We start from the raw sequence: 57,671 nt of genomic DNA on the forward strand, positions 1-57,671 counted from the left end.
GAAGAGTATGTCTGCTTGTTCTTCGGTGAGCGGTACTTCACGGTGTTTGCGCAACTGGTCAATGGCCTGATTGCGGGTGATGCTGATCATCCACGTCATCGGTGCCGACAGATTGCCGTCGTAACGCGAGGCGTTGTGCCAGATGCGCACAAAGCTTTCCTGCAACACTTCTTCGGCCAGATCACTACGGTTCATGCAACGCAGGGCGACAGCGAACAGGCGTTTTGAAACCCGTCGATAGAGATTTTCAAAAGCTTGCCGGTTACCGAGTGTGCATTCAGCCAGCAGTTGCCGGAGTTCATCGGCGTCGTCAGAGGAAATAGTGGTTCTCCAGACAAGGTGAAGAGGTGCGCTGTGCAGTTTGCCAAGTCCATGGCAGGGTAGTCCAGATTGAGCCGCTGTTCCATCCACCCAGGAGCTCTCTTTCTTGTCGATGGAGAAGCGGGGATGCCCAATCAGGCAGCCCGGCTCAAGGGTGTTTTAACCGGACGGCGCAAGGGAACAATCAGGCTTATGTTGTGGTCAAACTGTTCAGTTTTATGCCGGCAATTCGCCGGACTCCATGGCTGACGAGGTTGTTTGTATGAAGGTTTCACGCGGTTTTGCACTGGCTACGCTAATGACTTTGGCGGCGAACTCGGTCTTCGCTTTCAATCTGAGTGATGCGGCCAACGTGGTTTCAGGAGCTGCCGGGGGCAATCAGAACGTCGCGCCTACGCCTCAAACGACCGATTTGCTCAGTACCTTGGGAACGCTCAACGTGACCCCTGAACAAGCCGTCGGCGGTACCGGCGCGTTATTGGGCCTGGCCAAGAATAAATTGAGCGGCAACGACTATTCACAGCTGACCAAGTCTGTCCCGGGTCTGGATCAATTGTCCGGTGCTGGCGCGTTGGGCAGTTTGGGCAGTTTGGGCGGTCTGATGGGAAACTCGGGTGGTTCGGCGGTGACCGGCGCGCTGGGCAACGTCAAGAGCATGGCGGACGTCAACTCGGCGTTCGGTGCGCTGGGCATGGACAGCAGTATGGTGGGCCAGTTCGCCCCGTTGATCCTGCAATACCTGGGTCAGCAAGGCGCCAGCGGTTCAGCGCTGCAAAGCTTGGGTAGCCTGTGGAATGTCGGTAGCTGAGTCACCCGTTTGACGCATCGTCGTGCAAGGCGACGGTGCGTACGTTGTCTCTGTTTACGAATGTTTCACGTGCGGGTATCTATGCTGGCGGCACGTAATTACTGCGAACAGGCTTCATCCATTTAGAGGAATCCCTACGTGAAATCAATCCTGGCCCTGTTGTCTCTGCTGGCCCTCCCTGTGATGGCCGCTGAGCCAACGTTGTACGGTCGCTACGAATACATCGGGGTACCGGAAATCGGTGAAACCCTCCAGGCGAAAATGGACACGGGCGCCCTGACTGCGTCGCTGTCGGCCAAGGACATCGAGATGTTCAAACGGGATGGCGCAGACTGGGTGCGCTTCCGCCTCGCGACCAAAGGTGCCAGCGACAAGGTCTACGAGCACAAGGTCGCGCGGATCAGCAAGATCAAGACCCGCTCCGAGGAAGATGACGAAGAAAGCGCCGATCCGAGCAAACGCCCGGTCGTCGATCTGGAACTGTGCCTGGGCAAGGTCAAGCGCACGGTCGAGGTCAACCTGACCGACCGCAGCAGCTTCAATTATCCGCTGCTGATCGGTGCCAAGGCCCTTCGTGAATTCGGTGCCGCAGTCAATCCGGCGCGTCGTTATACCGCAGACAAACCTGATTGCTGATCTGCGGCTGAGACCCTTTCGCGAAGACGGCGTGGCAGGCGTCGCCCGTCTCTGCACATAAAACCTTAAACCGGCGGCTGCGTGCTCTGCATTGATGGCCGCTGGCTGACGTCGGCAAACCAGTTGGCCAGCTGTGGGCAGCTGTTGCGCCAGTCCAGATCAGGTTGACGGAAATCCAGATAGCCCAGGGCGGCAGCGACGCTGATGGCGGCGATGTCGAAATGCGAACTGAGTTCGGCGATTGCGTTCTGTTCGAAATACGCCAGGGAGCGGCGGATTTTTTCGGCTTGGTTGTCCAGCCACAGGTCCCAGTGTTTCTCCGGCGGCCGCAGGGCGGTTTCATACCGAATCAGCAGCGCCGCATCGAGCAGCGCGTCGGCCAGAGATGCCAGGGTCAAACGTCTCCAGCGCGCCGAGCCTTCACGCGGAATCAGTGGATTGCCGACATGCTGGGTGTCGAGGTATTCGAGAATCACCCGGCTGTCATGAATCACATTGCCGTCAGCCAAACGCAGCGCCGGCAACTTGCCAGCCGGATTGTCCTGATTGAGCGCTGCGTCCGGACTGACAGGGCTGACCTGCGTCGGCAGCAACGCCACTCGATCAAGTTGCCCGGTCTCGTGCAGCAGGATCAGCACTTTGCGCGCAAAGGGCGATGCCAGGTTGTAGAACAAGGTCATGCTGGGAACGGACATGGGAATTCCTCGGATGAGACAGGAGCCTAGACTAATCAGCGTGTGGATTGTCCGCAATGACGATCCGTCAACGCGCCAACAATCCCCCGCGCACTAACACTAAGGCGTATCGGCACTCCATCCCGACCCAAGACAACATGTTCCACCCACTGTCGCGCAGATCGGCGTCACCACGCCAATCAGCTCACTTTGGGGGCTTTGGACTGAATACCAACGGCACTTAAAACGAATGAGTTTCCTGGCGTTTGCGCCAGTGGCTCAATTGTTGGTCGAGGCTTGCCGGGCTGTCGATTTGTTGGCGGCGGGCGTAGCTGAACAGAATCAGCGCCAACTCGGCGGTGACCAATGCGTCGGCGCTGGCGTGATGACGTTCGCCGGCTTGCAGGCCGAAGAACGCGGTCCAGGCGTCCAGCCCACCCTTACGAATGTGCGCCTGAGGGCAAAGCATCGGCGCCATCTCGGCGACATCGAAAAAGCTGTGCTGCAAGCGATAACCGAGGCTGTCTTTCAAGGCGCGGCCGAGCATGTGCCGGTCAAACGCCGCATGAAACGCCATTATCGGGCTACTGCCGACGAACTCCATCAGGTCCAGAAGGGCATCAGCCGGGTCGCAGCCGGCGGCAATGGCGCTGGGGCCCAGACCGTGAATCAACACGCTGGGGCTGACCTTGTGATCCGAGCGCAGCAAGGTCCGCTCGAACTGTTGAGAAAGGTCGATGGCACCGTCCTCGATCACCACCGCGCCAATCGACAGCACTTGATCACGGTTCAGGTTCAATCCCGTGGTTTCCAGGTCCAGGACCACCCAGCGTTGTTGGCGCAGCGGACTCTTGTTGAGCGCGGCACAGGGCAGTAGCTGCTCCAGCCGTTGCTGTTGGTGTGCGTTCAAGTGAGGGGCGTGCGGGCGTAGCCAACCGAATAGATTCAGATTCATAGCTGATAACGCAGCGTCAGGCTGCTTTGCAGGCGTTGGGCCTGGCGCAGCGACTCACGCAGAATTCGTCGGTCCAGGTGGTTGAGAATGTCCGGGTCGACCCGGTTGGAGTACGGCTGATTTTGCCGGCTTTGCATTTGATGTTGCTGCATGCGGGTTTGCTGAATGAAGTGATAGGCCTCTTCATAGGCGGCACCGTCGAGCGGTTCGATCACACCTTTGGCGACCAATTGACGAAAGCGTTCCAAGGTGTTGCTGGCTTCGATGCCATTGGACAAGGCCAATAGGCGGGCGCCGTCGACAAAGGGGGTCAGACCCTGGACTTTAAGGTCAAGCGTGGCTTTTTCACCGCCTTTGCGCGCGAGCACGAAGTCACGGAAGCGCCCCACGGGCGGCTGATGACGAAGCGCATTTTCGGCCATCATGCGCTGGAACAGGCGGTTGTCGGCAATTTGATCAAGAATTTCCTGGCGCAGTTGATCGGCGCCTTGCTCATTGCCCCACACCACCCGCAAGTCGAAATAAATCGTCGAGGCCAGCAGGTTTTCAGGTGTAGCCTCGCGAATGAACGCGCTGAAGCGCCGTGACCATTCCGCGCGGGACAGGCACAGGTCCGGGTTGCCGGCCATGATGTTGCCCTTGCACAGGGTAAATCCGCACTGCGCCAGGCTTTGGTTGATCTGTTGCGCCAGAGGCAATAACTTCCCACGGATATCAGCCGCGTGTGCGGCGTCGCGGGCTTCGAACAGGATGCCGTTGTCCTGGTCGGTGAGCAGCGTCTGTTCGCGACGGCCTTCACTGCCGAAGCACAGCCAGGTGAACGCGATGCCGGGGTCGCCTTTTTCTGCCAGCGTCAGCTCGATGACCCTGGACACCGTGTGGTCGTTGAGCAGGGTGATAATCTGGGTAATCTGGGTCGACGAGGCTCCGTGGGCAAGCATGCGGTCGACCAATTGCACGATTTCCCCGCGCAGGTTGACCAGGCTTTCAATGCGTGGGGCGGTGCGGATGGTCCGTGCCAAATGCACCAGGTCCACGCGTTGCAAAGAGAACAAGTCGCGCTCGGACACCACGCCGCACAAGCGCTTGTCCTTGACCAGGCAAACGTGGGCGATATGCCGTTCGGTCATAGCGATGGCGGCATCGAAGGCGGTGGCATCGGGGCTGAGAAAAAATGGCGACTGAGTCATTCGCTGTTCGATGGGTAGGCCCAAGTCCTCAACGCCATCGGCCACCACTTGGCGCAAATCACGCAGGGTAAAGATGCCCAGCGGTGTCTTGCGCTCGTCGACAATCACGATGCTGCCCACTTGCTGATCGTGCATCAGCTTGACTGCCGCCCGCAAAGGCGTGTCATGGCTGCACGTTACGGGATGACGCATGGCCAATTCGCCGAGCCGCGTGTTCAACGAATACTGCATGCCGAGGGTCTCCACGGCGCGCTGTTGAACCTGTTGATTGACTTGGTCGAGCAGGCTGCTGACCCCGCGCAAGGCGAAATCACGGAAGGTGTTGGAGAGGGCAAACAGCTTGATGAAGGCGAGCTTGTTCAGTTGCAGGCAAAAGGTGTCTTCGGCCGCCAGATGCTCGGTGCGGGTAGCCCGCTCGCCCAGCAACGCCGCCAAGGGGAAGCATTCCCCGGTGGTGATCTCGAACGTAGTTTCGGTGCCACTCTTGACTGCATGAGGGCGTTCGCCGACCACGCGACCTTGCTTGACGATGTAAAAGTGCTCTACCGGTCCCTCACTGGGCTTGATGATGCTTTCGCCCGTCGCGTAAAAACGCAGTTGGCACTGTTCGACCAGATACGCGAGGTGAGCGTTTTCCATCTGATTGAACGGGGGGAATTTTTGCAAGAACTGAATCGTGCCCTGAATGTTCTGCAACACCGCCGTTTTGCCTGCCTGGGTGAAAGCATCCGCTTTGCTCATGACCACTACCGCACTTTTTTGTCGATTTTTATCGAATGGGTTTTAGAGGTTCATGGTCGGCCGCTTGCAGGGCAGTGCCCATTGGACGTAAGTCTAGGATCGCTGAAAAATGCTTAACTTAATCCAACGGGGTTCGCATAAATTGGCGCAGTGGTTATCGTGTGTTTCGCAGGTGAGCATGGACGTAAAAAGCCGACGAGACGTACCGCGAAATCAGGGCAATCCGCTGTCTGAGCAGGGCTTTGGATAGGAATGAGAGTGTATGCCTGACCTCGATATTTTGAGCGATGAAGAGCGCGAGGCCCTCAATCAGGTGATGCAAGCGCCTGATGAGCCTGCGCAACAGCGGGTGCTGATCGTCGATGATAATAAAGACGCGCGTGAGGTATTGGCCGAGATTTCCAGCCTCAATGGCATCAGGTGTCTCACAGCGGCCAGTGGCAATATGGCGTTGAACCTGCTGAACACCCGTGAATCCATCGGTTTGTTGATCACCGATCTGAAGATGGCGCCGTGCAGTGGGCTGGACTTGATTCGTCAGGTGCGTGAGTCCGAGCGTGCGGCGCTGCCGATCATCATTGTTTCCGGCGACGCCAACGTGAAAGACGCCATCGCGGCGATGCACTTGAGTGTGGTGGATTTTTTGCTCAAACCGATCAATACCAAGCAGTTGCTGGCGTTGGTCAAGCGTGAGTTGGGGATGGAGTGAGAGGGGTGTCAGGTAGAGCGAGTACAGCTATTCGCGAGTTAATTCGCTCCCACAGAAAATCGCGATTCCCTGTGGGAAGCGAATGCGGTGTATTAGACACACCGCATTTTGCAGCTTACAGCCCGTTTTTTGCCTTGAACTCACGACGACGGCGATGCAACACCGGCTCGGTGTAACCGTTGGGTTGTTTAGTCCCTTCGATCACCAGTTCTACTGCGGCCTGGAACGCGATATTGCTATCGAAATCCGGGGCCAGCGGGCGATACAGCGGGTCGTTGGCATTCTGCCGGTCGACCACGGGTGCCATACGCTTGAGGGTTTCCAGCACCTGCGCTTCGCTGACGACGCCATGGCGCAACCAGTTGGCGATGTGTTGGCTGGAGATACGCAGCGTGGCACGGTCTTCCATCAGGCCGATGTCGTTGATGTCCGGCACTTTCGAGCAACCGACGCCTTGATCGATCCAGCGCACGACATAACCAAGGATGCCTTGGGCGTTGTTGTCCAGTTCGTTCTGGATCTCATCGGCCGTCCAGTTGGTGTTTGGCGCCAACGGGATGGTCAGGATGTCATCTATCGAGGCGCGACCGCGTTTGGCCAGTTCGGCCTGGCGGGCAAACACGTCAACCTTGTGGTAATGCAGCGCATGCAGCGCAGCAGCGGTCGGCGAAGGTACCCAAGCGGTGTTGGCGCCGGCCAGAGGGTGAGCGATTTTCTGTTCGAGCATCGCCGCCATCAGGTCAGGCATGGCCCACATGCCTTTACCGATTTGCGCACGACCTTGCAGGCCGCAGCTCAAACCGATATCGACGTTCCAGTTTTCGTAGGCAGCAATCCATTTCTCGGCTTTCATCTGTGCTTTACGCACGACTGGGCCTGCTTCCATGGAGGTGTGGATTTCGTCGCCGGTGCGGTCGAGGAAGCCGGTGTTGATGAACACCACGCGCTCACTGGCAGCCTTGATACAGGCCTTGAGGTTGACCGTGGTCCGACGCTCTTCGTCCATGATCCCGACTTTGAGCGTGTTGCGTGGCAGGTTCAGGACGTCTTCGATGCGCCCGAACAGCTCGTTGGTGAACGCCGCTTCTTCGGGGCCGTGCATTTTCGGTTTGACGATATAGACCGAACCGGTGCGGCTGTTTTTCAGCGTGCTTTTGCCGTTGAGGCTGTGGATCGCAGCAAGGCTGGTCATCAGACCGTCAAGAATACCTTCCGGAACTTCGTTGCCGTCTTTATCAAGAATGGCGTCGATGGTCATCAGGTGACCCACGTTCCGCACGAACAACAGCGAACGACCGTGCAGGCTCACGTCGCCGCCATTCGGTGCAGTGTAGGTGCGGTCGGGGTTCATGGTACGGGTGAATGTCTCGCCGCCCTTGGACACCTGTTCGGCCAGATCACCTTTCATCAGGCCCAGCCAGTTGCGGTACACCACCACTTTGTCATCAGCGTCGACGGCGGCGATCGAGTCTTCGCAGTCCATGATGGTGGTCAGCGCGGCTTCCATCAGCACGTCTTTGACGCCGGCTGCGTCGGTTTGGCCGACAGGGCTGGTGGCGTCGATCTGAATTTCGAAATGCAGACCGTTGTGCTTGAGCAAGATGGCGGTCGGTGCCTCAGCCTGACCGCGATAGCCGATCAGTTGCGCGTCGTCTTTGAGGCCGCTGTTGCTGCCGCCCTTGAGAGCGATGACCAGTTTGCCGTCAACGATTTTATAGCCGGTTGAGTCGACGTGCGAGCCAGCAGCCAGGGGCGCGGCTTCGTCGAGGAAGGCACGAGCGAAGGCAATGACCTTGTCGCCACGGACCTTGTTGTAGCCTTTGCCTTTTTCCGCACCGTCCGCTTCGCTGATGGCATCGGTGCCGTACAAAGCGTCGTACAGCGAACCCCAACGCGCATTCGAGGCGTTGAGGGCAAAGCGTGCGTTCATTACCGGCACAACGAGTTGCGGGCCGGCCATGCGGGCAATTTCATCGTCGACGTTTTGCGTCGTCAACTGGAAGTCCGCCGCTTCTGGCAGCAGATAACCTATTTCTTGCAGGAAGGCTTTATAAGCCGCAGCGTCGTGCGCAACGCCCTTGCGGGACTGGTGCCAGGCATCGATCTGCGCCTGGAAGTCATCACGCTTGGCGAGTAGGGCTTTGTTCTTCGGCGCGAGTTCATTGATGATTTTCTCTGCACCGACCCAGAACTTCGCGGCGTCGAGGCCGGTTCCAGGGATGGCTTCGTTATTCACGAAGTCGAACAGGACTTGGGCGACCTGCAGGCCACCGACTTGAACGTGTTCAGTCATTGCTTGCCTCACTCTGCTCAGCTATTCAGCTTTCTAATAAAGTCCTTGGCGTGCTCATCAAACCCCGTGCGCCAGAACATGCCATCGCTGGCGGCTGGGCTCGACCCATGCTGCTCGCACAACCGTGTGCAGCAAGGAACTACGGGTTTGTAAACGCGCCTTGGCAGACATCAATCCAATGTTATGTAGTGCTCGCTGCGGCATACTACATGATGAGTTGCGGTTGTGAAAATCAGACTAAATACGTCATTGAACGACCCGTAGTCTTGTGCGGGTCACTCCGAGGGACAGAATATTCTAAAAAAGCCTCAGGATTGTTCCAGGTGATTCTAAAACCGGCACACGATCTGCCCTTTAAATAAACCGATGATCCCTTGATGACCAAAGCGCATCCGCAGGCGTTGCCTATACTTGTCCGACAGCTCTGAAAACCCTGATTTATCGGGGCCTGGGCCCATGCAGAATAAGAGGAACCGACCGTGGATCATCTCGTACTCACTGTTTTTGCGCCTGATCAGCCAGGCCAGGTTGAGCGGATCGCCCAATGTATCGCCGAGCATGGCGGCAACTGGCTGGAAAGCCGTATGTCTCGGATGGCCGGGCAATTTGCCGGAATATTAAGAGTGGCTGTGTCTGCAGAAGGCTACGATGAGCTGGTGGTTGCCTTACAGGGCCTGTCGGCGCACGGCATTCAGGTATTGATTGCACAAGGTGGAATAGAGCAGTCCTGCACCTGGAAGCCGATCGCGATGGAGTTGGTTGGCAATGATCGCCCCGGCATCGTGCGTGACATCACGCGCTTGCTCGCTGAACAGGGCGTTAACCTCGAACGATTGATAACCGATGTCAGGCCGGCACCGATGAGCAGCGAGCCGCTGTTTCACGCCGAGGCAATTCTGGCTGTGCCGCTGACCTTGTCCCTGGATGTGCTGCAGAAACGTCTGGAGAATCTGGCGGATGATTTGATGGTCGAGTTGGTGCTTCGAGCAGAGGTTTGACGCACAGAGGGCAAAAAAGGTTATCCAAGTTATACGTGCACCTGCCTGTGGATAACCTGGGGAGACAGCGCTGCGGCCCATAGCCATCAAGGCTTTGCTGGAACTGATCAAAAAACCAACAGTTTCAATGGCTTGTGCACAAATAAGTTGAATGAGGCTGTGGATAACCTCTGGAGAGATCGCTGCAAGCCACGGCTGTCGTGGCGTGCAGGGATTTGTACGTTTTTCGATCAGTTTCAGCGGCGTGAACGCAGCCATATATCAACGCTGTACACCGCCAGTCCAGCCCAGATAAACGCAAACGTCAGCAGCGTACTGGCCGCCAAGTGCTCGCCATACACCAGAACCGCCAGCGACAGGACCAGAGTGGGCGCGATGTATTGCAGGAAGCCCAGCGTGGTGTACGGCAAATGACGCGCCGCTGCGTTGAAGCAGATCAGCGGCATGACCGTGATCGGTCCTGCGGCCGCCAGCCACCAGGCCTGAGAGGTCGTCCAGAAACTGGCTTGAGCGCTGACCGCCATTGGATTGAGCAACAACCAGCCAATCGCCAGAGGGACCAGTAACCAGGTTTCCACCACCAGGCCCGGCAATGCCGCCACGGGCGCTTTTTTGCGGATCAGTCCGTAGAAACCGAAGGTCAGTGCCAGCACCAACGACACCCACGGCAGACTGCCGACCTGCCAGACCTGCTGCGCGACCCCGACGGCGGCCAAGCCGACGGCCAGCCATTGCAGGGGCCGCAGACGTTCGCCCAAGAGCAACATGCCGAGCAACACGTTCACCAGCGGATTGATGTAATAACCGAGGCTGGCTTCAACCATGCGTCCGTTATTCACCGCCCACACATACGTCAGCCAGTTGGCCGCGATCAGGGAGCCGCTGAGCGCCAGAATCGCCAGACGGCGAGGGTTGTCGCGCAACTCACGCCACCACCCAGGGTGCTTCCAGACCAGCAGCAACAGCGAGCCGCACAGCGCGGACCAGAGCACGCGGTGAACAATGATTTCAATGGAGGGGACGGCCGCGATGGCTTTGAAATAAAGCGGAAACAGTCCCCAGGTGATGTAGGCGATAAGGCCCAGAATATACCCGCGACGCGGGTTGGCGACTTGCATGCATGTTCCTTAGGCAGCTAATTATTAGGGTGTCTGCCGTCACCGGGCGCCACTTGGAGGGTGTGGTACCCGTTCTTCAGGTTAAAGGTCCGGCGAGTCAGAACAGCTTCAACGGCTCTTCATTGAGCGCCGACATTTGTTCGCGCAAAGCGAGGATCTGGTCACCCCAATAACGTTCGGTGCCAAACCAAGGGAAGCTGTGCGGGAAGGCCGGATCGTCCCAGCGCCGCGCCAGCCATGCGCTGTAGTGCATCAGACGCAGCGCACGCAACGGCTCGATCAACGCCAGTTCGCGGGGGTTGAAGTCATGGAATTCGCCGTAGCCGTCCATCAGTTCCGAGAGTTGGCTCAGGCGCTCCTGGCGATCCCCGGCCAGCATCATCCAGATGTCCTGTGCCGCTGGACCCATGCGGCAGTCATCGAGGTCGACGATGTGGAACATCTCGTCGCGGCACATCATGTTGCCAGGGTGGCAATCGCCGTGCATGCGGATGTTGGTGTGTGGCGTGGCGGCGTACACGTCTTCGACGCGCTTGAGCAGGTCGCGGGCGACGGACTCGTAAGCCGGCAGCAGGCTGCGCGGGACGCAGTTGTTTTCCAGCAGGTACGTCAGCGAATCGTGGCCGAAATTCTTCACGCCCAAAGCTTCGCGGTGCTCGAAGGGCTTGGTTGCACCCACGGCATGGATACGGCCGAGCAGTTGGCCCAGGCGATACAGTTGATCCAGGTTGCCCGGCTCCGGCGCCCGCCCGCCACGGCGCGGAAACAAGGTGAAACGGAAGCCGGCATGTTCGTGCAGGGTTTTGCCGTTGTGCACCATCGGCGCCACCACGGGAATATCCACCGCTGCCAGTTCGAAGGTAAAGCTGTGTTCTTCGAGGATGGCTTCGTTGGTCCAGCGGTGTGGTCGATAGAACTTGGCGATCAGCGGCTGGCCGTCTTCGATGCCGACTTGATAGACGCGGTTCTCATAACTGTTCAGCGCCAGAATGCGGGCGTCGCTGAGAAAACCAATGCTTTCGACAGCGTCGAGTACCAGATCGGGCGTGAGTGTTGCAAACGGGTGGGCCATGCTTACTCCTGCGCGCAGCAGGCTGCCGCGTCGGGCCAGTCATGGTAGCGCAACGCGGATGGTTTGCGGCGACGGCGATGGTGCAGGGGCGCGCTTGCCCGCGATTCAGGCACCGACGATCCCTCCGTCGTCCCGTGTGATGACCATCACCGAGGAGCGCGGTTTGCCGTTGGGCAGGTGTTCCGGGAAGGTCGAACCGCCGTTTTCACCGGGATGCTGGATACCGACGAACAAGGCTCGCTGGTCCGGGGCGAAGCTGATGCCGGTGACTTCGCAGCCCACCGGGCCGACCATGAAACGGCGGATCTCGCCGCTGTCCGGGTCGGCGCACAGCATTTGGTTGTTGCCCATGCCAGCAAAGTCTCCGGTGTTGCTCACATCGCCATCGGTCAGAATCCACAACCGCCCGGCGTCATCGAACCCAAGCCCATCCGGGCTGTTGAACATGTTTGCCGGGGTGATGTTGCTTGAGCCGCCTTTCGGTGTACCGGCGTGGACGCTCGGGTTGCCAGCGATCAGGAACAAGTCCCAGGCGAACGTCATAGCGGCCGGATTGCCAGCGCTTTCATGCCAGCGCAGGATTTGCCCATACTGATTTTTTGCCCGCGGATTTGGACCTCCGACTGGCTGGCCGTCATCGCCGCGTTTTGCGTTATTGGTCAGCGTGCAATACACCTGGCCATCCTTTGGGCTGACCACGATCCACTCCGGACGGTCCATGCGCGTGGCGTTCACCACGCTGGCTGCCAGGCGCGCATGGATGAGTACTTCAGCCTGGTTGGCGAAACCACTGGCCGTATCGATGCCATTCTTGCCATGAGTCAGTTCGATCCACTGACCCTGTCCTCTAGGGTGATCGGGGTTGCTGTCGCCGCCATCGAAGCGCGCCGCATACAAGGTGCCGTGGTCGAGCAGGTCGCGATTGGCTTTGGGGTTCTGGTGATCGATCCTGTCGCGGCTGATGAACTTGTAAATGAACTCGCCACGCTCATCGTCGCCCATGTACACCACCGCGCGGCCATCCCTGGTTTCGGTTAGTGCGGCGTTTTCATGCTTGAAACGGCCCAGCGCGGTGCGTTTGATCGGCGTCGATGCCGGATCGAACGGGTCTATCTCGACCACCCAGCCATGCCGGTTGATCTCGTTGGGGGTCTTTGCCAGGTCGAAGCGAGGGTCGTGTGGGTGCCAGTTGATGTCTTTGCTGGCGGCCACGACACCGTAGCGTTTGAGCCCGGCGTCGAACACCTGTTCGGGATTGCTGCTGCCGAAACAATCGGTGAAGTTTTCTTCACAGGTCAGGTACGTGCCCCAGGGTGTTTTACCGTTGGCGCAGTTCTGGAAAGTGCCAAGCACGTGTTCGCCGCTGCTGTCAGCCGCCGTTTTCAGCCAGGCATGACCCGCTGCGGGGCCGCTCAGGCGGATCGGCGAATTACCGTGAATACGCCGGTTATAAGGCGAACCCTGAACGAATCGCCATTGCTCGCCCTCGCGCCGCACTTCGATGACCGACACGCCTTCACTGGCCAGGGCCTTGTGCACGTCGTCGGCGGATTGTGGGTCTTGGCCGTGATCGAACAGGTAGCGATAGTGAGTGTATTCATTGTTGATCGCCATCAACGCGCGGTGATCGTTTTCCTTGCCGGGAAACGGAAACAGACTCATGCCATCGTTGTTGTCGCCGAACTGGGCTTCTTGCGCCTTGGCGCTGCCTTTGCCGCTGGGGTCGAACGCGGGGCCATCGGTGTGCAGTGGCTGGCCCCAACTGATCAGGACCGAAGCTTTATAACCGGGCGGCAGGCTGATGCTGTCCTGGGTGGAGGCGGGGATACTGGCGAAGCCGAGGAGCGTGCTCGATGCTGCGCTGACGCTGGTGGCCAATGCGCTGCGGCTCAGCAGGTTGCCGCCCAGAAACATCGCCGCACCGCACAGGGCGCCCGCACCGATGAAGCGACGTCGACTCAGACCTATCAGCTGTTCAAGGTCGGTGGGCTGGTTGTCTTCTAATAGGCTCATGACGGGCTCCCTGCTTGGTTTGGCAGTCACCTTAGTAAGCCCACATGACGTTTATGTGTCGGTTTCGAGGTTCAGCGGTCGTTACAACGGCGTACCCAGCAGCACGCAGGACGGTGCGAACTGCGCGCGAACTGAGGCGCCTTTTTCCAGTCGCAGTGCGGAGAGCTGCGTGGGCTCGGCCAAAGAGCAAAGTGTCTGTCCGCTGGGCAATGAGATACGAACCTCACTGGGCCCGTCTTCTGCGTCGAGAATGTCTTCAATCTTTCCCGTCAAGCAATTGTGGCCGGATGTTACGGGCTGTCCGTCGCCGAGCAGCTCCAGCCATCCGGCCTTGATCAGTGCCACGACGTCGGTGCCAATCTTCAGTTCGAGCCTCAGGGTGCTTTCATGGGTGATTTGCGCATCGATGAACAGGTCGTCAGCCAGTTGCAGGCGCACCCGGTCGTTATGGCCCTGGCGAGTGATGGTTTCGATGCGACCGTGCAGTTGATTGCGCGCGCTGGTGCGCAGCATCAAACGGCTGAGCAAATCCAGATCAGCGGTTTCCTCAGTCGCTTCCAGTACCTGAGACTGCAACGCCTGCAAGCGCTGATAGAGACGCAGCACGCGCAGGCCCTCTACCGACAACTGCGCGCCGCCACCGCCACGTCCGCCGACGCTGCGCACAACCAAGGGTTCTTTCGCGAGGTTGTTCAGCTCGTCAATGGCGTCCCACGCCGCCTTGTAACTCATGCCGGCGCTTTTCGCTGCGCGGGTGATCGAACCTTGCTCGGCGATGTGCTGCAGCAGGGCAATACGCTGCGGGCGGCGGACCATGTGTTGGGTCAGGAGGAGGGGCAGGGGCATGGTGGCGGACTTTAGTGTGAGGCTTGAAGTGTAAGGCAATTCATGGCGTCGTCCCACGCGCTTGCATGAGGTATGTCCACTCAATCCTCAGGCTTGGGCGTGCGCGCCAGGCAATAGACATCGACCCTGCAGGCGCCGGCATCCATCAATAGCCGGGCAAGGGCATTGGCGGTAGCGCCGGTGGTCAGTACGTCATCGACCACCGCGAAATGACGGTCCTTTATCTGAGCGCTGTCAGCCAATGCAAAGGCCTTGCGCAGATTTTGTTTGCGGGCTTTAGCGTCGAGTCCTTGCTGAGCCGGCGTTTCCAGTACCCGGAGCAACAGGCGCTCGTCCATCGGAATGTCTACTTGAGCACCGAGCCAGCGGGCCAGCATCGCGGCTTGATTGTAGCCGCGCTGGCGCAGGCGCTTGCTGGCCAACGGCACTGGCAGCAGGCAATCCGGGCGTGGCAGGCCTTCGGCGAAGCGATAGTGCAGCGATTGCCCAAGCAATTCAGCGAGCAAGCGACCCATGGGCCATTTACCCTGATGCTTGAACCGTGTGACCAGGCTGTCGATGGGGAAGTCATAACGCCAGGGCACCACCACTTCACTGAAGGCCGGCGGGTGCCGCAGGCATTGGCCGCATGTCAGGCCAGCCATCGGCATGGGCAGGGCGCAGCGCTCGCATTGATCGCCGAGCCAGGGTAGATCGGTTTCACAGCCGGTGCAGATGGGGAAAATCGCGTCTGTGGTTTCGTCGCACAGCAAACACGATTGTTTACTTTTTAACCAGATGTAAACCTGAAACGTGCTCGGTGGTTGACAGCGCATGGCTCTTCCTTAAATATGCCGAACATCCGTGTTGCGCCTGTGGGCTTTCGGTTTTGACCCGCCGCACAGGCAATAGCCAAAGAACAAACGAGGAGCCGCCCAATGAGCGCCAGCATCACCGCCACTCTGCGTCACGACTGGACTTTAGCCGAGGTCAAAGCGCTGTTCGTACAGCCTTTCAATGACCTGTTGTTTCAGGCGCAGACCGTGCACCGCGCTCATTTCGATGCCAACCGCGTGCAGGTATCGACCCTGCTCTCGATCAAGACGGGCGCCTGCCCGGAAGATTGCAAATACTGTCCGCAGTCCGGCCACTACAACACCGGGCTGGAAAAAGAAAAATTGATGGAAGTGCAGAAAGTCCTGGAAGAGGCCGCACGCGCCAAGGCCATCGGCTCGACGCGCTTCTGCATGGGCGCGGCCTGGAAGCATCCATCGGCTAAAGACATGCCGTACGTGCTGGAGATGGTCAAAGGCGTGAAAGCCATGGGCCTGGAAACCTGCATGACCCTGGGGCGTCTCGACCAAGATCAAACCCAAGCGCTGGCCACCGCCGGTCTGGATTACTACAACCACAACCTGGACACCTCGCCGGAGTTCTACGGCAGCATCATCACCACCCGTACCTACGGCGAGCGTCTGGAGACGCTGGCCTATGTGCGTGAGTCCGGGATGAAAATCTGCTCCGGTGGCATTCTCGGCATGGGCGAGACCCTGGACGACCGTGCAGGGCTGCTGATTCAGTTGGCTAACCTGCCTGAGCATCCAGAATCGGTGCCCATCAATATGCTGGTCAAAGTTGCTGGCACGCCGCTGGAAAACGCCGATGACATCGACCCGTTCGATTTCATCCGGATGCTGGCCGTGGCGCGCATCCTCATGCCTCAGTCTCACGTGCGCTTGTCCGCTGGCCGCGAAGCGATGAACGAGCAGATGCAGGCCCTGGCCTTCTTCGCGGGTGCCAACTCGATTTTCTACGGCGACAAATTGCTGACCACCGCCAACCCTCAGGCGGACAAGGACATGCAGCTGTTCTCGCGTCTGGGCATCCTTCCTGAAGCGCGCGAAGGGCACGCGGACGAAGTGCATCAGGCGGCCATCGAGCAAGCGCTGGTCGAGCAAAAAAGCAGCGAGCTGTTCTACGACGCCGCGTCGGTCTGATCAACGTCGCCGAGCCGGTTTCGCTGGCTCGGCCTGATTCTCCCCATTAAACGTCGGAGCCTGCATGTCTTTCGATCTCCGCACGCGTCTGGCTGCTCGTCGCGCTGAACAGTTGTATCGCCACCGCCCTCTGTTACAAAGCCCACAAGGCCCTGAAGTGGTGGTCGATGGTCAGCCCTTGTTGGCCTTTTGCAGCAACGATTATCTGGGCCTGGCCAATCACCCTGATGTGGTTGCCGCCTGGCGAGCAGGTGCTGAACGCTGGGGCGTGGGCGGTGGTGCTTCGCATTTGGTGATCGGCCACAGCAGCCCGCACCATGAACTCGAAGAAGCCCTTGCCGACCTGACCGGTCGTCCTCGTGCCTTGCTGTTTTCCAATGGCTACATGGCCAACCTGGGTGCCGTGACGGCGCTGATCGGGCAGGGCGATACGGTGTTGGAAGATCGCCTTAACCACGCCTCTTTGCTCGATGCCGGCTTACTCAGCGGTGCGCGGTTTTCACGTTACCTGCACAACGACGGGAGCAGCCTTGCCGCGCGCCTGGAGAAAGCCAGCGGTAATACGCTGGTGGTCACTGATGGCGTGTTCAGCATGGACGGCGACCTGGCCGATCTGCCAGCGTTGGCGCAAGCGGCGAAGGCCAAAGGCGCCTGGTTGATGGTTGACGACGCCCATGGGTTTGGCCCGTTGGGCGCCACCGGGGCGGGGATCGTCGAGCACTTCGGCTTGAGCCTGGAGGACGTGCCGGTATTGGTCGGCACGCTCGGCAAAGCGTTCGGCACGGCCGGGGCATTTGTCGCGGGCAGTGACGATTTGATCGAAACCCTGATCCAGTTCGCCCGGCCCTACATTTACACCACCAGCCAACCGCCTGCGCTGGCCTGCGCCACGCTGAAAAGCCTTGAGCTGTTGCGCACTGAGCATTGGCGTCGGGAGCATCTGACGCGTTTGATTCAGCAGTTCCGTAGCGGTGCCGAGCAGATCGGCCTGCAACTGATGGACAGCTTCACCCCGATCCAGCCGATCCTGATTGGCGACAGTGGCCGCGCCTTGCGCCTGTCGCAGATGCTGCGTGAGCGCGGCCTGCTGGTGACCGCGATTCGCCCGCCTACCGTGCCCGCCGGCAGTGCGCGTTTGCGCGTGACCTTGTCCGCGGCTCACAGCCAGGCGCAAGTGCAGCTATTGTTAAGTGCATTGGCGCAGTGTTACCCGCTGCTCGACACATGCGAATCGGTGGAAGCAGGCCATGCGTGATCGTCTTGTTTTGCTATCGGGCTGGGGTCTCGGGATCTCGCCGCTGGAGCCGTTGGCTGCTGCTTTACGCGGTCTGGACGAACATTTGCGGGTTGAAGTAGAGCCGCTACCCGAGTTCGACGTGTCCGCTTTCGGAAACGTCGAGCTGAGTGAGCTGCTCGATGAACTGGACGCCACGTTGCCGGATAACGCATGGCTTGGCGGCTGGTCGCTCGGTGGCATGCTGGCAGCGGAACTGGCTGCGCGCCGCGGCGATCGTTGCTGTGGTTTGCTGACGTTTGCCAGCAACACCTGTTTTGTATCGCGTGACGCCTGGCCCAGCGCGATGCCGCCCGAGGACTTCGATGCGTTTCTTGCAGGGTGCAGCGCCGATCCCTTGGGCACGCTCAAGCGCTTCAGCCTGTTGTGCGTGCAAGGTGCCGAAGACCCGCGCGGTCTGGCGCGCCTGCTGTATGCCGGTGCACCCCACACCCCGGCTGACGTGCTGCTCAATGGCTTGAAGTTGCTGGGGCAGCTCGATACCCGGCTTGCCTTACAGGCCTATCGTGGTCCGCAACTGCACCTGTTCGCGGGCCTTGATGCGCTGGTACCGGCAGAGGCTGCCAGTGATGTGCTGACCCTGCTGCCTGATGTCGAGGTTGGCCTGATCGAAGAGGCCAGTCATGCGTTCATCTTGGAAAATCCCCACGGAGTGGCTGCGGCAATTCAGGCCTTTTTGCATGAGTCGGGTGATGACTGATTTATCCTGTTTCAAACAACCAAACACCACCCTGTCCGGTGCCTTGCCCGACAAGCGTCAGGTTGCCGCGTCCTTTTCCCGTGCAGCGGCCAGCTACGACAGCGTCGCCGAATTGCAGCGCGCCGTGGGCAGCGAACTGCTCGCACGCTTGCCGCCTCCGCTGAACCCATCGCGCTGGCTGGACCTGGGCAGCGGCACTGGTTATTTCAGTCGCGCGCTGGCTGAACATTTCACCCAGAGCGAAGGCCTCGCGCTGGATATCGCCGAAGGCATGTTGCGTCATGCGCGTCCATCGGGCGGGGCGCAGCACTTTGTCGCCGGTGATGCCGAGCGCCTGCCGTTGGTGGATCAAAGCTGTGGGCTGATTTTTTCCAGCCTTGCGGTGCAGTGGTGCGCGGACTTTGCTGCGGTGCTCAGCGAAGCGCGGCGTGTGCTGCAACCGGGGGGCGTGTTGGCGTTTGCTAGCCTGTGTGTCGGCACCTTATATGAGCTGCGCGAAAGCTGGCAGGCGGTGGACGGCCTGGTGCACGTTAACCATTTCCGCCCGCTCGACGACTATCAACAGCTGTGCGCGGCCAGTGGCTTGCGGGTGCGAAGCCTCGAAGTGCAGCCCCATGTCCTGCATTACCCGGACGTGCGCAGCCTGACTCATGAGCTGAAAGCCCTCGGCGCGCACAACCTCAACCCTGGCCGACCCGGTGGTTTGACCGGACGCGCGCGCATACTGGGATTGATCGACGCGTATGAGCATTTTCGCCAGAGTGAAGGGCTGCCGGCCACTTACCAAGTGGTCTACGCGGTGTTGGAAAAACCTTGAACGTAAGGCACTGAGATGAACAGTTCATACTTCATCGCGGGTACCGACACTGACATCGGTAAAACCACTATTGCCGCCGGGCTGCTGTATGCCGCCCGCCAATCAGGGTTGAGCACGGCAGCGGGCAAACCGGTAGCGTCGGATTGCGTTGTTAGCCCCGAGGGCCTGCGCAACGCCGATGCACAGGCACTGCTGGCGGAGTGCTCAGTGGCGCTGACCTATGAAGAGGTGAACCCGGTGGCATTCGAGCCGGCCATCGCTCCCCATTTGGCGGCGCGCGAAGCTGGCGTGGCATTGACCGTGCAATCTCTGCTGGAACCCATGCGCTATCTATTGAGCAAGGGTGCTGACTTCACCCTGATTGAAGGGGCTGGGGGCTGGCGCGTGCCGCTCGCCGACCAGAGCAATCTGTCCGATCTTGCAAAGGCACTGCAATTGCCCGTGATTTTGGTAGTTGGGGTGCGTCTGGGTTGCATCAACCACGCACTGTTGACCGCCGAAGCCATCGCCCGGGACGGCCTGCAGCTGGCGGGCTGGGTCGCCAACATTATCGATGGCAAGACGGCTCGCCTGGAAGAAAACCTCGCCACCCTGGCCGAACGCTTGCCAGCGCCGTGCCTGGGACGCGTGCCTCGGCTGAAAAAACCGACGGCTGAGGCCGTGGCGGAATTTCTTCATCTGGAGTTGCTGGATTAAGGGGCGACCTGAGGGGCTCACGCCGTCTATCGCAGCCTTCGGCAGCGCCTACAATTGACCGGGTTTGCTGCGCGACAGTGCTGCGTCAAAAGTACTTTGACTATCGTGCGGCCAATTGCTATTAGTCTTTTTGTCGGGCCTTTTAGGCTTCAGTCTGCTTCAATGATCGGGTTCGCTTTATGAACTGAGGGACCGTCGTATGGAAATCTCCGGAAACACTGCTTTCTACTCGGGCCTGAGCAGCATTCAGGGCGGGCAGGCGCGTGTCGATCAAGCGGCCAGCCAGATCGCCCAAAACGGGGTCGAAACCTCCGCGAATAACCAGTCGTCCAACTACCAGGCTGACCGCCTGCATTCGGTTGATCGCAGCCGGCAAACCGACCTGGCCTCCAGTGCGGTGGAACTGTCCATGGGCAAGATCCAGGCAGAACTCGGGGTCAAGGTTGCCAAGGCTTCCGATGAAGTGCTTGGCACGCTGATCGATACCCACGCTTGAATTCAGTCCTTTCGGTGCGCGCCCGCGCACCGCGATACACCCCTACCTCTTTTACACTCAACTAAAATTTCTTTTTCGAGACTGCTCGGCATAGTCGTCTTGAGCGTGCTTGTCTGCGGCTGCGGACCTTTGCGCGCGGGATGTACAGCCCATCGGCGATGAATGGCTCGCTTGCTAAGCTTGACAAGGTTTGGTCGTAAACGTATGTTTCAAACAACTGTTTGACCGCTAGGCAACTTGAGATTGTCAGGTGGTTGGGGAAATCCCCACAGCGACCGATCGGTCATTCATTCCAGGATTCATCAGCAGAGGTTTATCGCTATGCCTGACTACAAGGCCCCCTTGCGTGATATTCGCTTCGTTCGTGACGAACTGCTCGGTTATGAAGCGCATTATCAAAGCCTGCCGGCTTGCCAGGACGCTACTCCAGACATGGTTGACGCCATTCTTGAGGAAGGCGCCAAGTTTTGTGAGCAGGTGTTGGCTCCGCTGAATCGTGTCGGCGACACCGAAGGGTGCACCTGGAGCGAGTCCGGCGTGAAAACCCCGTCGGGTTTCAAGCAGGCTTATCAACAATTCGTGGAAGGCGGCTGGCCAAGCCTGGCTCATGACGTCGAGCATGGCGGCCAAGGCCTGCCTGAGTCGCTGGGTCTGGCAGTCAGTGAAATGGTTGGCGAAGCCAACTGGTCGTGGGGGATGTACCCAGGCCTGTCTCATGGCGCGATGAACACCATTTCCGAGCACGGCACCGAAGAACAGCAGCAGGCTTACCTGACCAAGCTGGTTTCCGGCGAATGGACCGGCACCATGTGTCTGACCGAATCGCACTGCGGTACCGATTTGGGCATGTTGCGCACCAAAGCCGAACCTCAGGCTGACGGTTCCTACAAAGTTACGGGCACCAAAATCTTCATTTCTGCTGGCGAACACGACATGGCCGACAACATCGTCCATATCGTGCTGGCACGTCTGCCGGACGCACCGGCTGGCACCAAAGGTATCTCGCTGTTCATCGTGCCGAAGTTTCTGCCAAACGCTGACGGCAGCATCGGCGCTCGCAACGCCGTGAACTGTGGCTCCCTCGAACACAAAATGGGCATCCACGGTAACGCGACCTGCGTGATGAACTTCGACGCGGCCACCGGTTTCCTGATCGGCCAGGCGAACAAAGGCCTGAACTGCATGTTCACCTTTATGAACACCGCGCGTTTGGGCACTGCGTTGCAAGGCTTGGCTCACGCCGAGATCGGCTTCCAGGGCGGCTTGAAATATGCGCGTGATCGCCTGCAAATGCGTTCTTTGACTGGCCCGAAAGCGCCGGAAAAAGCCGCCGACCCGATCATCGTGCACCCTGATGTACGTCGCATGCTGTTGACCATGAAAGCCTTCGCCGAAGGCAACCGTGCGATGGTGTACTTCACTGCCAAGCTGGTCGACATCGTCAAGTACGGCCAGGACGCTGAACAGAAGAAACAAGCAGACGCCCTGTTGGCGTTCATGACCCCGATTGCCAAGGCCTTCATGACAGAAGTGGGCTTCGAGTCTGCTAACCATGGTGTGCAGATCTATGGTGGCCACGGCTTCATCGCCGAGTGGGGCATGGAGCAGAACGTTCGCGACAGCCGTATTTCCATGCTGTACGAAGGCACCACCGGTATTCAGGCGTTGGACCTGCTCGGCCGTAAAGTGTTGATGACCCAAGGCGAAGCGCTCAAGGGCTTCACCAAGATCGTCCACAAGTTCTGCCAGACCAACGAAGGCAACGAAGCAGTCAAAGAGTTCGTCGAGCCGTTGGCTGCGCTGAACAAAGAATGGGGCGAGCTGACCATGAAGGTCGGTATGGCGGCCATGAAAGATCGCGAAGAAGTCGGTGCTGCGTCGGTGGATTACCTGATGTATTCCGGTTATGCATGCCTGGCTTATTTCTGGGCTGACATGGCACGTCTGGCGGCGGAAAAGCTCGCTGCCGGTACCAGCGAAGAAGCGTTCTACACAGCCAAGCTGCAAACAGCACGTTTCTACTTCCAGCGCATTCTGCCGCGTACCCGTACACACGTTGTGACCATGCTGTCGGGTGCAAACAACCTGATGGACATGAAAGAAGAAAACTTCGCTCTGGGTTACTAAACCCTCGCGCAGCCTCTGAAAAGCCGCTTCTCCTATGGGGGAAGCGGCTTTTTTACGTTCAGATTTCCCCGATGTGGCCGCTAACAAAGACTTGAGCATGTTTTTGAGCCATTTGAGTGCTTAACGCAGGCAGTGCAGGCACAATGCCATCTGTCGATATTTCTATTGTTACGCCGGGTAGGAGTCATCCCCCTTGCCGCGTTTTTCTCCCGTACGTTTTAGTCATTTCCTGCCATCGTTGTTGCTGTTGGTTGCGGGGCTTGCTGCTGCGTACGTGAAGGACCTCAACGTCTTCTTCACTTCGCTGTTCAACGTGCTGCCAACCCTGGTTCTGTTATTGGGTGGTGCTTACTGCGGGGTCTATCGGCGTCAGCGCGAGCTGTTTCTGATGATCACGGTCTACACCGCCTACTTCCTGCTCGACACCCAGACCGATTATTACCGAGACAATGGCAAGGTGCGTGAAGACGCTGCCGTGGTCTTTCACCTGTGCTGCCTGTTGCTGCCGCTGTTGTTCGGTGTGTTCGCTGCATGGGAGGAGCGCACCCATTTGTTCCGCGATCTGGTGGCCCGCTTTGCCGTATTGTTCGCGGTTGGTAGTGTCGCCCTGGCGTTGGAGCAAAGTTATCCACAGGCGCTGCTGAGCTGGCTGGCGGTGATCCGCTGGCCGGCCCTGCATGGCAACTGGATGAGCCTGATTCAGTTGGCGTACCCGGTATTTTTTGCGAGCTTCGTCTTGTTGACGGTGCAATACCTACGCAAACCGCGTCCGTTGCACGCTGCTCAGATAGTGGGTTTGGTGGGGTTGTTCTGGGCGCTGCCAAAAACATTCATTCTGCCGTTCACCCTGAATGTCATGTGCAGCCAGGTGATGCTGATGATTGCTGCGGCCGTTGCACATGAGGCTTATCAAATGGCCTTTCGCGATGAGCTCACCGGACTGCCTGGTCGTCGTGCGCTTAATGAGCGCATGCAGCGCCTGGGGCGTAATTATGTGTTGGCGATGACCGACGTCGATCACTTCAAGAAATTCAACGACACCCATGGGCATGACGTCGGCGATCAGGTGCTGCGTCTGGTGGCCAGCAAGTTGTCGAAAGTCACTGGCGGTGGTCGTGCCTACCGCTATGGCGGTGAAGAATTTGCCGTGGTGTTCGCGGGCAAGACGCTGGAAGAATGCATGCCCCACCTGGAGGCGATCCGCGAAGCCATCGCCACATACAACATTCATCTACGCAATCAGGATCGTCCACAAGACGATCAACAGGGTCGTCAACGCAGAAGCAGTGCCCAGGCGAGCAGCGTTTCGGTGACCGTCAGTATCGGTGTCGCCGAACGGCAAGTGGACCACCGAACTGCCGAGGAAGTCCTCAAGTCTGCCGACCAGGCGCTCTACAGTGCCAAAGGTGCAGGGCGCAATTGCGTGATGTTCCACGGCCAGAGCCGCAGCGGCGCAGTGCGGATGGCTGGCGCTGGCGGTTGAGTGATGACGGCGCATTCAGCGTCTCTAGTGTGGTTGTTCGGGTCAGGTCTGCGCAGTAGGTTGACGCATCTGCTGCCGGAGAAAAAACCATGCCTGACTATAAAGCTCCCCTGCGCGATATGCGCTTTCTGATCGACTACGTTTTTGACTTTCCAGCTCATTACGCAAGGCTCGGAGCTGACGACGCGAGCCCGGATATGGTCCGCGCAATCCTTGAAGAAGGGGCCAAATTCTGCGAACAGGTGCTGTCGCCGCTGAACCGGTCTGGCGATGAAGAAGGCTGTCATTTCGATCAGGGCGTGGTCACCACACCCAAGGGCTTCAAGGAAGCGTTTGCCCAATACGTCGAGGGCGGCTGGCACGGCCTGGCAGCGGATCCGGCTTATGGCGGGCAGGGGCTGCCATTGTCTCTGGGCTTGGTCATCAGCGAAATGATCGGGTCGAGTAATACGTCCTGGGGGATGTACCCCGGCTTGACCCATGGCGCGATGTCGGCGATCCATACCCACGGCACTGACGCGCAGAAACAGACCTACCTGAGCAAGCTGACTGAAGGTCAATGGACCGGGACTATGTGCCTGACTGAAGCCCACTGCGGTACCGACCTGGGCATCATCAAAACCCGGGCCGTACCGCAAGCGGATGGCAGCTACGCCGTGTCCGGCAGCAAGATTTTTATCTCCGCTGGCGAACACGACATGAGCCAGAATATCGTGCACCTGGTACTGGCGAAACTGCCGGATGCACCGGCGGGCACCAAAGGCATCTCGCTGTTCATTGTGCCCAAGTTCTTGCCGGACGCCGCAGGCGACGCGGGCCAGCGCAACGGCGTGTCGTGTGGTTCGATCGAACACAAGATGGGGATCAAGGCGTCGGCCACCTGCGTGCTCAACTTCGACAGCGCCACCGGTTACCTGATCGGCGAGGCCAACAAGGGCCTCAACTGCATGTTCACCATGATGAACCACGCACGCCTGGGCACGGGGATGCAGGGCTTGTGCCTGGGCGAAGCCAGCTTCCAGGGTGCGATAAAATACGCCAATGAACGTTTACAGATGCGTGCGCTGACCGGCCCCAAAGCGCCGGATAAGGTCGCTGATCCGATCATTGTCCACCCTGATGTTCGCCGCATGTTGCTGACCATGAAAGCCTTCAACGAAGGCAATCGCGCACTGACGTACATGACTGCCCAGTTGCTCGATACCGCACACATGAGCAGCGACGCGGGTCAGCGCGAGGAGGCGGAAAACCTGTTGGCGTTCCTCACGCCGATCTGCAAAGCGTTCATGACCGAGACCGGCCTGGAAGTGACCAACCATGGCATGCAGGTCTTCGGCGGCCACGGCTATATTCGTGAGTGGGGCATGGAGCAGTTGGTGCGCGACTGTCGGATTGCACCCATTTATGAAGGCACCAACGGCATTCAGGCCCTCGATTTGCTCGGCCGCAAAGTATTGGGCAGCCAAGGAAAACTGCTGCGTGGCTTCACCAAAATCGTCCACACATTTTGCGAAGCCAATGCCGGGCATCCACAGCTCAAGGGCTTCGTTGCGCAGTTGAGTGGATTAAACAAACAGTGGGGCGAACTGACCACCCACATCGGCATGGCGGCCATGAAAAATCCGGACGAAGTGGGCGCAGCTGCGCAGGATTACCTGATGTACAGCGGCTATATCATTCTTGGGTACCTGTGGTTGCGCATGGCACTGGTGGCTCAGACTCAGCTGGAGGACGGCAGCGGCGAGGCGGATTATTGCCAGGCCAAGCTGGCGACCTGCTCGTTCTACTTCAAGCGTTTGTTGCCGCGCACCGGTGCCCACCAAGCGGCCATCGAGGCGGGCAGTGATTGCCTGATGCAGTTGCCCGCGCAGCTGTTCGCCTTGTAATCCCTAGCCGGTCGTGAGCGCGGCATCGCCTCAATAAGCATGACCAAAAATTACAAATTGGTCATGCTTTGACCCTATGTGTCGCAAATGGTGTTCGGTTACACTTGATGTCTCCGTTACACCGGCTCAATTTTTTGCGAGGTTTGCCATGGCTGACTACAAAGCGCCCCTGCGTGATATGCGCTTCGTCCTTAATGAAGTTTTCGAGGTCGCCACGCTTTGGGCTCAGCTGCCGGCGTTGGCCGAAACAGTGGACGCCGACACGGTAGAGGCCATTCTCGAAGAGGCGGGTAAAGTCACCAGCAAAAGCATCGCGCCGCTCAGTCGGAGTGGCGATGAAGAGGGCTGCCACTGGAATGACGGCGTCGTGACCACTCCGGCCGGATTCCCCGAGGCTTATCAGACGTACGCTGACGGTGGTTGGGTCGGTGTCGGTGGTGACCCGGCGTTCGGCGGCATGGGCATGCCCAAAGTAGTGTCGGCTCAGGTCGAAGAAATGATCAATTCCTCAAGCCTGGCGTTCGGTTTGTATCCGATGCTGACATCCGGTGCGTGTGTCTCGATCAACACCCATGCCAGCGAAGCGCTCAAGGCCACTTATCTGCCGAATATGTACTCTGGGGTCTGGGCCGGTTCCATGTGCCTGACCGAGTCCCATGCCGGTACCGATCTGGGGATTATTCGCACCAAAGCCGATCCTCAGGCCGACGGCTCCTACACAATCAGCGGCACCAAGATATTCATCACGGGCGGCGAGCACGACCTGACTGAAAACATCATCCATTTGGTCCTGGCCAAGCTGCCAGATGCGCCAGCAGGCCCGAAAGGCATCTCGCTGTTCCTGGTGCCCAAGTTCATGGTCAATGCCGACGGGACTCTGGGTGAGCGTAACCCGGTCAGCTGTGGCTCCATCGAACACAAAATGGGTATTCAGGCGTCCGCTACCTGTGTGATGAACTTCGATGCGGCGGTCGGTTATCTCGTGGGTGAACCTAACAAAGGCCTGGCGGCCATGTTCACCATGATGAACTACGAGCGTCTGGGTGTCGGTATCCAGGGCCTGGCCTCCGGCGAGCGTTCGTACCAGAACGCTATCGAATATGCCCGCGACCGCCTACAAAGTCGCTCGCCGACCGGCGCTAAAGCCAAGGATAAAATCGCCGATCCGATCATTGTTCACCCCGATGTGCGCCGCATGCTGTTGACCATGAAAGCCTCCAACGAAGGCGGTCGTGCGTTCTCCACTTACGTGGCCATGCAACTGGATATCGCCAAGTTCAGCGAAGACGCTGCAGCGCGTAAACGTGCCGATGATCTGGTGGCGTTGCTGACGCCAGTGGCGAAGGCGTTCCTGACCGATCTCGGGCTGGAAACCACAGTGCACGGTCAGCAAGTGTTCGGCGGCCACGGCTTCATTCGTGAGTGGGGCCAGGAGCAACTGGTCCGCGACGTGCGGATCACCCAGATCTACGAGGGTACTAACGGTATCCAGGCGCTGGACCTGGTCGGGCGCAAAATCGTGGGCAACGGCGGTGCGTACTACACGCTCTTCGCTGACGAAATTCGTCAGTTCACCGCCGGTGCCGGCAGCGAGCTGGCCGAATTCACCAAGCCGTTGAACGCTGCACTCGATACCCTCGATGAACTGACGCATTGGGTACTGGAGCAATCCAAAGATAACCCCAACGAAATCGGCGCTGCATCGGTCGAGTACCTGCACGCTTTCGGCTACACCGCCTACGCCTACATGTGGGCCTTGATGGCCAAGGCGGCGTTCGGTAAAGAAACCCGGGAAGACTTCTACGCCAGCAAACTGGGAACTGCGCGTTTCTACTTCGCCCGTCTGCTGCCGCGTATTCAGTCCTTGAGCGCGTCGGTCAAGGCTGGCAGTGAAACGCTGTTCCTGCTCGAGGCTTCGCAGTTTTGATTTCGGGTCGGACAGGTCTGACGCAATGTAAGCATTTGCTTACATGACGTGCTGCTGTTTGCCCCTATCGTTTGTATGGATCCAAAGCTAATCTACTTCACATGGACGTAGCGCAGGAAGCGCATAAAACACAACACGGACACGTAAGGATTCCTGCCAGGATGGCGGGGCGAAAAGGATGTCAGGGAAACAGTCTGCAAAGCCCCGCTTCGGCGGGGTTTTCTTTTTGTGCGCGATTTAGCGTCACTCGCCTGATAGATGTCAGCTCAGCTCATCCAGCGACACCGGCAGGCCCGGACGTCCATTGACCACTTCCTCCATCAATGAACGCAGCAGTTCCAGCGTCGGCTGTTGACGTTGCGCATCGCGGAAAACCAATCCAACCTTGAGCGGCACCCGCGGTTCTGTCAGCGGTTTCCAAAGCAGCCCCGGGTTTTCCTGAGTTTGCTGCACGCGCCCCGGTAATACCGTCGCCAACGTGGTATTGAGCAGGCTGTCGAGTATGCCTGACATGCTATTGAGTTCCGCCTGCACATGCGGCCTGCGTCCCAGGTTAGCCAGTTGTGCCTGCCAGATTTGCCGCACCTGATACTCTTCGCCCAGCAACAGCATCGGCAGTTCCGCCGCCTGACTTAGCGATACCTTCTTGAACTCGCGCAGCGGGTGGTTGGCGGGGATGACCAACTGTAACTCGTCTTCATAGAGCAACAAGCTGTGCAAGCCGGGTTGATGCGCAGGCAGAAAGCTGATGCCGATGTCCAGCGCCCCATTGAGCAGGCGCCGTTCGATCTCCAGTCCGGACAGCTCGTAGATGTGCACCACCAAATGCGGCTGCGCCTTGCGTACGCGCTCGAGTAACTGTGGCACCAGGCCCAGCACCGTTTGCAGCACGCCAATCGCCAAGGTATGTGCCGACTGCCCTTTGAAGTTACGCAGTGCATCGCGGGCGCGTTGCATGCCGTCGAGCAAAGGCAGGGCGTGATTGTAAAGCGTATGTGCGGCCAGGGTCGGCACCAGACGCTTGCTGCTGCGTTCGAACAGGCTGACATCAAGGGTGTGTTCGAGCTGACGAATCTGCTGCGAAAGCGCCGGCTGCGACAGTGAAAGTCGCTCCGCGGCCCGTCCGACGTGGCCTTCTTCATATACAGCGACAAAATACCGCAGCTGCCGAAAATCCATAAGTAAATCTTATCGAAAATGCTGGGAAATCGAAATGGCTGTGAGCCCCTAGGAAGCCTAGTCTACGCCCATTCCACGAGGCTTACAGGGCCAGAAATTTCGATGAATAGCGTGTATGTCGAAGGCGTTTACATAGGGAAAGCAAAAAACCTTGGTCATGGATTGGTCATTGATATCGATAAACAGCGGCTCGAACGCCGAACTTGGCTCTGGCCACAAGGCCTGGGATGTGATGAGCATGGCGATCCGCGCTTTCATACCGGGCCAGAACGCGCGCTGCATCATTATCCCGCCGAACACTATGCCTACTGGCGCACGCTTTATCCGCACATCGACTGGAGCGCCCCGGCGTTTGGCGAAAACCTCTCCACCCTTGGCTTGACCGAAGAGCACGCCTGCCTGGGCGACATGTTCCGCTGGGGCACGGCGCTGCTGCAGATCAGTCAGCCGCGCTCGCCGTGTTATCGCTTGAGCCAGCGCTGGGGTCTGCAAGACATGCCGCAACAGGCGCAAGACAGTGGTCGCTGTGGCTGGTTTTACCGGGTGCTCAAACCCGGGTTCGTCAGTGCGAGCGATCCTTTCGAGCTGGTTCAGCGCAGCTACCCCGGCTTGACCGTGGCGTGGGCCTTGCGCAGTTTCTACACGGAGCCGCTGGAGCGTGCGGGTCTGAAAAAACTGGTGGATTGCCCCGCACTCGCTTCGCGCTGGCGTGATATTGCGCTCAAGCGCTTACGCACCGGGCAGGTCGAAGACTGGACCGACCGCCTGCTGGGGCTTCCGCTGGTGGGGTTGCGGGCATGAACGTGTTCAAGCTGTTGTTTGGCCGTCTGGAACAGAATGACGCGGGTATCGAGCTGGAACCGGAAAGCGCTGATGCGTACGCGGGACTCAGTCTGGGTGAGCGCTTGCGCTGCAGTACGGCCAGCGATCAGGTGCTTATCGTCGAGACTGCCGCCGAGGCCCGGGAGGTGGCAATCAGGCTGACAAGCACTTGGGGTCAGGAGCATCGCCGCGGTGCCTTCGGGATCATTTCGTCGGGCAGCTGCAGACCGAATGCGATCAACGTTCCATTCAATGATCTGGCGGCGCTGCATGCCGCTGTCGACGCGCAGACTGTTGCGATCATTTTGGAGCCGATTCGCGGCGGCCACGAAAGCCTGGCCGCGACCCGTGCGTACTTTCAGGGTGTCGCCCAGCTGTGTCGCGAGTTGAAGATCCTGTTGATTCTCGATGAAACCCTGACGGGTATGGGCCGTCGCGAAACGCTGCTGTGTGAAACATGTTGCGGGATCCGCGCCGACATCATCGTCCTGGGCTGCGCGGTGGAAGGCAGCAGGCCGGTGGCGGCGGTATTGGCCCGCTCGACCGCTTCAAGTCACGAGCGCCGGGATGTTGTTGCGGCTTGAGGGGCCTGCACCGTGTCGCAGCTGTCGATGACATCGCGATAAAACCGCCATTCCTCTTCCAGCGCATGGGCCTGGTTCGCCGCCTTGCGAAAACCGTGGCGCTCGTCGAGGTAGAAGTGGGCTTCGGCGCGGATATTATTGTCCAGCAAGGCCTTAAGCATGTCGCGGGTCTGCGCGGGCACCACCACCGTATCCAGTTCGCCCTGAAAGAAGATCACCGGCACGCTGATCTCGCTGGCGTGCAGTAGCGGGGTACGGGCCTGGTAGCGCTCTATGTCTTTCTCGGGATCGCCGATCAGCCAATCCAGATAATCCGCCTCGAATTTGTGAGTCACAAGGCCTAGCGCAATCGGATCACTGACGCCGTACAAACTCGCCCCTGCGCGAAACACCCGACGGAACGCCAGCGCACACAGGGTGGTGTAGCCGCCCGCACTGCCGCCTCGAATGAAGGCCTGATCAGGGTTGATCATCGACCGTTCGGCGAGGTATGCGACCACAGCACAGGCGTCGTCGACGTCGGCTTCGCCCCAGTTCAAATGCAGGCTTTGCCGATAGGCGCGACCATAACCGGTACTGCCACGGTAGTTGAGGTCGGCGACAGCGAATCCGCGCTGACTCCAGTATTGGATACGCGGATCCAGGACCGGATAACAGGCCGACGTCGGGCCGCCATGAATGAACACCACCAAGGGTGGTTTTTGCTCACCGGTCATGGCCGGGTAGAAAAAGCCATGAGCCTCGCCGGTGCTGCTTGGGTAGCGCAGCGCTTGAGGGCGGCTGATGCGCTCGGCGGGCAGCGGCGCAACACCACCGGCCAGCACCTGCACGCGATGGTCCTTGCGCTGGATGGCCAGAACGGCTGAAGGGCTGATCGCCGAGGCCGCGATGCAGTAGATAAACTGCTCATCCACGGCCAGGCTGCGGAAGCGGCTGTAATCGCCAGTGAAATCCTCCAACGTGCCGTCGGCATGACACATACCCAGTCGGCCAAAACCCTCTTCGGACCAGCTCGCCAGATAATCGCCGTTATCCAGCGGCAGCCAGGTGCTGCCGCCCAATTGCCACGGCGCGGGGGAGTGATCAGCCCTGGCAGCAGGAAGCGCCGCGAGGCCGGTGGGCGTCTCGCCCCACGGCTGCCAGAATCCATCGCGATCAGTCAGGCAAAACAGGCGGTCCTGGGCATCGAAGCGCGGTTGTTGCAGAGACTCCTCGGTGACATCCCCGGCAACACAGTGTGCTCGTCCCCAATGGCCATCGGTCTGGCGTTCTGCGCACATCAACCGGGTCGAGGTCCATGGCTGATGCGGGCGTTGCCACTCGATCCAGGCCAGGCGCTTACCGATGGGACCAAGGGTCGGCGCAGCATAGAAATCAGCGCCTTCAGCCAGCAGATGGCGTTGACCGTCCGCGATATCGAGGGCGACCAAACGATGGGTGTCGTGATCTTCTTCCACGGCCAGAATCTGACCGTTGGCAAATCGCAAATCGCCATAACGTTTGTTGCCACGGCTCAACAGCTCAGGGACGCTGTCATCGAACCGTTGGCGATATATTTGCTGATCAGCCTCATTGACGAACAGTACGGCGTCGTCGCTCAAGCAGAACGAACCACCGCCATATTCATAGACCCGACTGCGCACACTGAAACCGTCAGGCGTCAGGCATTGCGTCTGGCCCTGATGCCAGCGCCAGACGCGACAGGCGGCATCTTCAGGGCGGTATTCGTTCCAGAACAGGCCGGCCGGGCTGACCGCCAGTTCTGCGAAATCAACGCCCGCCGCCACTGCCTGCGCGGCACTTAAAAGCTCAGGATTTGATGATGAGGCGTGAGTTGCGTTCATTGCGGAAAGCCAGCTGCTCAATGGTCTGAGTAGCATACTCGGCTTCTTCGCGGGCCTGAATAATCATCCCGTGATGCTCCGATTTACTGCAGACCGGGTCGGCATTGCTGGCATCGCCGGTCAGCATAAAGGCCTGGCAACGGCATCCACCGAAGTCTTTTTCCTTCTCGTCGCAAGAACGGCAGGGCTCGGGCATCCAGTCATAACCACGGAAACGATTGAAGCCGAACGAGTCGTACCAGATGTGCTGCATGCTGTGATCGCGCACATTGGGAAACTGCACCGGCATCTGCCGCGCACCATGGCACGGCAGGGCGGTACCGTCCGGGGTCACGGTGAGGAAGATGCTGCCCCAGCCATTCATGCAGGCTTTTGGGCGCTCTTCGTAGTAATCCGGTGTGACGAAAATCAGTTTGCACGGGTGATTTTCTGCGGCCAGTTTGGCCCGGTATTCGTTGGTGACGCGCTCGGCACGCACCAGTTGCTCACGGGTCGGCAACAGGCCAACACGGTTGAGTTGCGCCCAGCCATAGAACTGGCAAGTGGCAAGCTCGACGAAGTCCGCTTCGAGTGCGATGCACAGCTCGATGATGCGGTCGATCTTGTCGATGTTGTGCCGGTGGGTGACAAAATTCAGCACCATCGGGTAGCCGTGGGCTTTCACTGCGCGGGCCATTTCCAGCTTCTGCGCAAAGGCTTTTTTCGAGCCGGCCAGCAGGTTGTTCACCTGCTCATCGCTGGCCTGGAAGCTGATCTGGATATGGTCCAGCCCGGCTTTTTTGAAGTCAGCGATCTTCTGTTCGGTCAAACCTATGCCGGAGGTGATCAGGTTGGTGTAGAAACCCAGCCGACGTGCTTCGGCAATCAGTTCTGCCAGGTCCTGACGCACCAGCGGTTCGCCGCCGGAAAAACCGATCTGCGCCGCGCCCATCTCCCGTGCTTCACGGAACACCTTGAACCACTCTTCGGTGGTCAGCTCTTGCCCTTGCGCGGCGAAATCCAGCGGGTTGGAGCAGTACGGGCATTGCAGCGGGCAGCGATACGTCAGCTCGGCCAGTAGCCATAAAGGCAAACCGGTTTCAGGCTTGGGCGGTAGTTGCTGCGTCAACTCAGATGAGTTCGATCCAGTGTTCAGCACGAGCGACCTCCATAAACTGCTCGACGTCGGCGCCGAGTTCGGGAAAGCCTGGGAACTGTTGGCCCAGCATCTCGATAATCACCGCGACGCTGCGCTCGCCATCGATCAGGCCGCCAATGGCGCCGGCGCTTTCATTGAGTTTGATCATGCCTTCCGGGTACAGCAGCACATGACCTTTTTGCGCAGGCTCATACTGGAAACGATAGCCTTGGCGCCAGCGTGGCGTCAGGTGTTGATCGAAGCTCATAAGGCTATCCCCTTGTGCCAGACGCGCTGGTCGGTGACGCTGTGGTAGGGCGGGCGGTTCAGCTCATAGGCCATGCTCATGGCATCAAGCATGCTCCACAGTATGTCCAGTTTGAACTGCAAAATTTCCAGCATGCGCTGCTGGCCTTCGAACGTGGTGTAGTGCTGCAAGGTGATCGCCATCCCATGCTCCACGTCACGTCGGGCCTGACCCAGACGGGTACGGAAATACTCGTAACCGGTGGGGTCGATCCACGGATAGTGCTGCGGCCAGCTGTCCAGGCGCGACTGGTGGATCTGCGGCGCGAACAATTCGGTCAGCGAGCTGCTGGCGGCTTCCTGCCAATTGGCACGGCGGGCGAAGTTGACGTAGGCATCGACGGCGAAACGCACGCCGGGCAGGACCAATTCCTGCGAGCGCAACTGATCCGGGTCCAGCCCCACCGCCTGACCCAGACGCAGCCAGGCTTCGATGCCACCGTCTTCACCCGGCGCGCCGTCGTGATCGAGTAAACGCTGAATCCACTCGCGGCGCACTTCACGGTCCGGGCAGTTGGCCAGAATCGCGGCATCCTTGAGCGGGATGTTCACCTGGTAATAGAAGCGGTTGGCGACCCAGCCCTGAATCTGCTCACGGGTCGCACGGCCTTCGTACATCGCCACGTGGAACGGGTGATGGATATGGTAATACGCACCCTTGGCGCGCAGGGCCTGTTCGAATTCAGCGGGGGACAGCGCAGTGGCGTCGCTCATGTGGGCTCCTAAAGCTCGATACTCATGCCGTCGTAGGCAACTTCGACATTACGCCGTGCCAGCTCGGCGCGCTCCGGGGAGTCTTCGTCGAGGATCGGGTTGGTGTTGTTGATGTGGATAAGCACTTTGCGCTGTTCCGGCAGTTGCTCGAGCACTTCGAGCATGCCGCCGGGGCCATTCTGTGACAGGTGGCCCATCTCGCGACCGGTGCGGGTGCCGACGCCACGGCGCAGCATTTCGTCGTCTTCCCACATCGTCCCGTCCACCAACAGGCAGTCGGCGGCACGCATTTTCTGGATCAATGCTTCATCGACTTTGCCCAGGCCTGGCGCATAGAACAGCTTGCCACCGGTTTTCAGGTCTTCAACGATCAGGCCAATGTTGTCGCCTGGATGCGGGTCGAAGCGGTGTGGCGAATAGGGGGGGGCGGCACTGCGCAGCGGGAACGGGGTGAAACGCAGATTCGGGCAGGCGGGGATGACAAAGCTGCCCTCAAGCTCAATGCGATTCCAGTTCAGGCCGCCGTTCCAGTGGGTCAGCATGGGGAACAGCGGGAAGCCGGTGCTCAGGTCCTCATGAACCATGTCGGTGCACCAGACCTGATGCGGGCAGCCTTCGCGCAGGCTGAGCAGGCCAGTGGTGTGGTCGATCTGGCTGTCCATCAACACGATGGCGTTGATGCCGGTGTCACGCAGGGCACGGCCCGGCTGCATGGGCGCGAAGCTTTGGAGTTGTGCGCGGATATCTGGTGAGGCGTTGCACAACACCCAATGCACGCCGTCGTCCGACAGGGCGATGGAGGATTGAGTGCGAGCCACAGCCCGCAGGCTACCGTCGCGAAAACCCGCGCAGTTGGTGCAGTTGCAGTTCCACTGAGGGAAGCCACCACCCGCGGCGGAACCTAGAATCTGGATGTACATATCAGCTCCACCACGCGAGGTTCGAAATTTGGGTTTCAACGACGCTATAAACAAAAACGCCCCGGCGAGCCGAGGCGTTAGACCGCGTCGACATCAACGGCTTGCGAAGTACATGGTGACTTCGAAGCCGATCCGCAGATCAGTGTAAGCAGGTTTAGTCCACATAAAAGACTCCTTTAGAGTAGGTACAGCAGGGATAACTACATCTTTAGTCCACCTTCGCAGGGAGACGTTCAGATGCTTAGGTAGCTATGTTACTAAACTCTTGTCCCTGTATACGCCGCAATTTTCAACATAGCCAATTGCAGAATGGAGGATAGTCACCCGTCCGCTTGCCAGGGAAGGCTCGGGCTCAAGCGGTTAGCCAGGCATAGCCAGCCGTCGGTCGCATTCACTAGCTGATCAGCGGCGCGCAGTAATTGTTGCTGATTGATGCATAAAAGAGCCGTTTGCAAATGGCGCGGATACTCTTCGTCATGCCCGGCAAGGTGCGCCTGCCAGAGCCATTCGCTGGCTTGCAGGAGGTCCATGGCGGCTGTCTCGAACTGCGCGGCCAATGCTTGCTGCTGTAGCGGCAGATTCGCTTCGTAGATCAACGTCGGCAAGCGGCTGATGAACTCCTGCAGATGATTGATGATGTCGGCTGCCGTGGCGCTGGGCGACTGCACACCCAACAGCCATCCCGCTTGCCCGGCTACCTGCCGAAAGCCGCTGAATACGGCATAGCCCAGTTGCAGTTCGACTCGCAGGCGTTGATAGAAGGGCGCTTGGCCGAGGTGCGCCAATACGCGCCAGGCGGCTTCGTCAAACAGGTTTTGGCTCGGCGCGGGGCAGAACAGTAGCACTGCATTTTCAGATGATTCCGACGGCTCTGTGTGCCAGTGTTTACCCGGCCGAGGGAGCGGCGCTTTCAAGGGCTGGTCATCGAGCGTGCCGGGCATCAGCTTCAGCTCGGCATTCAGCGTGGCGCGGCCATCGTCTGACAGACCGACAGCGAAACCCATCCACTGCGCGGTTGACCACAGGGCCGGTAAATTGTTGGCGTGAACGCACACAACAGGGCCTTGGCAGGCATCCGGCAAGCGCTTGAGCAACTGTCGGATCGGAATCTGGGGGGGCTCGGTGCTGGCCTGACCATATTGTGCCAAGGTGTTGCTGTCGGGTGCCGTCAGTAAGTGCAAGGCGTGACGGAGGATGGCTGGCATCGGTGCAGACAAGCCGCTTAGCTTGAGTTGCCAAAAATGGCCGTACGCACTGAATCCAAGGCTGACCCCCGCTTGTTGCGCGGTATCACAGAGGGTTTTCAGGCTGTCGTTGAGCATCTGCCAGAGGTCGGGATGCGCCGCGTCCAGTCGCCAGCGCAGGAAAATCGCCCCTTCGCCGGCGTCGCAGGGCAGGACTTCGCTGAAGTGCATGGACGCCGCCGCTGGCACGCTCAAGACCGGCGGCGTGGCGGGGCGCAGGAATGGATTGGGTTCAGGTAAGCGCCACGCAACCTGTCCGGTGCTCGAGTTATCCACAGCGGCGTCAGCCAGCGGATGCAACACCCGCGAGGGCTGCAATTGGGTGAGCAGGGCGTTTAGGGGCAACAGCCAATCCGCCCGCTCAAGGTGCTCACTAAAATGCCGTGCCAGATCGAGGGCACTACCCACCGCCAAGCGGCGTTGTTGCAGCAGCGCGTATTCTTCACGCAGGGTCGACCAGTCGTCTTGGGCCTTGAAGAACGCCAGCCAGTCAAAGAACAACGCGGTGATCTGCCTGCGCTGTCCAATGCCGTCGACAGTCAATACGCACTCGATATTGAGCAACAGTTGTTGATCGAACTGATACAGCGGTGCGGCGCTGAGCGATTCGATCAAGCCGCGTTCACGCAGTTCGAACAGCAAACTGCCAGGGTGTGCGGCGGCCAGCCAGGTACAGAAAAACGCCACCGCGTCGGGGCTGGACTCCGGTAAGTCTTCGCACGCAAAAACCAGATGCAGCCGACGCGGATCGGCAATGGGCTGCGGGCGGGGCGCTCCGCTCATCAATGGCGCTGACTTGGACTGTTCAGTCTTTTCCCCTGCGCCGATGCAGCTGCCATACGCCGTGGCCAGGGCTTTCAACTCGGCCAGCGGTTGCGGACCGGTCAGGCTCAAGGTCATCTGCCCGGCCTGATAGAAGCGCTGATAAAAGTCGTGCAAGGCCTGCTGAAAAGCCCGACGTGGTACCGGCAGGCTGTAGCGATTACCGGCATGAAACGCGCGCAGTGGATGTCGCGCTGAAAGGGGTTGGATCAAGTCTGTTTGATAACGGACCTCGGCATCCCGAGACCACGCGATGAACTCGGCATGCAGCACTTCACGCTCGCGCAGTTGAGCGGCCGGGGTCATGCGCGGATGAGCGAGCATTTCACACAAGCGCTCCAGCCCTTGGGCAAACACAGGCTGCGGTAGTTCGAAGAAGAAGTCCGTGGTGCGCTCTCGGGTGCTGGCATTGACCTGTCCACCATGGCGCTGGACGAAGGCCATCAGATTCTCTTCGGCTGGAAACTGCTCGGTACCGAGGAAAAACAGATGCTCAAGAAAGTGCGCCAGGCCTGGCCACATCGCAGGTACGTCATGACTGCCAGCCGCCACTCGCAAGGCTGCCGCGCAGCGTTTCAGGCGCGGGGCATGACACAGCACAACCCGCAGCCCGTTCGGCAACGTGAGGTGTTCGACAGTGTGGGAATTCAGCGCGGGCATGCCATCTTCCGGCGTTTCAGCGAGAGGATTGTCATGCTAGCGGATATGCCGGGGTTTGGGTCGGTATTGCTTTCGCAAAGAGCGCGACACGAACGGTTCAGCCTTTGCTCAGTCCTGCATACAGCGCCGGCCGTCGGTCCTTGAAGTAGCTGTTGATCGCGCGCGAGTCTTCCATCAACTGCCGATCCAGCGTGCCAATGATCAACGTTTCATCCCGTGCTGCTTGAGCGATTCGGCTGCCATCGGGTGCAGCGATGCTGCTCAGTCCGCAGTAGTGGATATCGCCTTCGCTGCCGCAGTAATTGGCGTAGGCCACATAGCACTGGTTTTCGAACGCGCGGGCGCGAACAGTGACCTCGGCAATGAAATCGTAGGGCACCATGTTCGCGGTCGGCACCAGAATCAGATCAGCGCCGGCCAAGGCCAGGCGCCGCGCATTTTCCGGGAACTCCAAGTCGTAGCAAATCAGCAGGCCGAGGCGCCAGCCATTCAATTCAACCACCGGGAAATCATCGCCACCGACGGCGAACATCGACTTATCCAACTCACCGTAAAGATGGGTCTTACGGTAATGACAGACGCTCCTGCCCTGGGCGTCAATCAGCTGTACGGCGTTGTAAATCTGCGCATCGCTGGCGCGTTCGGGGTAGCCATACAAAATGGCAATTCCCTCTGCCTGAGCGATGGCCGCCACCTGCTCGGCCGAGTGACCGTCACGGGTTTCGGCCAGCGAAAATGCTGCGGCCGCTCCGATGTTGTAACCGGTCAGGAACATCTCCGGGCAGACCAACAGGTCTGCCCCTTGTGCTGCGGCTTGAGACGCCTGTTGCGCCAGGCGATGCACGTTGCCGCTGACATCCAGCGGCAGCGGCGGGCATTGATACAGGGCGATGCGCATGTCCGTGTCTCCCTCTCAATCAGCGAGCGCGATAGGCCCGATTTCGTCGAAGACATCACCTGGGCCCGGATTCTCTGGGTGGGTGCTGCCGCCGAAGTGATTCATGATGCCCCACACCGCATTCAATGACGTCTGCACTGCGCCTTCAACCCAGGCAGGTGTCCACGACACGTCGTCCCCGGCGATGAAAATTCCGCGTTGTTCGCTGGGCATGTCCTGCTGCATGAAGTGCGCGTACATGCGCTGATTGTAGCGGTAGTGTCCCGGTAATGCGCCTTTGAAAGCCCCTAGGAAATGTGGGTCCGCTTCCCACGACACCGTGATCGGGTCGCCAATAATGCGCGCGGCGATGTCCACCTTCGGATAGATTTTTTTCAGCGCGTCCAGGGCCAGCTTCACCCGCTTTTCGATGGGCTGTGGGAGCATCTTCAGCGCGTCGCTCATCCACGAATAGGACAGGCAAATCACCCCCGGCTTGTCGTCGCCGTTATCAAACAGATACGTGCCGCGAGTGAGTCGGTCGGTGAGGGTCATGCTCATCAGGTCGCGACCGGTTTCCGGGTCTTTGTCCTTCCAGAACGGGCGGTCGACCATGACGAATGTTTTTGACGATTGCATGTAGCGCGTGCGGTCGAGTGCCATCCACATCTTCTGCGAGAACAACGACTCTTCGCATTCGATCTGGGTGGTCAGCAGCCAGCTTTGGCAGGTGGTCAGCACCGCTGCGTAGTGGCGGGTGTCGCCCCAGTTGTCGGTAACGGCAAAGCGGCCATCGTCAGCGCGAGCAATCCGTTTGACCCCGGTACGCGCTGCTCCGTGGTGCAACGACGAGAGGCTGGTGCCTGCTGGCCAATGAGCGCAACGTTCCGGCACATGGCGCCAGATGCCCAGTGGCACTTGTTCTACACCGCCGACGATCAGGTGTTGGTGATCGTCGCAGTTGGTCATGACGACGCGGAAAATTTCCAGCATCGAGTTGGGGAAGTCCGAGTCCCAGCCGCCGGTACCGAAGCCCACTTGGCCAAACACTTCGCGGTGGGTGAAGGACAGTTTGGCGAAGGCTTTGGATGTGGCGACGAAATCGTAAAACGTGCGGTCATCCCACAGGGGCACGAGAGTGTTCCACAGCTCTTTCAGGCGCGGCACATCGCGGTCACGGATGGCTTGCTGGATGTCGGCGAATTGCGAGCCGGCTTCCAGTGCATCGGCCCAGGCGTCGGCTACTTCCTGAAACAGTGCAGGAAGATCCGACAATTGTTGTGCGTAATACGTGGTGCCTTCCAGGTCGATCACCGTGCTGCCGGACGCGGGGGTCAGCGGGTTAGGGAAGGGTTTTGATTCGAGGCCGAGCTTGTCGACATAGTGATAAAACGCCGTGGACGACACCGGGAAACGCATCCCACCCAACTCGGCGATGATTCCTTCAGTGCCTTCAAACGCCTGCGAGCGTAAACGGCCGCCCATCTTCGAGGCTTCGTACACCACGGGCTTGAGGCCGAGCTTCATCAGCTCATAGGCAGCGACCAGGCCTGCGATGCCAGCGCCGACAATCGCCACTTCCTTGCCGTGGTTCTCGGCCGGAATACTGCCTAATCCGGCCGGATGCTCGATCCAGTCGTCGAAGGCGAAAGGAAAATCCGGGCCGAAAATAGTGATCGGTTTTTTACCGTCTGCAGGATGGCGATTATTATTCATGACTGACCTTGTTCGACTAGGGTGCAAAAGAATCAGTCTAGATAAGAGTCAGCACGTTAATAAGACGCAATGTGTCGTCGTTTTGCAGTTTTATGCTTCAATATGACGAAATAAATGGTCATATTGTCAGATGCCCCTGATTTTGTGGGCACGAAGACGCTTGTCGTTGCATCAGACGCTAAACGGGCTGCCCGCGATCAATCTTGCTACTGAGGATGATCGAGGTTGTGGTCTTCTCCACCCCATCGACGCTGCCAATCAAATCCAGCAACTGATCCAGCTGCTCAGGGGAGTCAGTGCGCAGCCACGCCACGTAATCGAACTCTCCGCTTACCGCACACAGCTGCTGCACTTGAGCCATGGTGCTGAGGCGACGCACGACTTCTTTGCCCGAACGCGGCTGCACGGTAATGCCGACATACGCTTGCAACCCGCCATCAACCACGCGTTGACTCAGGCGCACACCATAACCGGTGATGACCTTGGCTTTTTCCAGGCGGGCTAGGCGTGACGTCACCGTCGTTCTGGCAATCCCCAAATGTCGGGCAAGCATCGCGACGCTTTCGCGCGCGTTGATCTGCAGGGCTGCAATCAATTGGCGGTCGATTTCGTCAAGGGCGGGTGGGCGGCTATCGGGCAAGGTCATCTCCTTCAGTGCAGCGAGCATGTTACCTGCTCCGAGCGCAATTAGCCGCCGCAGCGATACTTGGTTATGATCCTGTTTTATGGCAGTTTGATATTGATTTGCGTTCCCTTGTATCGAGACGCCGAAATGAGAATGTCCTGATTTTCAGTACCGCCCAAGGTTCAGAATAAATGCAAGGCTCCGCTGCTCTTTTACCTGCTCCCTCGCCAGCGATGAAGTTGCTGGCACGTACCCGTGCGCACAAAAAGCGCATCGTGTGGGCGGCTTCCATTGGCAATGGTCTGGTGACCTATGACTTCACTGTTTACAGTTTTTCCGCAGTGATCATTGGCAAGTTGTTCTTCCCTTCTGACAGCGCACTTGCATCGCTACTAATGGCACTGCTCACCTTTGGTGCCGGGTTCGCGATGCGGCCAATTGGCGCGTTGTTTATCGGCAATCTGGCAGACCGCAAAGGACGCAAGGCAGGGCTCACCTTGTCCATCGTGTTGATGACGCTGGCCACCGGCATGATTGCATTTGCGCCGACCTATAACTCCATAGGCGTGGCGTCCATGCTGCTTATTGTTTGTGGTCGGTTGTTACAGGGGTTCGCAGCTGGGGGCGAGATTGGCGTCTCCTCTGTTGTGCTGATGGAGCTGGCCGCCAAGGGACGCCGCTGTTATGTGGTCAGTTGGCGCTCGGCCAGCCAGGCGGCGGCGGCACTGGCGGGTGCGCTGGTCGGGGCGTGCACAACGGCGATAATGACCCCTGAGGCGTTGCATCAATGGGGTTGGCGCATCCCGTTCATTTTGGGAATGCTGATCGGGCCAGTCGGTTGGTATATCCGTCGCAACATGGAAAATACTCCCATGAAAAGCCCTCATCGGTCATCGGTGAAGGCCATGCTGGCGCAGCATGCCCGTACGCTAGGGTTGGGGATACTGTTGATGGCCGCGCCCACGGCGGGTATCTATCTCATGGTGTATTACATGCCTATCTATCTGGTCGGCACGTTACATATGCTACCGATGGTCAGTCTGCTCTCAGCCTGCCTTTCAAGTACGCTGATTTTTATCGGCGTGCCGCTGCTGGCACGCGTCGCCGACAGGCAACGCCTGCGTAAGCCGATCCAGTACGCGACGATCATCAGTAGCATCGTGCTGGTGTATCCGGCTTTCTTTCTATTGACCAGAGGGATCGGACAAGTCTATTCATTACTGGTTATTGGCGGCTATTCGGCCTTGGTACTGTGCGGTAACGCTGCAACCACCGTGATGATATTGGAAGCTTTCCCTCGTCATCATCGGGCGACCGGTGTCTCAATGATCTACAGCTTGGGTACGACAACTTTTGGCGCTTTTTGTCCCTTTATTGTCGCTTGGCTGATTGGCGTAACCGGCAACCCAATGGTGCCCGCGTGGTATTTGTTGGCAGCTTTGTGCATCAGTTTGTTCGCCCTGGTCCAGTTTCCAGGCAACCAGGAACAATTACCGGCCAATCATGCCCGCGCGCTGTAATGCCGTGACTCGTAGCTCTTGTGCTCCACAGGATTCGGACGATGAATAACAACCTGACCGCCGTACCGCACTCGCTGACTGCGTCGGACCGCAACGCGCATTACGGCCATAGCGGCGCGGTATTGTGGCTGACCGGGCTCTCCGCTTCGGGTAAATCCTCTTTGTCCATGGCGCTGGAGTTCGCCCTGACGGAGATGGGGTACTCCTGCTATGTGCTTGACGGTGACAACGTGCGCAGAGGCCTGAATGCCAATCTCGGTTTCAGCGCCCAAGACAGAACCGAGAACATACGGCGAGTGGGGGAGGCTGCGGGCTTGTTTGCCGACGCGGGCTTGATTTGCATCACCGCGTTCATTTCCCCTTACCGAGAGGACCGTGCGCGTGCGCGTGATTCGATCGGGCAGATGTTTCACGAAGTGCATGTCGCAGCCGACCTGGCGACGTGCGAGGCCCGCGACCCCAAAGGGCTGTACAAGAAAGCGCATGCTGGCGAGCTGCTTGAATTCACCGGTGTCAGCGCGCCGTATGAAGCGCCGGAACATCCTGAGCTGACCCTGGACACGGGTAATGAATCGATCGCTGCGAGTCTGGAGAAGCTGGTTAACTACGTGACAGGTCATATCCCCCTCCGTAAACCGTCACGGAGCTGATCCTCAGCCGCTAAACCTACAGGCCCTTTCGAGTCAGTTGGCCCAAGACTTCCAGTTGTTGTTTGTCCAGATCGGAGACGATGATGAAACGCATGTGGTTCTGGCGCCAGGACACGATGTTATAGCCACGTTTTGATTGGCTTTGCAGTCCACTGTCTGCTTGTGTCGTCGGGACAACAAATGTGTTGATGATGTGTTTGTCATGGCGGTAGGAGAGTGCGGCTGCGGTCTGATGCTGCAGATAGTCCAAGCGTCCACCAAGGAGAGGGAATCCCTGGGCGGAGAAGTCATACACTGGGGGTGAAAAATCAAGTTTGCCAGTAAACCAGGGTTTGACGATGTGTTTGTCGGAGGAAGCGATATCCATTAAATGCTCGCCCATGAGTGAGCGTACATGGCTTGAGACGGCTTCATCCGCCCAGATGTCGTCACTGGACGGGGTTTGTGCATAGAGGAATAGTGCTGCCGAAAATACTGCGGCCGACAAAACGGGGGCGCCCCAGTTGCATATCATCTTCCAGGCATTTGTCTTGGAAGAGGGCGGCGATTGAAGGCTGGAGCGTATGCTTTCGATAAGCGACACGGGCGCTCTGTAGTAGGGGGCGTGTGCCTTTACGGCGCTTGTCAGTCGTTTCATTTCACCAAGCCGCCGCGTACATTCGGAGCAGCCCACCAGATGCTCGGTAAGCCGTTCCTGCACTGGCGTTTCCAGCTCGTTGTCCAGATAGCCGTGCATCAGCGTATGGCACAGACCACAGTTCATATCATTCATGGCGGTACAACTTCATAAATTCAGTTTTGAGCATGGCTCGCGCACGTGCCAACCTCGACATGACCGTTCCCAACGGTACGTCAGTCACCTTCGCAATATCCTTGTAAGGCATGTCTTCCAATGCCTTTAAAACAATCACCTCACGGAACACCGGTGGCAAGGCCTTAAGCGCCTGCTGAAGGAGCACGATATCCTCCGCGCGTATGGCATCAATCTCCGGCGTCAGCGCATGACTGAGCGCCATATCATCTTCTGATATGCCTTCACCTATCGCGACCCATCGGTGGCCTGCCGAGGCCTTGAGCCAGTTATAGCTTTCATTGCGGACAATGGTCAGTAGCCACGCCTTGGCATTCCCGTCTTCAAAACGATGAAGGAATTTAAACGCCTTTAAAGCGCTTTCCTGCACAACATCATGTGCAGCACTTTCGTTGGCGGTGAGCCACCGGGCGAGGTTGTAAGCCGCGTCCATGTGGGGTGCTAACAGCTCATCAAAACGCTTCATATCGGCTGCGTGGCTCAGTCTCATCTCGTTATCAACTCTCATTCGGCCGGTTTTATTCCCTCATGCCGCAATATTTTTGATCGTGGAATAAAGATGCCCCTTCGCTAGTTATAGACCCTGACAGCCTGTTCACTACAAACCACACCTTCTTGAGGAGTCTTTATGAAAACGGGTCCGAACACACCTGAAGACGTGACCGATGAACGCCACGGTCTTAGCCGAAGAGAACTCTTGAAATGCTCGGCGTGGGCGGGCGCGGGGGTGCTATGGGTGATGAGCGGTGGCATTCCGCGTGCATTTGCATTGGATGATGCCGGGACGGTATTGAACGGAGGGGGACTGGCCAGTGATTTTCACTTTGTACAGATTAGCGACACGCATATCGGGTTCAACAAAGAAGCGAACCCCGAGCCGCTCAAAACATTACAACTGGCAATCGACAAGGTCGTCGCCCTGCCGAAAAAGCCCTCACTCATTTTGCACACAGGTGATATTACCCATCTCTCTAAAGAGGAAGAGTTCGACACCGCCGATCAGGTGCTGAAGCGCTTGCCGTCGACTGTGCACTATGTACCGGGCGAGCACGACACGCTTGATGAAGGTGGTGGCAAAGCGTATCTGGCTCGCTATGGCAAAGGCACAAAAGGCAACGGGTGGTACAGCTTCGATGACCATGGTGTGCATTTCATTGGCCTGGTGAATGTCTTTGATTTTCAGCCAGGTCGTGAAGCGACTCTTGGTGCTGATCAGTTGCAATGGTTGGCAGATGATTTACGCGCGGTAGCAACCAGCACGCCTGTCGTTGTGTTCACACACATCCCCCTGTGGACTATCTATCAGCCTTGGGGGTGGGGAACCGAAGACGGTGATCAGGCGATCGCAATGCTTCGAAAATATGGCTCGGTGACGGTCCTCAATGGCCACATTCATCAAGTCATTCAGAAGGTCGAGGGAAACATCACGTTCCACACTGCGCGCTCTACGTCATACCCTCAACCGGCTCCAGGCACTGCCCCCGCCCCCGGTCCTATGACCGTGCCTGCGGATCAGTTGCGTAATTATCTGGGGATCACCGACGTCAAGGCGACACAGGGCGATCACCCGTTGGCATTGATCAACTCAACGCTTGTTTAATGAACGTAACCCTATGAAAAAATATGCGCAGATACTTGCCCTGAGCGGTTTTTTGACCTCGGCATCAACGTGGGCGCAAGACATACAAATCGACATAAAAGAGTTCATGTATTCGCCGAAGGAGCTAACGGTTGCGGTTGGCACAAAAGTGACCTGGGTGAATGATGATCAGGTGCCCCACACGGTCGCTGAAGTGAATAAGGTGTTCCGATCAGGGGCACTGGATACCGGGGACTCTTTTTCCTACACGTTCTTGATACCCGGCACATTTGAGTACTTCTGCGTCTTGCATCCACAAATGATCGGGAGCGTCAGGGTGACTCAATAGGGGGGTAGGTGCTAGATGGCAAGGCCGTCACTGTGAACCCTCTGAAACGCAGAAAGCCGCGCAATGCGCGGCTTTCATGGCGTGAATGAGTCAGGTCCGGCAGTAGCGTCGGCTTCTTGCGCTGTCCTTAGCTGCCTAATCAGTTACGAAATGTGTCATTTGTTTCTGTGCAGCACTTGTACAAGTTTTTGTTTTTGTATAGCTTTGCTGCAGGCGGAGCAGAAAAAAGAAAATGGGCACTTTCTTCACGGCTACTTTTTATTCGTACGACGTAGTGCACGTTTGTTTCAATATAAGCGGGCTTGAGTATTTAAATAATATGACACTCTTTGCAGGCTTGGCGTTGTCATTCCACCTCTACTTGCACGAAGGATTAATGTTTTGAAGTTCAACATCGCACGCTTGATGCTCGGTAGCGCGACCGTACTCATCCTTGTCGCGCTGGGTCTCTCATTGTGGACGTCCTACCAAGTCAATCGGCTAGACGATTTGGGCAGCCAACTGGAGAAACTCAGCGAGGCTCAGGAAGGCGCGCAAGAACTGCGTTATCACACGGCGCAGGTGCAGCAGTTCTATACCGACGCCAGTTTGACCGGCGACCGAGAAGCGGCCAGCGAAGGCCACCAGCATTTCCAGCAGGCTCTCGAGAAGCTGATTGAGCTGAAACGTCTGGTTCCGGAACTGAGTCGCGAACTGGAGGCTGCGCGAGAGCCGATGGAGCGGCTTGATAACGTCGGCGAACAAATGTTTCAGGCGTACAGCGTTTCAGGCAAAGTCGCTGGCGATAAAGTAATGGAGGCGTTTGACAGGCATTCGGATGAGGTTATCCGCAGCTTTGCGGCCCTTCACGGACCCTTGGCTGAAAACTACAGAGCCAACCTGAGCATAACCGACACAGTGCGAGGGTCTCTTAAAGTTAACAATTTGTTGGCCTGGGCACTGGTGTTGGTGTTGATGCTTGGCACGCTATGGCTGATCAGTCGCCGCGTGCTGCCACCGCTAAATCACTTGTCGCGTTCATTGCGGGATTTGAGTGCAGGAACAGGCGACCTTAGCCATACCTTACATCAGGACAATGACGACGAAATCGGTGAAGTGGTCGCTGACTTCAATAAGTTTGTGGTTGGGCTGCGTCTGCAAATATCGACCGTGGCTGAAGTCGGTAATACCTTGGGTCACTCCTCTAACCAACTGGTCGATGACGCACAGGCTGCCGAGCAAAGCGCTGAAGTATTGCGCGTCGAAATTGAACAGGTGGCCACGGCTGTCAATCAGATGGCCGCCACTGTTCAAGGGGTTGCATCCAATGCCAAGGCCAGCTCCGCACAAACTGGCGATGCCGACCGCCAAGCGCAGGTGGCAATTGGTGTGATCAACCAGACAATTGCTGACATCCACACGTTGGCCCATGAGGTGCGGGGAGCGGCCGAGGTCATTCAAGCCCTGGAAACGCACTCGCGATCCATTGGTGGGGTTCTGGAGGTTATCCGCACTATTGCCGAACAGACCAACCTACTGGCGCTCAACGCCGCCATTGAAGCTGCGCGTGCGGGCGAACAAGGGCGCGGTTTTGCTGTGGTCGCCGATGAGGTGCGGACGCTGGCGAGTCGAACGCAGGCTTCAACCCAAGAAATTCAAGGCATGATAGAGCGGCTGCAAAATACGTCCAGGCAAGCAGTAAAGGTCATGGAAGACAGTTGTGGATATGCCGAAAAAGGTGTCGCGCAGGTTGAGTCAGCGGGGCAAGCTCTAATCAGTATCAGCACGCTGGTGGCATCCGTTTCGGAGATGAGTTTGCAGATCGCCGAGGCCGCACGCGAACAATCGACAGTCAGTGACGAAATCAACCAACGCATCAGTAATGTGGCCGACGTGGCGGGGCGGACTGCCAAGCTGTCTGAAAGCACACTGGCCCGCGGAAAGGCTGCCGGTGAAGATGCCAGGCGGCTAGGACAAATCGTGAGTCAGTTTAAACTTTGATGGGCTGTGTTTGACACAATATTCACATCAACGATGTCACGGTGGAATTACCGTGTAAGTGCGTCACCTAACAACAATAAGGTACTTATCATGACGCTAAGAAATATCAGACTGACTACAAGAGCACTCCTCAGTTTTGGCATTATCTGTCTCCTCCTGGTAGGGCTTGGTGGCACAGAACTCTATAAAATGAACGCCATTAATACATCAGCGCTTGATCTTCAAACCGACTGGTTACCCAGTGTGCGCCAAGCCTCGAGGATCGAAGCCGCCGGGCTGCTTTATCGTCTTGATGCACGGCGTTTCGTTATGGATGACGACCGCCAAAGTGCCAGTTCACGAGAAAAGTTGAACGCGTTGAAAGCGACGTTGACACAGCTTTCCGACGCGTATGCTCCGCTTGTTTCCAGTCCCAAAGAAGGGGATAAATATAAACAAGTCAGCCGCAACGTCGCGGCATACGAAGCCAAAATTGACGAACTCATGGAACTCAGTAAAACGAAGCCTGTTGCTGAACTTACAGTGTTCATCCGCGACATCACCAGTCCTTCGGCAAAAGCGTTGCAGTCCTCAGTTGAGGACTTGATCCGTCTGAATGAAGACGGCGCTGAGCTGTCGGGCCAAAGTGCACGTGAAAGTTTTGACAGTGGATTGACGCTGACCATCATGTTTGTCGTTGTCGCGGTTATTATCACGGTCCTAGTGGCGGTTGCGTTTACTCGCAGCATTACTGTGCCTGTTCTGGCGCTGCTGGGTGCCACTAAGCAAGTCGCCGCAGGGGACCTGAGGGCCACCGTAGAGGTCACGGGTTCAGATGAACTGACGGACCTTCAAACTGCGACGGCGGCGATGCTTCTAAGTCTTAAAACTACGATCCAGCATATCTCTGACTCCTCCAGCCAACTGGCCTCCGCCGCAGAAGAGATGAGCGCGGTCACGAAGGAGTCGACCGCCGGCATCCAGCAACAAAGTATGGAAACCGAGCAAGCGGCGACCGCTGTTAATGAAATGACAGCCGCCGTGGAGGAGGTCGCGCGCAATGCCGTTTCGGCATCGCACTCGACGCAGGCGTCCGAGCGCTCGGCTAAAACCGGGCAGGAAAGAGTTAGTCAGACCATTGGCTCGATTGAGAAGCTCAATTCGAGTGTCGATCAAACCAGTACTGAAGTGGAAGATCTGGCCCGGCAGGCTCAGGACATTGCCAAGGTACTTGATGTCATTCGTTCAATCGCGGAGCAAACCAACCTGCTGGCATTGAATGCCGCCATTGAGGCCGCACGTGCGGGCGAGCAAGGCCGTGGATTTGCTGTCGTAGCCGATGAAGTCAGGGCGCTTGCGCATCGTACTCAAGCGTCTACCCACGAGATCGAGCAAATGATCCAGGTCATACAGGCCGGGTCGCATAAAGCGGTGCAATCGATGAAACAAAGCAGCGGAGACGCGACGGCCACGCTTTCGATTGCCCATGAAGCCGGGGTTGCCATATCGGAAATAGCGGCGGCCATTTCCGATATTAATGAACGGAACCTGTTGATCGCGACAGCCTCGGAAGAACAGGCTCACGTGGCGCGATCAGTGGATCAGAACCTCGTCAGTATTCGCAACCTCTCCATCCAGAGTTCATCGGCGGCCAGCCAGACATCGGTGGCCAGTGGTGAGCTTTCCAGGCTCGCGGCAGACCTGAACAGACTGGTGTCGAGATTTACTGTTTAAACGGATGACCGGGGACCTTTCAGGGACCGGTTTAATTGACATTCCGTAGATCGGTAGTGCCCACGTTTCATTACAGGCCGGTGTTCATCGTGCTTAGACGTATTGCAGTTACCGAGCTCTGCCTCGGGATGTACATTCATAAGTTCTGCGGCTCATGGGTAGACCACTCTTTCTGGAAACCCAGCTTTCTGCTCAAAAGTGAAAGCGAATTGCAGCGGATTCTCGCATCCAATCTCTCCGAGTTGTGGATTGATACGGACAAGGGGAGCGACACAGGCGCGGCTCAAGTATCTGAGACAAGCGATACAGCGACTCAAACGCCTGCGCAGGTAACAGAGGGCTTTACGCTGCCTCAAGTCTCCATGCAGGAGGAAATATCACAGGCGCTGAAGCTGTGTTCTCGCTCCAAGGCAGCCGTTGTCGAGATGTTCAGTGATTTGCGCATGGGCCGTGCTGTCGAGCTGGAAGGCATAGGCGGACTGGTTGAGGACATATCCAACTCGTTACTGCGTAATTCTCATGCGCTGATCAGTGTGGCGCGCTTGAAACAGTCCGACGAATACACGTACATGCATTCGGTCGCTGTTTGCGGGTTGATGATTGCGTTAGCCCGCCAGCTGGGTTTCCCGGCCGATCAGGTCAAGGAAGCCGGGATGGCGGGATTGCTGCATGACGTGGGTAAGTTGGCTATACCCATTGCCATACTCAACAAGCCCAGCAAACTCAGTGATACCGAGTTCGATACCATGCGCGGCCACCCCGAGGCTGGCGCAGAGATGTTGCTGGGGAGCCGACACTTCAGTTCTCTGGTACTGGATGTGTGTCTTCACCATCACGAAAAATACGATGGCAGTGGTTACCCTCATCGGCTCGCGGGCGAGCAGATCAGTCTGTTTGCCCGGATGGGAGCCGTCTGTGATGTCTATGACGCGATAACGTCTGATCGCCCGTATAAAAAAGGCTGGTGCCCTGCGGACTCAATTCGAAAAATGGCCGAATGGAACGGCCATTTCGACAAGAAAATATTCCAGGCATTTGTCAAATGCATCGGCATCTATCCGGTCGGCACCTTGGTTCGCCTGGAAAGCGGACGCATCGGTGTGGTCATTGAGCAGCATGACAAGTCGCTGCTGATACCGAAAGTGAAGGTGTTCTTTTCGGCTCGATCCAGAATGCCCATTGAGCAAACCATAGTGGATCTGGCCAAGCGGGCGGTGGAGGACAGAATTATCAGTCGCGAGAAGGTTGAAGATTGGGGCTTCAAAGGCATCGACGAACTTTGGTCAGGCCTGGAGGCCAGCAAGACATCACATTTCGACCCCAAGTAGAAAGGCCTGCAATGAGGCGTGGCAGGAGTCCATTCCGAGCCAAGCCCAATGGTGTCCAAAAACACAAAAGCCGCGCAGTGCGCGGCTTTGAGTATGGTGGGCCCAGTAGGACTCGAACCTACGACCAAGGGATTATGAGTCCCCTGCTCTAACCAACTGAGCTATAGGCCCTCAGTAGGTCGCGGATTATAACGATGGTTTCCCTGCTGTGCTATCCGAAAAATCCGAAACGTTCATAAGAAGAAACCTCGTACAGAATTCTTCGGCGCGCAGGGGCAGGCTGACGATGAAGCCCTGGATTTGTTCGCAGCCTTCCTGTGCAAGGAATTCCTGCTGCTCGAGGGTTTCTACGCCTTCGGCGATGACGGTTAGTTGCATGCTGCGTCCCAGGGCGATGATGGCGCGGACGATGGCGGCGTCGTGTGGGTCGTCGGGTAGGCCGCGGACGAAGGATTGGTCGATCTTCAGGATGTCCAGTGGCAGGCGTTTGAGGTAGCTGAGGGATGAGTAGCCGGTGCCAAAGTCGTCGATGGCGAGCTGGACGCCGAGCTTTTTCAGTTTGTGCAGCACGGCGAGTGCGTCTTCGGCTTGGCTCATGATGAAGTTTTCGGTGATTTCCAGTTGCAGGCAGCCGGGCTGGAGATCGAACTCTTTGAGCAGTTGCTCGATGCGTTGCAGCAGGTTGGGTTGGCGCAGCTGCATGCCGGCCAGGTTAACCGAGAGCGGTCCGAACGGTTTGTAGCTTTTGTTCCACTCACACATCTGGCGGCAGGCGCTTTCCAGAACCCAGTCGCCGATCTGCAGGATCATGCCGTTTTCTTCGGCAAGGGGGATAAAGTGCTCCGGGGGCACGTCGCCAAGTGTTGGATGACGCCAGCGAATCAGGGCTTCAGCACCCACCAGCCGCTTTGACAGCAGGCACAGTTTCGGTTGGTAGCTAAGGCTCAGTTCGTTGCGCTCCATGGCGCGCCTGAGCTCATGTTCCAGCGCAATTCGCTCGCTGGCTTGTGCGGTGAGGTCGCGGGTATAACTTTCGACCCGGTTGCGCCCTTTGGCTTTGGAGCGGTACATCGCGGCGTCGGCATTTTTGACCAGTGTGGCGACATCGCTGCCGTCTGCTGGGAAGAGGCTGGTGCCGATGCTCGCGCTGATAAAAAACTCGTGTTCGCCTGCCTGGAACGGCGCGCCGAAGCACGCCAGTAGTTTGTTCGCGACGGTTTCGGCGTCGCCGGGATGCAGGAGGCCGGGCAGCAGGATGATGAACTCATCGCCTCCCAGGCGTGCGACGGTGTCCACGTCGCGCAGTTGCTCTTTGAGGCGCAACGCGATGCCTTTGAGCAGCAGATCACCCACCGGGTGCCCAAGGCTGTCGTTGATGTGTTTGAAGCGGTCCAGGTCGAGGAAAAGCACCGCGCCCTGGCCACAGACTTCCTCGCTATGGCTGAGCGCTGCTTGCAGGCGACTCTCGAACAACGTGCGGTTTGGCAGGCCGGTCAGGGGGTCGTGGTGAGCCTGATAATCGAGGCGTGCCTGTGCATGTTTGAGGCTGGAAATATCGGCGAACACCGCGACAAAATGGGTGATGATCTGCTCGGGGTTACGCACTGCGCTAATTGTCAGCCAGCTTGGATAAAGCTCGCCGTTCTTGCGCCGATTGCTGATTTCACCCTGCCAATGCCCTTCGTCCGTCAGCTGGTACCACATGGCGGCATAGAAGGCGCTGTCATGCTGGCCTGACGCGAGCAGGCGTGGGGTCTGGCCGATGGCCTCCTCTTCGCTGTAACCGGTGATTTCAGTGAACGCGCGGTTTACGGCGCTGATGTTCTGTTGGATGTCGGTGATCAATACGCCCTCGGCCGTGCTCTCGAATACGGTGGCGGCGAGTTGCAGTTTCTCCTGCATTTGATGGCGTTCGGTGATGTCGCGGGCGATAGTCAGAAGGCAGTCTTCACCGCCGATCGGCAATGGCCTCGCGGACACTTCACACAGCCTGACCTGACCATCCCTGCGGCGAATATGGCTGCTGAAATCGCGAACGAAACCGTCGCGATTGAGCTGTTCGATCATTTGAGCGCGCTCGTTCAGATCGACCCAAATCCCCAGATCAAGGGTCGAGCGATCCAAAGACAGTGCGCTGTTGTAGCCGGTGATCCGGCTGAAGCCTTCATTGACTTCAATCAGCAGGCCATCGCTTTGGCGGGTGATGAGCAAGCCATCGGGCGAGGAGTGGAAAGCTTTGGCGAATTTCTCCTCGGATATTTGCAGTTGTTGTTGCGCTTCTTTGAGTGGACTGATGTCGCGTACTACGACCACGAGGGCCGGTGTCGAGTCGAGGTCAAATGGCTCGGCGGATATCAGGCCGGTGAACAGACGTCCGTCCAGGCGGCGAAAGGGCATTTCCAGATTGCGGATACTGCCGCCCTGCAGGCGCATCAGCAGGCTTGGACCAATGCCGGGCACGCCCCAGATATTGAGCTGGGTTGCAGTTTTGCCGATGACCTCCCCGGCAGTGATACCGACTTGTTCTTCAAACGCTTTGTTGGCCTCGAGCAGGCAGCCGTCGGACAGGCGGGCGATCACCAGGATGTCCGGGCATTGCCTGAACACCGAGGCGAACTTCTCTTCAGAGAGGCGTAGAGCGGTTTCGGTTTGCTTGGTTTCGCTGATGTCGATCATCAGGCCGCGCATTACCGGTTCGTGGCCATGCTCGATCAAGCTGACAATATTCCGTACCCAGAGGGTCTTGCCGTCGGCTCTGATGACGCGATAGTCGAGGTTGTGGTCCCTGCGTAAACAGGTCTCCTGATTGCAAAATCGCTCGGCCTCTTCGATGTCTGCCGGGTGCACGATGCTCCGCCAGAACCCGGGCTTGAGCCAATCGGCCAGTGGGTAGCCGAGCAGCTCCTCCGCGTGGGGGGAGACATAGCTGTAGGTGTAATCGCTCATGCTTGCTTCCCAGGCGACGGCCGAGAGGCTCTCGACCAGCCCGCGATAGTGGTATTCGCTACTGCGTAGCTCTTGTTCCAGATTCACTCGCCGCGATATTTCCGAGCTCAGTCTGCGATTGATGCGAATGACCACGATGAGCACGGTTGACAGCAACAACAGCCCGGGAAGCCCGTAGCGCAGGAAGTTCTGCCAGAACCTGGGGTGATCAAGCACGCTGCCCACCCAACGCTCCTGAATGCTGCTGATTTCTGATGGACTCAGGTCGGCCAGAGCTTTATCCAGGATACCGGCCAACAGGGGTTGATCATGCGGAACGGCCATCGCCAGTTGATAGCGATACGGTGTCTCACCGCTTACGTAGATACCCCCAAGCTTGAGTTGACGCATGCTCCAGACGCTGGACGCCAGATCGCTCACGACGGCATCTACCTGGTCTGCGGCCAAGGCCTGCAGGGCTGAGCCGACGTCGGGCAGCGCGACCAGGTTTAGATCGGGATGATGGGTGCGCAGGAGTTCGTGAGGCGCATAGTTATCGACGACGGCAACTTTAAGGCCGTAAAGCTCTTGCAGGTTGTGCGGGTGTACGCTGCCTTCATGGGCAAGAATAACAATCGGGAAATCCAGGTAAGGGCGGGTAAACGATAGATAGCTCTGGCGCTCCGGCGTGGACATTATCCCTGGCAGTAAATCTATTTCACCTCGTTTGGCTTTGTTTAAAACCTCATTCCATCCGACCGGCTCGATCGGTTGCAATGAGACGGCGAGCCGCTGCTCGATAAGTGTGACGTAGTCCGCCGCAAGCCCTTGATAACGTCCGTTTTCATCGCGAAACTCAAAAGGCGGCCATGTGGCGTCTACGCCGAGGCGGAGCTCTTTGTGTGAACTAAGCCAGGTATGTTCCTCATCAGACAGGGTCAAGGCGTTGGCCGTTACTGTTGCGCCGATCATGTAAAAGAAAATAATGGCCGACAGTCGTGGCATGGCAGCCTCAATTAGGCAAAAGGGTGTAATCCGAGTGTAGTCGGGCGCCGCAGGGGGTGGGCAAACTTAATTCTGCACAATGCAAAACCCCCAGCAAGGCCGGGGGTTTTGTTGTATCGGGTCTACGTATTACTCGTCGAGGAACGAACGCAGGTGTTCGCTTCTCGTCGGGTGACGCAACTTGCGTAGCGCCTTGGCTTCGATCTGACGAATCCGCTCGCGGGTTACGTCAAACTGCTTACCGACCTCTTCCAGCGTATGGTCAGTATTCATGTCGATGCCGAAGCGCATGCGCAGAACCTTGGCTTCGCGAGCGGTCAAGCCCGAGAGCACTTCGCGCGTCGCTTCCTTGAGGCTTTCGACCGTGGCGACATCGATTGGCGACTGCATAGTCGAGTCTTCGATGAAGTCACCCAAGTGCGAATCTTCGTCGTCACCGATCGGGGTTTCCATGGAGATCGGCTCTTTAGCGATCTTCAATACCTTGCGGATTTTGTCCTCAGGCATTTCCATGCGTTCGCCCAGCTCTTCCGGGGTCGGTTCGCGACCCATTTCCTGCAGCATCTGCCGGGAAATACGGTTGAGCTTGTTGATCGTCTCGATCATGTGCACCGGAATACGGATGGTGCGTGCCTGGTCGGCAATCGAGCGGGTAATCGCTTGACGGATCCACCAGGTGGCATAAGTCGAGAATTTGTAACCACGACGATATTCGAACTTGTCCACCGCTTTCATCAAGCCGATGTTGCCTTCCTGGATCAGATCGAGGAACTGCAGGCCACGGTTGGTGTACTTCTTGGCGATGGAGATCACCAGACGCAAGTTGGCTTCAACCATCTCTTTCTTCGCGCGGCGGGCTTTGGCCTCACCGATCGACATGCGACGGTTGATGTCCTTGATCTCGGAAATCTTCAAACCTGTTTCGGTTTCGAGTGCGATCAGCTTTTGCTGGCAACGCTGGATATCCGGTTGCAGGCGACCAATGGCTTCAGCATATTTGCCTTTGCCTTTAGCCAGCGCATCGGTCCAGCTCTCGTCGACTTCATGGCCAGGGAACAGGCGAAGGAAATCGGCGCGTGGCATACGTGCATCACGTACACACAGCTGCATGATGGCGCGTTCCTGAGCGCGCAAGCGATCAAGTGCACTACGAACCCGCTCGACCAGGCCTTCAAACTGTTTAGGAACCAGTTTGATCGGCATGAACAGCAGTGCCAGTGCAATCAGCTCGGCGGTTGCCTGCTTGCTGCCACGGCCGTGCTTTTTCAATGCCTTGCGGGCAATTTCCATTTGATCGGAAACTGCACCGAAGCGCTGCTGAGCAACGATAGGATCCGGACCGCTTTCGACTTCTTCTTCGTCGTCGGTTGCGGTTTCGTCCTTCTCTTCCTCTTCGTCATCACCTTCGGCAGCTTTCGCTGTTTTCGGGTCGACAGGCGGCGGCACTTCGGCTGGCGGCGCAATGCCGTCATCCGGGTCGATGTAACCGCTCAGAACATCGGAAAGACGCCCACCTTCGGTCGTGACTCGTGTGTATTCGGAGAGAATATGGTCAACCGTGCCAGGGAAGTGCGCGATTGCGCCCATCACTTCACGGATGCCCTCTTCGATACGTTTGGCGATTTCAATTTCGCCTTCACGGGTCAGAAGCTCAACGGTACCCATTTCGCGCATGTACATGCGCACTGGGTCAGTCGTGCGACCGATGTCGGTCTCGACCGCTGCCAACGCTGCGGCCGCTTCTTCAGCGGCTGCCTCGTCGGTATCGGCGTCGGCCAACATAAGGGCGTCCGCATCCGGCGCGCTCTCGTGTACGGGAATCCCCATGTCATTAATCATGCGGATGATGTCTTCCACCTGTTCCGGATCTGAAATATCCTCCGGCAGGTGGTCGTTGACCTCTGCGTAAGTCAGATACTTCTGCTCACGACCCAGGGTGATCAACTCTTTGATACGAGACTGCTGTTGCGCTTTTCCGGACATAACACCCTATCCACTGAAGGTCTTGGCGGGCAAAAAACAAGCCGAGGATTATACCCGAGCTATGACCTCACGCGCCAGTTGAGGTCGGGGTTTGTGCAGGAACTTTGCGTTTTAACAGGTTGAGCAGCTGGACTTTCTCTTCCGCACTCAACCCTGTTTGACGTTCTTTCCTGATCAGATGTTCCAGGCTACGCTCGCGTTGGCGGGCGGATAAGCTAGTTATAGTGTCGAAAAACTGTTGTTCAAGGTTGTCGGCCTCAATCAGCCATTCTTTCTCTGCTAATGCGCGTAACAATCGGCCTTGTTCGGTGCCATGCCAGCGCGCAATCAGTTGAAGTGAACGCAATGTGGGGTTTTTCTGCAGTGCTTCAAGCAGAGAAACCAGTAGCTGCGCGTAAATATGGTCTTCTGCGGCCAGTTGGCTGGCATCTTCGACTTTCGCTGCCAGTTGCGGGTGGTGCAGAAGTGTTCTGAGCGCGGTCAGTGTCGGTGGTTCCACCGTCGCAGGTGTGCGTGGGCCGCGAGGCTCGAAGTCAGGCCGTTTGCCTTTCTTGTCCCAGGGCTTTTTATCCCACTTCTTTTGACCGCCGGCTTTCTTTGGCGTCCATTCCGGCTGTGCTTC

General features: G+C 58.1%; 48 protein-coding genes, 1 tRNA gene and 2 pseudogenes (2 of these 51 running past the window's edge). 24 read left to right on the forward strand and 27 right to left on the reverse strand.

Annotation, left to right across the window (positions count from 1 at the left end; translation table 11 throughout):
* Nucleotides 1–411, reverse strand: the 5' portion of a protein-coding gene (locus tag ACVBEG_RS26210) for a sigma-70 family RNA polymerase sigma factor (protein WP_407074605.1). The gene continues 228 nt to the left of window position 1, outside the view; only the first 411 of its 639 coding nucleotides appear in the window; it begins with the start codon at nt 409–411; its stop codon lies beyond the left edge, outside the window.
* 172 nt (nt 412–583) lie between these two features.
* Here ACVBEG_RS26210 and ACVBEG_RS26215 point away from each other — a divergent pair, with 172 nt between their 5' ends.
* Both ACVBEG_RS26215 and rloA2 read left to right on the forward strand, forming a co-directional pair.
* Nucleotides 584–1,129: a DUF2780 domain-containing protein gene (locus ACVBEG_RS26215; RefSeq protein ID WP_322182622.1), complete on the forward strand. Its 546-nt coding sequence runs from the start codon at nt 584–586 to the stop codon at nt 1,127–1,129.
* Between the two features lie 138 nt (nt 1,130–1,267).
* A complete protein-coding gene (gene rloA2 / locus ACVBEG_RS26220; RefSeq protein WP_322182620.1) occupies nt 1,268–1,765 on the forward strand; it encodes a retropepsin-like aspartic peptidase RloA2 in 498 nt (165 codons plus the stop codon).
* A 65-nt stretch (nt 1,766–1,830) separates the two neighbouring features.
* On the opposite strand, the gene ACVBEG_RS26225 is transcribed toward rloA2, so the two are convergent.
* From ACVBEG_RS26225 to ACVBEG_RS26235, 3 genes are all read right to left on the reverse strand, one after another.
* On the reverse strand, nt 1,831–2,460 hold the full coding sequence (locus tag ACVBEG_RS26225) for a glutathione S-transferase (protein ID WP_322182618.1): 630 nt from the start codon (nt 2,458–2,460) through the stop codon (nt 1,831–1,833).
* Between the two features lie 220 nt (nt 2,461–2,680).
* Nucleotides 2,681–3,388: a 3'-5' exonuclease gene (locus ACVBEG_RS26230; protein WP_322182907.1), complete on the reverse strand. Its 708-nt coding sequence runs from the start codon at nt 3,386–3,388 to the stop codon at nt 2,681–2,683.
* Between the two features lie 2 nt (nt 3,389–3,390).
* Nucleotides 3,391–5,325 carry a putative nucleotidyltransferase substrate binding domain-containing protein gene (locus ACVBEG_RS26235; RefSeq protein WP_322218371.1) on the reverse strand — a complete coding sequence of 645 codons (1,935 nt, stop codon included), beginning with the start codon at nt 5,323–5,325 and terminating at the stop codon, nt 3,391–3,393.
* A 262-nt stretch (nt 5,326–5,587) separates the two neighbouring features.
* Between ACVBEG_RS26235 and ACVBEG_RS26240 the strand changes: the two genes are divergently transcribed.
* Nucleotides 5,588–6,034: a response regulator gene (locus ACVBEG_RS26240; protein ID WP_447108420.1), complete on the forward strand. Its 447-nt coding sequence runs from the start codon at nt 5,588–5,590 to the stop codon at nt 6,032–6,034.
* A gap of 115 nt (nt 6,035–6,149) precedes the next feature.
* Here ACVBEG_RS26240 and ACVBEG_RS26245 read toward each other — a convergent pair whose 3' ends face one another.
* Nucleotides 6,150–8,327, reverse strand: coding sequence for a malate synthase G (locus ACVBEG_RS26245; RefSeq protein WP_322218365.1), 2,178 nt, complete (start codon nt 8,325–8,327; stop codon nt 6,150–6,152).
* Nucleotides 8,328–8,806: 479 nt separating this feature from the next.
* Here ACVBEG_RS26245 and ACVBEG_RS26250 point away from each other — a divergent pair, with 479 nt between their 5' ends.
* Nucleotides 8,807–9,325: a glycine cleavage system protein R gene (locus ACVBEG_RS26250; RefSeq protein WP_322182609.1), complete on the forward strand. Its 519-nt coding sequence runs from the start codon at nt 8,807–8,809 to the stop codon at nt 9,323–9,325.
* Between the two features lie 236 nt (nt 9,326–9,561).
* Here the strand turns inward: ACVBEG_RS26250 and rarD are convergent, their stop codons facing one another.
* The 5 genes from rarD to ACVBEG_RS26275 all read right to left on the reverse strand — a co-directional run bounded on the left by rarD (nt 9,562) and on the right by ACVBEG_RS26275 (nt 15,189).
* Nucleotides 9,562–10,443 (reverse strand): EamA family transporter RarD, encoded by an 882-nt coding sequence (rarD, locus tag ACVBEG_RS26255; protein WP_322182607.1) that lies wholly within the window; start codon nt 10,441–10,443, stop codon nt 9,562–9,564.
* A gap of 97 nt (nt 10,444–10,540) precedes the next feature.
* On the reverse strand, nt 10,541–11,515 hold the full coding sequence (locus ACVBEG_RS26260) for a serine/threonine protein kinase (protein ID WP_322182605.1): 975 nt from the start codon (nt 11,513–11,515) through the stop codon (nt 10,541–10,543).
* A 105-nt stretch (nt 11,516–11,620) separates the two neighbouring features.
* A complete protein-coding gene (locus tag ACVBEG_RS26265; RefSeq protein ID WP_322182603.1) occupies nt 11,621–13,528 on the reverse strand; it encodes a PhoX family protein in 1,908 nt (635 codons plus the stop codon).
* An 81-nt stretch (nt 13,529–13,609) separates the two neighbouring features.
* The gene (locus tag ACVBEG_RS26270; RefSeq protein WP_322218361.1) at nt 13,610–14,374 is read right to left on the reverse strand and encodes a TOBE domain-containing protein; all 765 of its coding nucleotides are present in this window, start codon (nt 14,372–14,374) and stop codon (nt 13,610–13,612) included.
* Between the two features lie 80 nt (nt 14,375–14,454).
* Complete coding sequence (locus tag ACVBEG_RS26275; RefSeq protein ID WP_322182599.1) at nt 14,455–15,189, reverse strand: ComF family protein; 735 nt, start codon at nt 15,187–15,189, stop codon at nt 14,455–14,457.
* A 102-nt stretch (nt 15,190–15,291) separates the two neighbouring features.
* On the opposite strand from ACVBEG_RS26275, the gene bioB reads away from it, so the two are divergent.
* The 10 genes from bioB (at nt 15,292) to ACVBEG_RS26325 (ending at nt 27,776) form a co-directional block, all read left to right on the forward strand.
* Complete coding sequence (gene bioB / locus ACVBEG_RS26280; RefSeq protein ID WP_219064559.1) at nt 15,292–16,350, forward strand: biotin synthase BioB; 1,059 nt, start codon at nt 15,292–15,294, stop codon at nt 16,348–16,350.
* 64 nt (nt 16,351–16,414) lie between these two features.
* The gene (gene bioF, locus ACVBEG_RS26285; RefSeq protein WP_322218358.1) at nt 16,415–17,605 is read left to right on the forward strand and encodes an 8-amino-7-oxononanoate synthase; all 1,191 of its coding nucleotides are present in this window, start codon (nt 16,415–16,417) and stop codon (nt 17,603–17,605) included.
* Nucleotides 17,598–18,344, forward strand: a complete 747-nt coding sequence (locus ACVBEG_RS26290; protein ID WP_322218355.1) for an alpha/beta fold hydrolase — start codon at nt 17,598–17,600, stop codon at nt 18,342–18,344. Before bioF ends, ACVBEG_RS26290 begins: the two co-directional genes overlap by 8 nt.
* Nucleotides 18,337–19,161, forward strand: coding sequence for a malonyl-ACP O-methyltransferase BioC (bioC, locus tag ACVBEG_RS26295; RefSeq protein ID WP_322182593.1), 825 nt, complete (start codon nt 18,337–18,339; stop codon nt 19,159–19,161). The genes ACVBEG_RS26290 and bioC overlap by 8 nt, the downstream gene beginning before the upstream one ends.
* Before the next feature lie 15 nt (nt 19,162–19,176).
* A complete protein-coding gene (bioD, locus tag ACVBEG_RS26300) occupies nt 19,177–19,857 on the forward strand; it encodes a dethiobiotin synthase (RefSeq protein WP_322182591.1) in 681 nt (226 codons plus the stop codon).
* Nucleotides 19,858–20,056: 199 nt separating this feature from the next.
* Complete coding sequence (locus ACVBEG_RS26305; protein ID WP_447108421.1) at nt 20,057–20,353, forward strand: pyrroloquinoline quinone biosynthesis protein PqqE; 297 nt, start codon at nt 20,057–20,059, stop codon at nt 20,351–20,353.
* A 321-nt stretch (nt 20,354–20,674) separates the two neighbouring features.
* The gene (locus tag ACVBEG_RS26310) at nt 20,675–22,480 is read left to right on the forward strand and encodes a phenylacyl-CoA dehydrogenase (protein WP_219064565.1); all 1,806 of its coding nucleotides are present in this window, start codon (nt 20,675–20,677) and stop codon (nt 22,478–22,480) included.
* A gap of 193 nt (nt 22,481–22,673) precedes the next feature.
* Nucleotides 22,674–23,963 (forward strand): GGDEF domain-containing protein, encoded by a 1,290-nt coding sequence (locus tag ACVBEG_RS26315; protein ID WP_322218349.1) that lies wholly within the window; start codon nt 22,674–22,676, stop codon nt 23,961–23,963.
* Nucleotides 23,964–24,052: 89 nt separating this feature from the next.
* Complete coding sequence (locus tag ACVBEG_RS26320) at nt 24,053–25,849, forward strand: acyl-CoA dehydrogenase C-terminal domain-containing protein (RefSeq protein ID WP_447108422.1); 1,797 nt, start codon at nt 24,053–24,055, stop codon at nt 25,847–25,849.
* A 148-nt stretch (nt 25,850–25,997) separates the two neighbouring features.
* Nucleotides 25,998–27,776, forward strand: a complete 1,779-nt coding sequence (locus tag ACVBEG_RS26325; RefSeq protein WP_322182581.1) for an acyl-CoA dehydrogenase C-terminal domain-containing protein — start codon at nt 25,998–26,000, stop codon at nt 27,774–27,776.
* A 261-nt stretch (nt 27,777–28,037) separates the two neighbouring features.
* Here ACVBEG_RS26325 and ACVBEG_RS26330 read toward each other — a convergent pair whose 3' ends face one another.
* The gene (locus tag ACVBEG_RS26330) at nt 28,038–28,955 is read right to left on the reverse strand and encodes a LysR family transcriptional regulator (protein ID WP_322182579.1); all 918 of its coding nucleotides are present in this window, start codon (nt 28,953–28,955) and stop codon (nt 28,038–28,040) included.
* A gap of 102 nt (nt 28,956–29,057) precedes the next feature.
* On the opposite strand from ACVBEG_RS26330, the gene ACVBEG_RS26335 reads away from it, so the two are divergent.
* Together ACVBEG_RS26335 and ACVBEG_RS26340 are read left to right on the forward strand one after the other, a co-directional pair.
* The gene (locus ACVBEG_RS26335) at nt 29,058–29,756 is read left to right on the forward strand and encodes an MOSC domain-containing protein (RefSeq protein ID WP_322182577.1); all 699 of its coding nucleotides are present in this window, start codon (nt 29,058–29,060) and stop codon (nt 29,754–29,756) included.
* On the forward strand, nt 29,753–30,361 hold the full coding sequence (locus ACVBEG_RS26340) for an aminotransferase class III-fold pyridoxal phosphate-dependent enzyme (RefSeq protein ID WP_322182575.1): 609 nt from the start codon (nt 29,753–29,755) through the stop codon (nt 30,359–30,361). The genes ACVBEG_RS26335 and ACVBEG_RS26340 overlap by 4 nt, the downstream gene beginning before the upstream one ends.
* Here the strand turns inward: ACVBEG_RS26340 and ACVBEG_RS26345 are convergent.
* The 10 genes from ACVBEG_RS26345 to ACVBEG_RS26390 all read right to left on the reverse strand — a co-directional run bounded on the left by ACVBEG_RS26345 (nt 30,331) and on the right by ACVBEG_RS26390 (nt 41,221).
* The gene (locus ACVBEG_RS26345) at nt 30,331–32,205 is read right to left on the reverse strand and encodes an alpha/beta hydrolase family protein (protein ID WP_447108423.1); all 1,875 of its coding nucleotides are present in this window, start codon (nt 32,203–32,205) and stop codon (nt 30,331–30,333) included. The genes ACVBEG_RS26340 and ACVBEG_RS26345 overlap by 31 nt on opposite strands.
* The gene (gene pqqE / locus ACVBEG_RS26350) at nt 32,171–33,343 is read right to left on the reverse strand and encodes a pyrroloquinoline quinone biosynthesis protein PqqE (protein WP_374029324.1); all 1,173 of its coding nucleotides are present in this window, start codon (nt 33,341–33,343) and stop codon (nt 32,171–32,173) included. The genes ACVBEG_RS26345 and pqqE overlap by 35 nt, the downstream gene beginning before the upstream one ends.
* Nucleotides 33,315–33,590 (reverse strand): pyrroloquinoline quinone biosynthesis peptide chaperone PqqD, encoded by a 276-nt coding sequence (gene pqqD, locus ACVBEG_RS26355; protein ID WP_447108424.1) that lies wholly within the window; start codon nt 33,588–33,590, stop codon nt 33,315–33,317. Before pqqD ends, pqqE begins: the two co-directional genes overlap by 29 nt.
* Nucleotides 33,587–34,342: a pyrroloquinoline-quinone synthase PqqC gene (pqqC, locus tag ACVBEG_RS26360; protein ID WP_322182569.1), complete on the reverse strand. Its 756-nt coding sequence runs from the start codon at nt 34,340–34,342 to the stop codon at nt 33,587–33,589. The genes pqqD and pqqC overlap by 4 nt, the downstream gene beginning before the upstream one ends.
* 8 nt (nt 34,343–34,350) lie before the next feature.
* A complete protein-coding gene (gene pqqB, locus ACVBEG_RS26365; protein ID WP_322182567.1) occupies nt 34,351–35,262 on the reverse strand; it encodes a pyrroloquinoline quinone biosynthesis protein PqqB in 912 nt (303 codons plus the stop codon).
* A 93-nt stretch (nt 35,263–35,355) separates the two neighbouring features.
* On the reverse strand, nt 35,356–35,427 hold the full coding sequence (pqqA, locus tag ACVBEG_RS26370; protein WP_008365141.1) for a pyrroloquinoline quinone precursor peptide PqqA: 72 nt from the start codon (nt 35,425–35,427) through the stop codon (nt 35,356–35,358).
* A 155-nt stretch (nt 35,428–35,582) separates the two neighbouring features.
* Nucleotides 35,583–37,988, reverse strand: a complete 2,406-nt coding sequence (pqqF, locus tag ACVBEG_RS26375) for a pyrroloquinoline quinone biosynthesis protein PqqF (protein ID WP_322182565.1) — start codon at nt 37,986–37,988, stop codon at nt 35,583–35,585.
* Between the two features lie 97 nt (nt 37,989–38,085).
* Entirely contained in the window at nt 38,086–38,886 is an 801-nt protein-coding gene (locus ACVBEG_RS26380) for a carbon-nitrogen hydrolase family protein (protein WP_322182563.1), read from the reverse strand.
* A 15-nt stretch (nt 38,887–38,901) separates the two neighbouring features.
* Nucleotides 38,902–40,581 carry a flavin monoamine oxidase family protein gene (locus ACVBEG_RS26385; RefSeq protein WP_322182560.1) on the reverse strand — a complete coding sequence of 560 codons (1,680 nt, stop codon included), beginning with the start codon at nt 40,579–40,581 and terminating at the stop codon, nt 38,902–38,904.
* Nucleotides 40,582–40,759: 178 nt separating this feature from the next.
* Entirely contained in the window at nt 40,760–41,221 is a 462-nt protein-coding gene (locus tag ACVBEG_RS26390) for an Lrp/AsnC family transcriptional regulator (RefSeq protein WP_322278466.1), read from the reverse strand.
* 176 nt (nt 41,222–41,397) lie between these two features.
* Between ACVBEG_RS26390 and ACVBEG_RS26395 the strand changes: the two genes are divergently transcribed.
* A complete protein-coding gene (locus tag ACVBEG_RS26395; RefSeq protein ID WP_322182558.1) occupies nt 41,398–42,726 on the forward strand; it encodes an MFS transporter in 1,329 nt (442 codons plus the stop codon).
* A gap of 41 nt (nt 42,727–42,767) precedes the next feature.
* On the forward strand, nt 42,768–43,376 hold the full coding sequence (gene cysC / locus ACVBEG_RS26400) for an adenylyl-sulfate kinase (RefSeq protein ID WP_322182556.1): 609 nt from the start codon (nt 42,768–42,770) through the stop codon (nt 43,374–43,376).
* Nucleotides 43,377–43,392: 16 nt separating this feature from the next.
* Here the strand turns inward: cysC and ACVBEG_RS26405 are convergent, their stop codons facing one another.
* Nucleotides 43,393–44,148: an anti-sigma factor family protein gene (locus tag ACVBEG_RS26405; RefSeq protein ID WP_322182554.1), complete on the reverse strand. Its 756-nt coding sequence runs from the start codon at nt 44,146–44,148 to the stop codon at nt 43,393–43,395.
* Nucleotides 44,141–44,653: a sigma-70 family RNA polymerase sigma factor gene (locus ACVBEG_RS26410; protein ID WP_322182551.1), complete on the reverse strand. Its 513-nt coding sequence runs from the start codon at nt 44,651–44,653 to the stop codon at nt 44,141–44,143. The genes ACVBEG_RS26405 and ACVBEG_RS26410 overlap by 8 nt, the downstream gene beginning before the upstream one ends.
* A 162-nt stretch (nt 44,654–44,815) precedes the next feature.
* On the opposite strand from ACVBEG_RS26410, the gene ACVBEG_RS26415 reads away from it, so the two are divergent.
* From ACVBEG_RS26415 to ACVBEG_RS26440, 6 genes and pseudogenes are all read left to right on the forward strand, one after another.
* Nucleotides 44,816–45,787 (forward strand): metallophosphoesterase family protein, encoded by a 972-nt coding sequence (locus tag ACVBEG_RS26415; RefSeq protein ID WP_323569092.1) that lies wholly within the window; start codon nt 44,816–44,818, stop codon nt 45,785–45,787.
* Nucleotides 45,788–45,800: 13 nt separating this feature from the next.
* Entirely contained in the window at nt 45,801–46,115 is a 315-nt protein-coding gene (locus ACVBEG_RS26420; RefSeq protein WP_447108425.1) for a cupredoxin domain-containing protein, read from the forward strand.
* 954 nt (nt 46,116–47,069) lie between these two features.
* Nucleotides 47,070–47,237, forward strand: a pseudogene (locus ACVBEG_RS26425) (HAMP domain-containing protein); the annotation flags it as partial.
* Between the two features lie 342 nt (nt 47,238–47,579).
* Nucleotides 47,580–48,095, forward strand: a pseudogene (locus ACVBEG_RS26430) (methyl-accepting chemotaxis protein); the annotation flags it as partial.
* A gap of 90 nt (nt 48,096–48,185) precedes the next feature.
* The gene (locus ACVBEG_RS26435; RefSeq protein WP_322182543.1) at nt 48,186–49,808 is read left to right on the forward strand and encodes a methyl-accepting chemotaxis protein; all 1,623 of its coding nucleotides are present in this window, start codon (nt 48,186–48,188) and stop codon (nt 49,806–49,808) included.
* 89 nt (nt 49,809–49,897) lie between these two features.
* Nucleotides 49,898–51,136 (forward strand): HD-GYP domain-containing protein, encoded by a 1,239-nt coding sequence (locus ACVBEG_RS26440; protein WP_447108426.1) that lies wholly within the window; start codon nt 49,898–49,900, stop codon nt 51,134–51,136.
* A 94-nt stretch (nt 51,137–51,230) separates the two neighbouring features.
* On the opposite strand, the gene ACVBEG_RS26445 is transcribed toward ACVBEG_RS26440, so the two are convergent.
* The 4 genes from ACVBEG_RS26445 to dnaG all read right to left on the reverse strand — a co-directional run.
* Nucleotides 51,231–51,307 (reverse strand) — tRNA-Ile (locus ACVBEG_RS26445).
* A gap of 15 nt (nt 51,308–51,322) precedes the next feature.
* Nucleotides 51,323–55,066: a bifunctional diguanylate cyclase/phosphodiesterase gene (locus ACVBEG_RS26450; protein WP_322182506.1), complete on the reverse strand. Its 3,744-nt coding sequence runs from the start codon at nt 55,064–55,066 to the stop codon at nt 51,323–51,325.
* A gap of 129 nt (nt 55,067–55,195) precedes the next feature.
* Nucleotides 55,196–57,049, reverse strand: a complete 1,854-nt coding sequence (gene rpoD / locus ACVBEG_RS26455; protein ID WP_322218292.1) for an RNA polymerase sigma factor RpoD — start codon at nt 57,047–57,049, stop codon at nt 55,196–55,198.
* Nucleotides 57,050–57,116: 67 nt separating this feature from the next.
* On the reverse strand, nt 57,117–57,671 hold the 3' portion of the coding sequence (gene dnaG, locus ACVBEG_RS26460) for a DNA primase (RefSeq protein ID WP_447108427.1). It continues 1,395 nt past the right edge of the window; the window shows 555 of its 1,950 coding nt (coding positions 1,396–1,950); the start codon falls outside the window, past its right edge; it ends in the stop codon at nt 57,117–57,119.

The sequence above is a fragment of the Pseudomonas sp. GG8 genome (genome assembly GCF_052976945.1).

Bases quoted from the DNA above. Each gene is read 5' to 3' on its own strand.
- ACVBEG_RS26410 (WP_322182551.1), bottom strand. From the start codon at position 44,653: ATGAAGCGTTTTGATGAGCTGTTAGCACCCCACATGGACGCGGCTTAC.
- ACVBEG_RS26345 (WP_447108423.1), bottom strand. From the start codon at position 32,205: ATGAACGCAACTCACGCCTCATCATCAAATCCTGAGCTTTTAAGTGCC.
- ACVBEG_RS26245 (WP_322218365.1), bottom strand. From the start codon at position 8,327: ATGACTGAACACGTTCAAGTCGGTGGCCTGCAGGTCGCCCAAGTCCTG.
- ACVBEG_RS26265 (WP_322182603.1), bottom strand. From the start codon at position 13,528: ATGAGCCTATTAGAAGACAACCAGCCCACCGACCTTGAACAGCTGATA.
- bioC (WP_322182593.1), top strand. From the start codon at position 18,337: ATGACTGATTTATCCTGTTTCAAACAACCAAACACCACCCTGTCCGGT.
- ACVBEG_RS26275 (WP_322182599.1), bottom strand. From the start codon at position 15,189: ATGCGCTGTCAACCACCGAGCACGTTTCAGGTTTACATCTGGTTAAAA.
- ACVBEG_RS26420 (WP_447108425.1), top strand. From the start codon at position 45,801: ATGAAAAAATATGCGCAGATACTTGCCCTGAGCGGTTTTTTGACCTCG.
- ACVBEG_RS26450 (WP_322182506.1), bottom strand. From the start codon at position 55,066: ATGCCACGACTGTCGGCCATTATTTTCTTTTACATGATCGGCGCAACA.
- ACVBEG_RS26405 (WP_322182554.1), bottom strand. From the start codon at position 44,148: ATGAATGATATGAACTGTGGTCTGTGCCATACGCTGATGCACGGCTAT.
- ACVBEG_RS26270 (WP_322218361.1), bottom strand. From the start codon at position 14,374: ATGCCCCTGCCCCTCCTCCTGACCCAACACATGGTCCGCCGCCCGCAG.
- ACVBEG_RS26290 (WP_322218355.1), top strand. From the start codon at position 17,598: ATGCGTGATCGTCTTGTTTTGCTATCGGGCTGGGGTCTCGGGATCTCG.
- ACVBEG_RS26395 (WP_322182558.1), top strand. From the start codon at position 41,398: ATGCAAGGCTCCGCTGCTCTTTTACCTGCTCCCTCGCCAGCGATGAAG.
- ACVBEG_RS26380 (WP_322182563.1), bottom strand. From the start codon at position 38,886: ATGCGCATCGCCCTGTATCAATGCCCGCCGCTGCCGCTGGATGTCAGC.
- ACVBEG_RS26310 (WP_219064565.1), top strand. From the start codon at position 20,675: ATGCCTGACTACAAGGCCCCCTTGCGTGATATTCGCTTCGTTCGTGAC.
- bioB (WP_219064559.1), top strand. From the start codon at position 15,292: ATGAGCGCCAGCATCACCGCCACTCTGCGTCACGACTGGACTTTAGCC.
- ACVBEG_RS26330 (WP_322182579.1), bottom strand. From the start codon at position 28,955: ATGGATTTTCGGCAGCTGCGGTATTTTGTCGCTGTATATGAAGAAGGC.
- rarD (WP_322182607.1), bottom strand. From the start codon at position 10,443: ATGCAAGTCGCCAACCCGCGTCGCGGGTATATTCTGGGCCTTATCGCC.
- ACVBEG_RS26335 (WP_322182577.1), top strand. From the start codon at position 29,058: ATGAATAGCGTGTATGTCGAAGGCGTTTACATAGGGAAAGCAAAAAAC.
- ACVBEG_RS26240 (WP_447108420.1), top strand. From the start codon at position 5,588: ATGCCTGACCTCGATATTTTGAGCGATGAAGAGCGCGAGGCCCTCAAT.
- ACVBEG_RS26225 (WP_322182618.1), bottom strand. From the start codon at position 2,460: ATGTCCGTTCCCAGCATGACCTTGTTCTACAACCTGGCATCGCCCTTT.
- pqqF (WP_322182565.1), bottom strand. From the start codon at position 37,988: ATGCCCGCGCTGAATTCCCACACTGTCGAACACCTCACGTTGCCGAAC.
- ACVBEG_RS26435 (WP_322182543.1), top strand. From the start codon at position 48,186: ATGACGCTAAGAAATATCAGACTGACTACAAGAGCACTCCTCAGTTTT.
- ACVBEG_RS26305 (WP_447108421.1), top strand. From the start codon at position 20,057: ATGGAAATCTCCGGAAACACTGCTTTCTACTCGGGCCTGAGCAGCATT.
- ACVBEG_RS26340 (WP_322182575.1), top strand. From the start codon at position 29,753: ATGAACGTGTTCAAGCTGTTGTTTGGCCGTCTGGAACAGAATGACGCG.
- ACVBEG_RS26415 (WP_323569092.1), top strand. From the start codon at position 44,816: ATGAAAACGGGTCCGAACACACCTGAAGACGTGACCGATGAACGCCAC.
- bioF (WP_322218358.1), top strand. From the start codon at position 16,415: ATGTCTTTCGATCTCCGCACGCGTCTGGCTGCTCGTCGCGCTGAACAG.
- pqqD (WP_447108424.1), bottom strand. From the start codon at position 33,590: ATGAGCTTCGATCAACACCTGACGCCACGCTGGCGCCAAGGCTATCGT.
- ACVBEG_RS26325 (WP_322182581.1), top strand. From the start codon at position 25,998: ATGGCTGACTACAAAGCGCCCCTGCGTGATATGCGCTTCGTCCTTAAT.
- pqqB (WP_322182567.1), bottom strand. From the start codon at position 35,262: ATGTACATCCAGATTCTAGGTTCCGCCGCGGGTGGTGGCTTCCCTCAG.
- ACVBEG_RS26385 (WP_322182560.1), bottom strand. From the start codon at position 40,581: ATGAATAATAATCGCCATCCTGCAGACGGTAAAAAACCGATCACTATT.
- ACVBEG_RS26260 (WP_322182605.1), bottom strand. From the start codon at position 11,515: ATGGCCCACCCGTTTGCAACACTCACGCCCGATCTGGTACTCGACGCT.
- cysC (WP_322182556.1), top strand. From the start codon at position 42,768: ATGAATAACAACCTGACCGCCGTACCGCACTCGCTGACTGCGTCGGAC.
- ACVBEG_RS26320 (WP_447108422.1), top strand. From the start codon at position 24,053: ATGCCTGACTATAAAGCTCCCCTGCGCGATATGCGCTTTCTGATCGAC.
- bioD (WP_322182591.1), top strand. From the start codon at position 19,177: ATGAACAGTTCATACTTCATCGCGGGTACCGACACTGACATCGGTAAA.
- ACVBEG_RS26215 (WP_322182622.1), top strand. From the start codon at position 584: ATGAAGGTTTCACGCGGTTTTGCACTGGCTACGCTAATGACTTTGGCG.
- ACVBEG_RS26235 (WP_322218371.1), bottom strand. From the start codon at position 5,325: ATGAGCAAAGCGGATGCTTTCACCCAGGCAGGCAAAACGGCGGTGTTG.
- pqqC (WP_322182569.1), bottom strand. From the start codon at position 34,342: ATGAGCGACGCCACTGCGCTGTCCCCCGCTGAATTCGAACAGGCCCTG.
- rpoD (WP_322218292.1), bottom strand. From the start codon at position 57,049: ATGTCCGGAAAAGCGCAACAGCAGTCTCGTATCAAAGAGTTGATCACC.